This is a genomic window from Bradyrhizobium sp. SZCCHNR1002, from assembly GCF_032381435.1.
Classification (GTDB): domain Bacteria; phylum Pseudomonadota; class Alphaproteobacteria; order Rhizobiales; family Xanthobacteraceae; genus Bradyrhizobium; species Bradyrhizobium aeschynomenes.
On sequence record NZ_JAUHIS010000010.1, the window covers coordinates 114,734 to 172,404 of the forward strand.

Consider the following 57,671-nt stretch of genomic DNA (forward strand, 5'->3'; position numbering starts at 1 on the left):
GGCACGAAGGTTCCAGATTGTGGCGCCACTATCGCCGCTGCGACCCGGCGTATGCTTGAGCGAAATCAACCGCGAGGCACGTTGCCGCGGTGCCAGTCGGAGGCATTGGCCTCAAGCGGTGTTGCCTGCGTCGACCGTCAGCACGGTACCCGTGACGTTGCGGCCACCCTCGCCCATCAGGTACTCGACCATTGCGGCGACGTCGTCAGTCTCCGGCAGCCGCCGCAGCGCACTGCGACCGGCGATGCGCCGCTGCTGCTCCGCGTCCATGCTCTGGGTCAATTCGGTAGCGATGAAGCCCGGTGCGATCGCATTCACGGTGATGCCGACCTTGCCGACCTCCCGTGCCAGCGAGCGCGTGAAGCCGTTGGCGGCTGCCTTGGTCGCACCATACACCGAAAGGCCATTATAGCCGGTGCTGGCGATGATCGAGGAGATGTTGACGATGCGTCCCTCGCCCGCCGCCATCATGTGCCTTACGACATATTTGGTGAGGATCATCGGCGCCAGCACGTTGAGCCGCACCAGGCCCTCGATCTCCGAATTGTGCATGGTCGCAAGCAGACCCTCGGTGCCAATGCCGGCATTGTTGACGAGACCATAGAGCGGACCGAACTCGTCGCGCACCGACTTCACGAAAGCGGGGATCGCGTCGACGGCGCTGAGGTCGCAGGCGCGGAAATGAATTCCGGCACTGCTGGCGCTGAACTCGGCGATGGCCGCGCGCAGATCTTCGCTCTCGCGGCGGGCCACCGCGACGACGTCGAAGCCAGCGCCCGCGAGCCGGCGCGCGATGGCGAGCCCGATGCCGCGGCTGCCGCCGGTGACCAGGACATTACGCATCGCTGCGCGCCAGCTTGCCGGCCGGGGTGACGTCGAGCGCCGGGACGAAGCGGATCATCGCCGGCACCTTGTGAGCCGCGAGACGTGCACGGCAATCGGCGAGGATCTCCTTGGTCACTGCATCCGCGCGTGAAGGATCAGCATCCGCCGTCAGCACGACCTCGGCAACGACGATGCCGCCGGTAATCGGGCTGCGCCGCGACTTGGCGCGCGACATCCGCACGTCGGGATGGGCATTGATCACGGCTTCGATCTCCTCGGGGTGAACCTTGAGGCCACCGACATTGATGATGCCGTTGCGCCGGCCGACGAAGTAGTAGCGCTCGCCGCGCAGCTCGACCATGTCACCGGTGTCGACATAGCCATCGCCATCGGTGAGCGCAGCCGCCGCGCGTCCGACATAGGCATGCGCGGCGCGCCTGGAGCGAATGCGTAGCGAACCGTCCACCACCTTCATGTCGACGGCACCGCGGCCTTCGCCGAGCAGCGGCGCGGGAAACCCTTCCAGCCCGTCATTGACGGCGAAGCCGACGCCGGCTTCGGTCGAAGCATAGGCGTGGCCGATCGAGGCCCGCGGAAACGCCTGCTTCAAGCCATCCAGCACCGCCTGATCCGCGATCTCGCCGGAAAGCCGCACGTAGCGCGGTGCGAACTGTTCGGCCGATCCGCTCATCAGCAGCTTGCGCCAATGTGACGGTGTTCCCGAGATGTGCGTGACGCCGCATTTGTTGAGGCGCGCAACATGATCGGCCAGCGCCTCGCCCGGGTCGGACAGCACCATCGAGCCGCCGCCGACGATCGCGCGCAGAAAGATCTGCAGCCCGCCGTAGCGGCGGATGTCGTAGAAGGTCGCCCACACCGGCAAAGCGTCGCCCGGGACCGGTCGATCGCCGATGATGGCGCCGCACAGGCCTTCCAGCGTATGGCCGACGATCTTCGGCACCCCCGACGTGCCCGAGGTCAGCATCAGCCATTCGGTGGCACGCGTGGTCTGCGCCATCCGGGCCGAGAGCGCGGGCAGCCCAACCGGAACGCTGAGGTTCACCGCGCACTCGGAGAAGCGCTCCGGCTCGTCCGTGACGATGGCATCGATCTCCGCGTCGGCGATGATGCTGGCGAGATGCTCGGTTTTCAGGTCCGGCGGGCACAGCAGCATGCGCCGGGCAACGCCGTCGATCTCGATCAGCGCCAGGCCGGCCAGGAGCTGGCCGGAGGTCGCGAGCAGCACCGAGCGTCCGTCGAGCTCGCCGGCGCGTCCGCCGAGGCAGCTGCCCGTCGTCAGTTGCGCGAGCGTCACGGCGTGACGCGGATCGGAAATCGTCCGCTCCGTCAGCGCAGTCCCGAGATGATCGCGCAGCGCGAAGATCTCACGCGGGGACATTCTCATAGGCCCTGATGAAGTCGCCGATCGTGTTGGGGAACGTCACGTCCTCGGACAGGGTGAACGGATCGACGCCGAGATCATCCTCGAGGCGGGCGACCAGAATGGCGAACGCAAGCGAATCGAAGCCGGTCTCGTGCAGCGTCAGCTCATCCGTCAGTTGCGGCAGCTTGACCTTCTGCTCGTCCGCAATCTGCTTGATCGCCGCAATGATCCTCAACCGTACCGACATGGGCCAATCCACTTGCTGTTCAAAACGATGCAGCCAACGATAGGGGGCGATGGTGAAGGAACCCGGTGTTTACCCGGATGTTTCGAGAGCGTTGGTAAATGCGCTTCATCGCCTATGATTAAAATTCTCTACAAGCGGACCTCGCCCGCCACGATGCGCGCATAGCCTTCGCGGTCGAGCACGCGATAGGCGCCGGTCACCGCCTCTCTCAGATAGATGGGGTCGGAGACCAGCGCCGGATCGAATCCGTCGCCCATGAGTTCCTGCTTTTTTTGCTTGAAGGTCTCAGTCGACTGCAGCGACGGCGTGATGCGCAGCGCCACCGGCTGCGCATAGGCCGGGAGCCGCCGGGCAAGCGCTGCTGATAGCGCATCGACGTCGAAGTCGTCATTGACGACGAGTGCAGCCATGCCGGCACGTCCGTCGGCATTGGGCACGACGACGCCATATGTCGACGCCTCCATGACACCCGGACATTGCAGGATCGCGTCGTTCACCTCGCTGGTCGCGACGTTCTCGCCCTTCCAGCGAAACGTGTCGCCGACGCGGTCGACGAAATAGAAGAAGCCCTGGTCGTCCTGGCGCATCAGGTCGCCGGTACGAAACCAGGCATCGCCCCTGACGAAGACATCGCGCAGGATCTTCTTCTCCGTCTCGGCCCCGTCCGTGTAGCCTTCGAAGCGACCGCCGCCTTCGTCGGCCTTGCCGATGCGGCCCACCGCCTCGCCGGTCTCGCCGCGCGCGCATGGCAGGCACAACCCGTCGGGCCCGCGCAGCGGCGCGCGCTGATCCGCATCGAGCTGGATGATCGCAGCCGGAAACCGATGCGCGAGCAGCGACGGCACCCGGCCGATTGAACCCACCCGGCCCTCGACATTGTAGAGCGAGAAATTGCCTTCGGTCGCCGCGTAGAATTCGAGCACCTGCGGGATCGCGAAGCGCGCCTGGAATGGCTCCCAGATGTCGCCGCGCAGGCCGTTGCCGCAGGCGAGCCGCAGCCGATGCATGCGATCGAGCTCCGAGGGTGGCGCCGCCAGCAGATAGCGGCAGAGCTCGCCGATATATTGGACAAGCGTGCAATCGTGACGAACGATGTCGCGCCAGAAGTTCCGCGCCGAGAATTTCTCCGCCAGCACCGCCGTGCCGCCGGCGCGCAGCATGCTGCAGGGCGCGACGATGCCGCCAACGGAATGATAGACCGGCAGGCAATCGTAGAGCCGGTCATCGGGACCGGCACTGGTCAGGCCGGCAAACCAGCCACCCCAATTCAGGACGCGGCGATGGCTGATGCTGGCGGCCTTGGGCAGGCCGGTCGTGCCGGAGGTGTAGATCAGCAACGCGCGGTCGTTGATGGTGACGGCGGGACGTTCGGCCGCTGCGAGCGCCCGCGTGTCCATGGCCGCGACCGTCGCCTCGAGATCGCCGCCATGCATCCAGACGCGGGGCGCGCTCGCGATCAGCGGCGCCGCGCCGGCGTAGGCTTCGGCGAACTCTCGGGACAGGATGACATGGGCTGGCTTGGCGACGCCGATGCCATGCGCCAGCGACGGTCCGACCAGATTGGTGTTGATGAGCGCGACCACGCCGCCGACGCGGCTGATTCCGAGCCAGGCCGCCAGATAGTCCGGCTGGCTCGGCATGATCAGGGCAACCGTGTCGCCTGGACCGACGCCGACGGTCAGCGCCCAGCGGGCATATTGGTTCACGCGGGCGGACAGGGCGGCATAGCTGAGCGTGCCGCGATCCGAGATCAGCGCCGGCCGCGCGGGCTGCTTCGCGGTCCAGTCGTCGATGATGTCGGCAAACAGCCGTTGAGGCTCGGCCTCGATGCGCGAGGTCAGCTCGATCGCCTTGAGCCAGATCTTCGCCGCCGACGGCTTCGGGCCGGGCATGATGGGGTCCGCAGATCGCTCCGCGCGCTCGGATGTCATGGCTGCCACCGCTTCGAGTTCGGCGTCCTTATAGGCGGCCGCGCCTGACCGGCCGTTAACCGGCACGGTTAACCTGCTGAAAGTCGATCGTGGTTGATGCGAATGCAGTCCTTTACGAAGTTCTTGCAAATACCGGATAGGTTGCATCTCCCAGCACATGCCAACGCGAAGGCCGGCATGCCCAAGGACACGACGATCACACGACGTGCGCTGCTGCAATGCGCCGCCTGGAGCGGCGCTGCCGCGGCCCTCCATCCGGCCGCGGCGGCGGCGGGAGGGGACGCGCCGTATCCATCCCGGCCCGTCACCTGGGTCATTCCATTCGCCCCGGGCGGCGCCACCGGCCGCCTGTCGGTGCTGATCTGCGACCGGTTGACCCGCCGGCTCGGCCAGGCCTTCGTGCTCGATCACCGGCCGGGTGCGGGCGGCAACGTCGCCACCAAGAGCGTCGCGAGCGCCGCTCCCGACGGCTACACGATCCTGGCGACATCGACCGCCAACGTCATCAACGCCTCGCGCGAGTCCATGCCCGATCCCGACAGCTCCGGCGAACTCGTACCGGTGGCGGGCATCGCGCGGCTGCCGTTGCTGCTCCTGGTCAACAAGGAGCTGCCGGTGAAGACGCTGGCCGAGTTCCTCGCTTATGCCAGGGCGAACCCCGGCAAGCTCAGCGTCGGCTCCGCCGGTCCCGGCACCGTCCAGCTGCTGTCGGCCGAGCTGTTCCGGACGCTCGGCGGGATCAGCTGGTCCGTGGTCCAGTATCGCGGCTCGGGCCCGGCGCTGATCGACCTCGCCTCCGGCCACATCCATGCGATGTTCGACAACACCGCGTCCGCCGTCGACCTGCTGCGCAGCGGCAAGGTCAGGGCGCTGGCGGTGTCGACGCGCGAGCGCGCCGCAGCTTTCCCCGATATCCCGCCGGTCGCCGACGTGCTGCCGGCGTTCGAGACCTCCGGCTTCTATGGCGTCGCCGCACCGCGCGGCACCCCGAAGCCGATCGTCGAGCTGCTCAACCGCGAGATCAACGCGGCGCTGCTGGATCCCGAGATCAGCAGGCAGTTCGCCGAGGTCGGTGCCACGCCGATCCCCGGCGACACCGGCATCTACGCCGCGACCTACCGCGCCGAGATCATGCACTGGCGCAAGCTGGTCCCACAGACGAGCGCGAAGAACTGATCTCCGCGCCCGCATCCGGCGCCTCAGGCCCCCGCCACGCCCTGCAGCACCAGCCGGTTGAGCCGCGCGGCGAACGCCGCCGGGTCCTCCGGCAATTCGCCGTCGAGGATCTGCGCCTGCTCGAGCAGCAGGAACGACAGATCGTCGACCTTGGCCTTGTCGGCCGCCGCCTTGGCGACCGCCACGACCAGCGGATGGCGCAGGTTGATCTCGAGGATCGGCTTGGTCCGGGCGCCGCGCGCCTGCTGCGACAGGATCCGCTCCAGCTCGCGATCGGGCCCATGGCTGCCGGCGACGAGGCAGGAGGCGCTGGTGGTCAGCCGGGTCGAGACCTTCACGTCGGTGACGTGATCGCCGAGGCTCGCCTTGATCAGCGCGATGGTGTTGGCCTCGTCGGCCGCCGGCTTCGCTTCGTCCTCGGCCTCCGTCTCGGTCACCGGGATCGGGTCGAAATTGATGTCGCCCTGGCTGAGCGATTTCAGCGGCTTGCCGTCGAACTCCAGCCGCGCCGAGGTCCAGAACGCATCGACCGGATCGGTCAGCAGCAGCACCTCGACGCCGCGCGCCTTGGCGGCCTCGAGCCGCGGATTGGACTTCAGCCGCTCGATGCTGTCGCCGACCAGGAAGTAGATCTCGGTCTGGTTCTCCTTGAGCCCCTCGACATACTGCTTCAGCGAGCGCCGCTCGCCGGAGGTCGTCGTGAAGCGCGCCAGCGCCAGCAGCTTGTCGCGGCGCTCGAAGTCCTCGTAGAGGCCTTCCTTGATGACGGCGCCGAACGAGTCCCAGATCTTGTCGAAATTCTCGGCGTCCTTCTCGGCAAGCTGCTCCAGCTCGCTGATCACGCGCGTCGTCACGGCTTTGCGGATCTGCGCCAGCTGCGGATTGTTCTGCAGCATCTCACGCGACAGATTGAGCGGCAGGTCCTCGCTGTCGATCACGCCCCGGATGAAGCGCAGATACGCCGGCATCAAATCGGCATCGTCGGTGATGAACACGCGGCGGACATAGAGCTTGACCTTGCCCTTGCGCGCCGGCTCGAACAGATCGAACGGCTTGGTCGAGGGCGCGAACAGCAGCACGGCGTAGGAATAGCGGCCTTCCGCGCGGTAGTGCAGCGTCATCGCCGGCTCGTCGAAGGCGTTGGCGATCGACTTGTAGGCCTTGGCGTAGTCCTCCGCCGACAGCTCCGATTTGGAGCGCTGCCACAGCGCGCTCGCCGAATTGATCTGGCGCGGCTCGCCTTCCGGCTGGACCAGCATGATCGGGAACTGGATGTTGTCGGAATAGGCGGTGACGATGCGCTCGATCTCGTAGGTTTCGAGATATTTCTTGGCGTCGTCCTTGAGGTGCAGCACGATCTCGGTGCCGCGCGTCACCCGGCTGGCATCCTCCTCCGAGCTCGGCGCGACCTCGAAGCCGGCGCCGCCCGACGAGGTCCAGGTCCAGACCTCGCTGCCGCCGGCGCGGCGGCTGATCACGGTGATGCGGTCGGCGACCATGAAGGCGGAATAGAAGCCGACGCCGAACTGGCCGATCAGGCCGGTGCCGTCCTTGGCCTCGGCGAGCTTCTGCACGAACGCCTTGGTCCCGGAGCGGGCGATCGTGCCGAGATGGTCGATCAGCTCCTGACGGTCCATGCCGATGCCGCTGTCGGCGATCGTCAGCGTGTTCGCAGTCTTGTCCGGAATGATGCGAATCTGCGGCGGCTCGCCGTCGCCGATCAGCTCCGGCTTGGCGATGGCCTCGTAACGCAGCTTGTCACACGCGTCTGAGGCATTCGAAATCAATTCGCGCAAAAAGATGTCGGTCTCGGAGTAGACCGAGTGCACCATCAGATGCAGGAGCTCGGAGACTTCGGCCTGGAAGGAATGGCTAACGGTCGCGGTGTCGGTCATCGTCGTGCGTTGGCCCATGCTGGCAATGAAGGGGAGACCGTCGATATAGCGCGGCGACGGCGTCGATCAAGCCTTCGATCGTCCCCTGCCAACGCTCGTGCCGTCCGTATTGGCCGAGCTGTCACCTCGGCCTCCGCTGTCATCGCCCGCGAAGGCGGGCGATCCAGTACGCCGCGGCAGGCGGAATTGAACCGAGAGGCCGCGGCGTACTGGATGCCCGCCTTCGCGGGCATGACGGTTGTGGTTGGAGAGCCGGTGTGCCTCTTCCCAACCCCAGCTGCTACGAAGCGGCGGGACATCATGCCGGCCGCTCCGTCGCGTTCAGGAGCTTGTCGATGACCGCGTTGAGGGTGGCGACCTCGTCCCTGGTCAGGACGTCGAGCAGATCGGTCTCGCGGGCCAGCGCATAGGGCACGATCCTGCGATACAGTGCCCGCCCCGCCGGCGTCAGCGTCACGATCCGCTCGCGTCCGTCCGCGGGGTCGCGGCTGCGGCTGACGATGCCGCGGGCCTCCAAGCTCTGCATGGCGCGGCTGACATTCATCTTGTCGAGCGTCGTCAGCCGGCCGATCTGCTTGGTCGGCAGCCGCGGCTGCTCGCCGAGCGCCGCCAGGATCCGCCATTCCTGCCGGGACAACGCGAAGCGGTCGGCATAGACCTCCGCCACCGCCAGCGACACCTGCTCGGCGAGCCGCGCCAGCCGGTAGGGGAAATAGCGCTGCAGCCTGAGCTCGCGCTCAGCCCCCTCACCGCCTCTCTGATCCCGGGTCTCGTCGGCCGCCTTCGTCATCGCATCCCCTGTCCTCGTCCGTTCGCCTCTCGCCACCTCAATCCGATCCCGCTCGGGTTGATCTGGATCAAAGTCGCCCAATCGTATCATCCGTTACTATCTTGCCAACAACGATCATGGGAGGACCATCATGCAGATCGAGAAGATCCATCACGTCGCCTATCGCTGCGTCGACGCCAAGGCCACGGTCGACTTCTACAAGAAGGTCCTCGACATGGACCTGCTCGGCGCGATTGCCGAGGACAAGGTGCCTTCGACCAAGGCGCCGGACCCGTACATGCACATCTTCCTCGATGCCGGGAACGGCAACATTCTTGCCTTCTTCGAGCTGCCGAACTCGCCGCCGATGGGCCGCGATCCGAACACCCCGGAATGGACCCAGCACATCGCCTTCCAGGTCAAGGACATGGAGGAGCTGGAAGAGGCCAAGGCGCGCGCGGAGGCCGCCGGGCTCGACGTCGTCGGGATCACCGACCACACCATCTTCAAGTCGATCTATTTCCATGATCCGAGCGGCCACCGCCTGGAGATCGCGACCTGGACCGCCACCCCCGAGCAGATCGCCCGGATGAAGTCGGTCGCCCACGCCATGGTCGACGAATGGGCCACGACCAAGAAGCCGCCGCGCCACACCGCCTGGATGCATGAGAAGGAGTTTGCCGGCGTCGACTGAGCGATTGCGCGTCCCGACAGTCCCGACCGCAACGCGCCAAGCGAGGCAGCCATGAGCAACTATGTCTATCCGCGATTTCCCTATGCCTGCTCGGCGGAGCAGCGCGGCGGCGAGACCCGCCGTCACCCGGTCGTCGTGATCGGCGCCGGACCGATCGGCCTCACCGCGGCGCTCGATCTTGCCGCCCGCGGCCAGCCGGTGGTCGTGCTCGACGACAACGACACCGTCAGCATCGGCTCCCGCGCGGTGTGCTACGCCAAGCGGCCGCTGGAGATCTGGGACCGGCTTGGCTGCGCCGCGCCGATGATCGACAAGGGCGTCAGCTGGAACATCGGCAAGGTGTTCTTCCGCGACCAGCTGTCCTATCAGTTCGACCTCTTGCCCGAGCCGGACCATCGCTGGCCGGCGATGATCAACCTGCAGCAATATCATCTCGAAGAGATCCTGGTCGACGCCTGCAGCAGGAGCCCGCTGGTCGACCTGCGCTGGAAGCACCGCCTCGTCAGCCTCAAGCAGACCGACGACCACGCGCAGCTCGCGGTGGAGACGCCGGACGGCATCTTCACCATGGAGGCGCAATGGGTGATCGCCTGCGACGGCGCCAATTCCGACACCCGCCGCATGGTCGGCGCCGAATTCAAGGGCCAGTTCTTCCAGGACCGCTTCCTGATCGCCGACGTCAGGATGACGGCGGACTTCCCGACCGAGCGCTGGTTCTGGTTCGACCCGCCGTTCCATCCTGGACAGTCGGTGCTGCTGCATCGCCAGTCGGACAACATCTGGCGCATCGACTTCCAGCTCGGCTGGGACGCCAATCCCGACGAGGAGAAGAAGCCCGAACGTGTGATCCCGCGCATCCGGGCGATGCTCGGCGAGAGCGCCGATTTCGAGCTCGAATGGGTGTCGATCTATCAGTTCGCCTGTCGTCGCATCGATCAATTCCGCCATGGGCGCGTGCTGTTCGCCGGCGACGCGGCACATCAGGTGTCGCCGTTCGGCGCCCGCGGCGCCAACACCGGCGTGCAGGACATCGACAATCTCGCCTGGAAACTTTCGCTCGTGCTGCGTGGCGAGGCCCCCGAGAGCCTGATCGACAGCTATCACGAGGAGCGGGCGTTCGCAGCCGACGACAACATCCTGAACTCGACGCGTGCTACCGACTTCATCACGCCGAAGACGCAAGTCAGCCGGCACTTCCGCGATGCCGTGCTGGACCTCGCGCAGCACCACAGCTTCGCGCGTCCGCTGGTCAACAGCGGGCGGCTGTCGACGCCGACGCCCTATGTCGCGTCGTCGCTGAACACGCCCGATGGCGCGCCTGACAGCGGCGCCATGACTCCTGGCACCAATGCGGCCGACGCGCCCGTGACCATGGCGGGGCAGCCCGGCTGGCTGCTGAATGGCCTCGGCGGCGGCTTCACGGTTCTCACCTTCGACGACGCCGTTACGGCCAAGGAGCTCAACGTCGACGGCATCGCGGCGCGCGTGCTCGTCGTCGGACGCGATATCGCCGACGCCAAGGGTCTGCTCGCGGAGCGCTACGGCGCCGCTGACGGCACGACCTATGTATTCCGACCCGATCAATACGTCACCGCCCGCTTCCCGCAGTTCGACGAGGCCAAGATCGCCGCCGCGGTCCGGCTCGCCTGCGGCAAGACCGGCACGGTGCAGCAGGAGCTTGCCGCATGAGTCTGACCCTGACGCCGAACATCAGCGATCCCGATGGTTTCTATGCCGAGCTGATCGGCAGCCAGCGCGAGCTGAGCGAGGACGACGCCCTGCGCATGAATGCGAGACTCGTGCTGCTGCTCGCCAACCACATCGGCGACCGCACGGTCCTGACCGAGGCCATCCGGCTGGCGCGCGCGCCGGGTGGCTGACGTTGCGACATGAGCGCTGTTGCAACAAACGATCCGCCAACCAGGTAATCCGTCATGCCCGGGCTTGTCCCGGGCATCCACGTCGTTCCCAGGATGCCGGCCGACGTGGATGGCCGGGACGAGCCCGGCCATGACGATGTGGAGATAGGCCGGCCCGAAGTTACGATCGTCGAATGCGATCCGAGTGAGAGGATGCGAATCTCTCCGTTGATAATTCCCGTGCGGCTGCCCCTCGCCCCGACCCTCCCCCCGTGAAGAACGGGGAAAGGCGGCGCAGCGAAGACCGGCGCGGATTTGACATGAATCAATGACCACAGCCCTGCCACCGACGAATCTAAAAAGATGCGCCTGGCGCGACAGATTGCAGACTCGTTGCACATGCAACAAATGACATCTGAAGCCGGTCGGTTTCATTGTGACAACATCATCATGTCACGTCACCTTCACTGACGCTCTCTACGTCTCCACCTCGTTCCACAAACGAACGGGGATTCGCATGTCGCGCTACTACAAGACCCTGCAGACGCAGCGCTTCGACGACTATCGCTACTATCATCAGAGCCGGATCAATCAGACGCTGCACCTGATCAGCGCCGTGATCTTCCTCGTCTGCTACGCGCTGTTGTTCAAGGACCCGGCCATGGCGGGCCTGGTCGGCTGGCTGGCGATGCTGACGCGGCAGACCGGGCACTTCTTCTTCGAGCCGAACGGCTATGATCACGTCAATGACGTGACCAACGACTACAAGGAAGCGGTCAAGGTCGGTTACAATCAGACCCGCAAGATCGTGCTGCTCACGGTGTGGGGGCTGGTGCCGGTCGCGCTGTTCGTTTTCCCGACCATGTTCGGGCTGTTCGACGCGCCGGCGAGCCGGATGGAGTTCGTCCGTCACGTCGGCGTGCTCTGGCTCGCGGTCGGCATCGGCGGCGGTCTCTTCCGCGTCGTCCAGCTGTTTGCGACGCAGGATGCCGCGACCGGCCTGATCTGGGCGTTCAAGGTGCTCACCGACCCGCTGCACAACATCGCGCTGTACTGGAAATCTCCGCTGGCGCTGCTGCGCGGCGAGCTGATCGACCCGACCATCAAAGACGCCGCGCATTGGGGCGCCGCCGCCGACGATGACGACGCCGAGGAGGCCGCGCATCTCACCTGATGCGCCTCCCGCGCTGCCACCGCCCGCCAGGCGGGCGGTGGAACCAAACGTCACCTTCCACATCATGGAACGACTTCTCTGCTGCGCCGTTGCGGCCTCGGTGCTGGTGGCCTTCAGGAGCTTTCCATGTGTGACTACAGCCTCCATACTGTTGCTTCCCGTGATGCCAAGATCGACGACGTGCTGGTCTCCTGTCGCTTTCCCAGCACGGAGACCCGTGGCTTCTGTACCAAGGACGATGCGTTGACGGCCGTGTGCCTGCGGCCGGGCACCGAGCTCGCCTTCGAAGGCGACGTGCGCATCAAGGGCTTCTTCTTCCGCCGCAAGGTCGGCGCCCATCTCGCCCGCTTCCGCCAGGTCGACACCAACAAGCCGACCGAGCACCACGACGCGCTGGAATTCTCCAACGGCCGCATCGTCAAGGTCACCGACCTCGCGACCGGCCAGCGCGCCCGCGTGCTGCAGATGCCGGCCGATCCGGCGACCAAGCGCACCGCGACGCCGGTCACGATCGAGCTGCGCGCGACCCAGCTGTAGAGTCTTCGACCAGGATGGCGGCGGCGCCGCATCGGCGCTGCCGTCGCTCATCATCGCGTGATGATGGTACACGTCCCCGCTCTTTCCGCGTCGCTGAGCGACGTCGTGATGACGATGCGATCGGCATGCGCGCTCGCGATCCCGCGGCACGACGTGCCCGGGGTGTTGCGGCCGTCAGCCCTCGGAAAACGAGAGGGCGCGGGGAAGGCCGGGTGCTGACCACGGCCCATGGCCCGCCTGCAACAAGGAAAGCAGGCGGCAGTCACCACAGGTCGGGCCACCAGGCGGCCTCCCCCGCGCAATGGTGTTACGGTGTCCTTCGTGCTCTCCCTGGGGATCGGCTTTCTTGCCCCCATCGCCCGCGCGAGCCGTCTCAGCATCGCAGCGCGCTTGACCTCAGCGTCGAGAGGTCAGGACCACACGACTTCGCCGTCCGCGTCGACGAGCGCTCGTCTGGCGCCGCCGTCACGTCCATCGCAGCCCACCTCCACGTTCGTGACGACGCGTACGTCCCTCTGCTCGAGGCGGGATGGGTGGAGGAAAGCATTATTTCTGTAAAAGAGCAAGATGTTTATTTTTTCCAGAATATCGACGGGGCGATGGCCATTGCTCCACCACGGATGATGCCCGATAAAACGCTCAGTCAAAACGGCTGTCGCCTCCGCACCGGGCTCAATACAGTGCTCTCGCCCCTTGTGGGAGAGGGCAGCGCCGGCCGATCCTCAAGCGCGGTTGGGTGAGGGGTTCCTCTCCGCGAGCGACGCGCGTGGATGGAGACCCCTCACCCAACCGCGCCCGTTGCGCTGTCCTACATGCCCTCTCCCACAAGGGGCGAGGGCGCAGTCACGAGCCCCCCCCCCCCGCTGTGGCATCAGAACTACTCAACAGATATCTGCCCGGCCCGCCTCAATCCGGCAAGTTCGTAAACTTCGGCCGCCACACGCCCAATATGACGTTCACCGTGGCCACGCCGAGCATGACCCAGATGGCGCCCTGCTCGGTGCCGAAATCGGGCGCGAGCGTCGCCGGATCGATCTGGCCGGCGACGGCGCGGGCGGCCTCCTCGGCCGCTTCCTGCATCGGCCCCTGGACGGCGGCGAAGCCCCATTCGAACACGAGGATGCCGGAGGCGAGCTTGGCGAGCGCCCAGCCGGCTGAGTGCAGCGCGCGGTTGATGGCGATGGCGAGCAGGCCTGCGATCAAGGTCAGACCCAGCGAGGGAAAGAACACGTAGCGCACGATGGCGCCCATGGCCGCCCGCATCTCGGCGTAGTGCGACAGCGACACCGAGGGCTGCGGAATGAGGCCGAGCAGCACGACCAGACAGGCCATCGCGCCCATCATGCCGATCGCGCCCATCGTGTGCAGGAACTTCATCAACCGTCGCATGGCATTCCCCCTGCGTCGCGAAGATAGAGCTTGGGACAGGCCTCCGGCATGCCGCCGGTCCGATCCGTGACCCGCCGCGGCGCAACCGCACGCGCAGCCCACATCGTACTATACGATCAATCCGGCGCCGCGGTTCAGCCGATCTGACGGTCTACCAGTGCCGCGTGCCCGGCGCGCCCTTGAATGGACCAACCACACCGGAGGTGATCCAGCCGCCATAGAAATCGCCTTCTTGTGCTGCAACGCGCTCGGCGCCGACGAAGCAATCGTCCACCCGCGAGGCATAGAAGGCAAGGTGTGAAGCGATCGGCGCGAAGGCCGGCGTCGGCTGCTCGTAGCTCCAGGCCGCCTGCTCGGAGACGCGGCCGTCGACCTCCAGCGTCCAATAGCCGGCGACGCCCTTGAACTCGCAGAACGACCGGCCCGGCGCAGGACGCAGCCACTGCATCGCAATATCCGGCCTCGGGATGTAGTAGACCGGCGGGTGGCTGGTCTCGAGCACCCGGTAGCCGTCATGGCTGTCGGCAATGGTGACGCCGGCAAAGACGACGCGGAGCCGCGTCGCGCAGCGCTCCAGCCGTGGCGGCCACGGATAGTCCCATACCGATTCCTGTCCCGGCCCTGGCGCGATGCGCTGCATGTGATCTCTCCTGCGCGACGGCTCGGCCGCCGTCATCGAGATAACGAGCGGCTCATCGATGGGGATCAGTCAGGAGCAGAATCCAGCTCAGGCGATCGCGGCGAGATATCGCGCAACGGAACGGTCGAACGCCGCCTTCGCATCAGCAGCGATGTTCTTCTGCCACCACGCGCCGTAGATGCGGTCGAACGCGAGCGGCGCCACGGCACCGGCGATGCGGCGCACCGCGGCGGCGCCCAGCGGGATGTAGTTCGGATAGGAATACATGAAGCTGACGTGGCGGCGGTCCATCGCGACCATGGCGATGTCACCCGTCAACAGCGCCCCCCTGCCCTCGGCGCCCTTGCGCCAATGCAGGATGGTGGCGCCGGCGAAGTGTCCGCCGGTCCGCAGCAGCACGATGTCGTCGGAGATGGCGAGGTGATCGCCGGTCCACGGCACGATGCCGGGATGCGGCCGGGTGACGAAGGCGGCGTCGTCGCCATGCAGATAGACCGGCGCGTTGCCGAACGCCGCGCTCCAATCGACGACTGCGCCATAATAGTGCGGATGCGACACTGCAATCGCCTTCAATCCGCCGAGCGAGCGGACGTGGGCGATCGCCGCCTCCGTCGCCAAGGGGATGCAGTCCCACATCACGCAGCCGTCCGGCTCGGGAATGAGCAGCGCGCGCTGGCCGATCGCAAAGCCCGGCTCCAAGGCAAGACCCGTCAGGCCGTCATCCTGGCGCCAGACCACCCGATGCCGCGCGGCAAGCTCGTCGCGGCTGAGGAAGCTCTGGCCGCTCCAGTTCACATATTGCCGCTCGTCCTCGCAGACGACGCAGCGGCCAGGGGGCGCCGGCGTGTCGGGGAACTGCGCGCCGCATTGAAGGCAGGTCCAGAGGGGCATGGATCACCATTCGTCGGAAGTCGTGAATGATGAGGTTAGCATGCCGCCCATCCCGCGACAGCGTCGCGCGCGGCTTCGTGATTGCCTAGTGTGGCGCGACAGACCGACAGGAGCTCTCGACATGCCGATCGCCTTGCGCCGCGCCTTCGTCCACCGCCTGCCGATGCGCAGCCCCGATGACGTCGGCGCGCTGGCGACGGCGATCGCCCAAGGCACGATCGACCCGGCCGGCATCGTCGCCATTCTCGGCAAGACCGAGGGCAATGGCTGCGTCAATGATTTCACCCGCGCCTTTGCCGTGCGCTCGCTCGAGACGCTGCTCGGCAGGCATCTCGCACCCGACGCCGTCCGGCAGATCGCCATGGTGATGTCGGGCGGCACCGAGGGCGCGCTGTCGCCGCACATGATCGTGTTCGAGGCGCGCGAGGCAGACAATGACACGCCGCACGCTGATGCGAAGTCGCTGGCGCTGGGACGGGCGCGGACGCCGGAGCTCGCGAGCGAGCATCTCGGCCGGATGCTGCAGGTCGAGCAGGTCGCCGCCGGCGTGCGGGCGGCGATGGCCGATGCCGGCATCGCCGATCCTGCCGACGTCCATTACGTCCAGGTGAAGTGCCCGCTGCTGACGATGGAGCGGATCGAGGCGGCCGAGGCGCGCGGACAGCGCACCGCGGTACGCGATACGCTGAAGTCGATGGGATTTTCCCGCGGCGCCTCGGCGCTCGGCGTTGCCGTGGCGCTCGGCGAGCTGGCGCCGTCCGAGCTGTCCGACCAGATGATCTGCGCGGACTACGCGCGCTACAGCGAGCGCGCGGCCACGTCCGGCGGCGTCGAGCTGCTCGATCACGAGATCATGGTGGCCGGCATGTCCGCAGACTGGACCGGCCCGCTGGCCATCGACCACGCCGTGATGGCCGATGGCATCGACATCGAGCCGGCGCGGGCCGCCTTGGCCCGGCTCGGCCTGAACGTGGCCGGCCAGGTCCCCGCGGCCGAGCGCGGCCGCATCGCCGCGGTGCTGGCCAAGGCGGAAGCGGCGCAAAGCGGCAGGGTGCGCGGACATCGGCACACGATGCTCGACGACAGCGACGTCTCCTCGACGCGGCATGCGCGGGCGTTTGTCGGCGGCGCGCTGGCCGGGCTGTTCGGCTTCACCGACCTGTTCGTCTCCGGCGGTGCCGAGCACCAGGGCCCGGACGGCGGCGGCCCGATCGCGATCATCACCCGGCGCGACTGAGACAACGAACGGACGGTCGCGGAGGACGCGGCGCGGCCACCGATGGGGCGCGACAAGAGGTGCCATACAACCTCTTGATGTCACCTTCACATCACATGCGACTGATTATCACATGCATTAGGTACGATCTTCCCAGTCAGGCCACGGGTGGAACCAGCTTTGGTCCCATTTCGGCGACTTGTTGAGAGCCGTTCGCAATTGGAACGGGCCAGTTGTCGAACCAAAGAACCAAAGTTCAGTTCTTGCGTAGCCAATGGGGTGGTCGAATATGGGACAAGCCGTCTTTCCAGCAAGCTTGCGCGCGGGGGGCGCGCATCGCGGGGATCCGTCCTCCAACATGGCGGGGAAGGACATCACCGGGATGAAGGTGTCGGCAGTGGCCGGCCTGATCGCGGTGGCGTCGTTCTCCAGCGCGGAGGCGCAGCAGGCGCCGCTGCCATCGGTGAACGTCGATGCCCCGGCGGCACGGGCCAAGCCGGCGGCGTCGCGGCCGACGGCCGACCAGGTTCGCGCCCGCAGCGCGATGCGCCGCGCCGCCCGCCAGCCGCAGCAGCCGGCGGCGCCGACCGGGCCGCAGACCCCGCCGGACGCCAATCCTTACGCGGACGCAGCCGCGCCCTATAAGGTCGACCGCGTCGCCTCAGGCAAGTTCACCGAGAAGCTGGTCAACACGCCGAAGACCATCACCGTGATGAGCAAGGAGGTGATGGAGGACAAGCACATCACCACCCTGAAGGAGGTCGGGCGCTCGACCGCAGGCGTGACGCTCGGCTCCGGCGAGGGCGGCAACGCCTTCGGCGACCGCTTCTTCATCCGCGGCTTCGACGCGCGCAACGACATCTTCATCGACGGCATCCGCGATCCCGCCGTCTCGGTGCGCGAGAACTTCTTCACCGAGCAGGTCGAGATCCTGCGCGGCCCCGCCTCGGCCTATGCCGGACGCGGCACCGCCGGCGGCGCCATCAACATCATCACCAAACAGGCCGGCGACCGCAATTTCTACAACGCGGAGTCGACCCTTGGCACCGACCAGACCAAGCGCGTCACGCTCGACGTCAACCAGACGATCTCGCCGACCTTCTCGGTGCGCACCGGCGGCCTGTTCCAGGACGCCAATGTCGCCGGCCGCGACCACGTCACCGACGATCGCTGGGGCGGCTTCATCTCGACGAAGTGGACGCCGAGCGATTCGCTGAAGGTCACGACCAACTACGTCCACACCGACCTCTCCGGCTATCCGGATTTCGGCGTGCCGTTCTACAAGCAGGGCAACATCCCGGCGACCTCGGCCGGCATCCCGCGCAACAACTGGTACGGCTTCCTCAACCGCGACTTCCAGGCGGCGCGGCAGGATTTCGGCACGCTGGCGGCGGAGCTCAAGCTCAGCGACAGCGTGACCTTCACCAGCAAGCTGCGCGGCGAGCATTCCGAGCTGAACTACATCGGCACCCTGCCCAATGCGAGCGTGGCGGGAACCGCGAACGCCGACCCGACCAAATGGTTCTTCAACGCCAGCGCGCAGAGCCGCTATCAGACCGTCGACAATTGGGCCAACCAGAACGACCTCACGCTCAAATACGACACCGGCGCGATCAAGCACACGACGGTGATGGGCACGGAGTTCTCCAAGGAGAACATCTCGATCGACCGCTATGCGGGCCTGGCCTCGGAGGCGTTCGGCTCGCAGGGCACCACCGGCGGCGGGCTGACGAACCAGAACATGTTCAGCCCGGGCTATACCAACCTGCCGTTCACGACGGTGCCATATCTGACCGGCAACCCGACGCGCTACGACGTCGACAGCAAGAGCGCCTATGTCATCGACACCGCGAACTGGCGCGACACCATCATCTTCACCGGCGGCCTGCGCTATGACGGCTACGCGATGCGCTCGTCGAACAACACGGCGTCGGCGACGGTGGATTCCGACCTGATCAACTACAATCTCGGCCTGGTCTACAAGCCGCTGCCGATCGGCAGCCTGTACGCCGCCTATGCGACCTCGGCCAACCCGTTCGGCTCGGAGCTCGACGGCACCGCGACGGACTACGGCGGCATTCCGCCGAACAGCACCATCATCCTCGGGCCGGAGCGCAACAAGGGCGCCGAGATCGGCACCAAATGGGAGCTGTTCGACCGCCATCTGCTGGTGACCGGCGCGCTGTTCCAGACCGTCAAGGAGAACGCCCGCGAGACCGTCAACGGCCTGCTGACCTCCGGCGCCGCCTACCGCATCCAGGGCATCGACATCGAGGCCGAGGGCAAGATCACCGATCGCTGGAGCATCTTCGGCGGCCTCGTGCTGATGCAGTCGAAGGTCACCCAGAGCGGCGTCGCCGCCAACGCCGGCCTGCAACTCGCCAACATCGCGCACCAGTCGCTGAGCGTGCTGTCGAAATACAAGCTCGACAATGGCTGGGAGATCGGCGGCCAGGCGGTGTACCGCTCGAAGGTGTTCGGCGGCACGTTTGCGGCCAACACAGGCAACGAGCTGCCGAGCTACTGGCGCTTCGACGCCTTCATCGAGAAGCAGATCGACAAGAACTGGAGCATGAAGGTCTACGCCCAGAACCTCACCAACCAGCTCTATTACGACACCTTCTATCGCAGCAACGTGCCCTTCACCCAGGTCGCTCCGGGACGGGCATTCTACCTGATCACGACGGCGAAGTTCTAATCCGGTCCCATCAAGATCGGACGACAATGTCGCCGGGCTCCCGCCGCAATCTCCCCTTGCGGCGGGAGCGAAGCCGAGACAATGACCGCAGCCTGAGACATTCCGACGCGGTGTTTGCGCCCCCGAGGGAGGTAATCAGATCCAGCGTGACATGACCGAAGATTGAAGCTGCCCAGGCGCCTGCAACCGCAGGGTTTCGAGTGTTGCTGCATGGCGACATCTTGCGATCAATTGTCATTGTCAGACACAGATTGAAACTTTTCGCATTCCGGCCACGAGCGGAACCAGCTTTGGACCGCTTTCCCCCTCTTCTTGACTTGCATTCGCAACAGGCGCGCGCCGGTTGCGTGCGTTCAAACGAACCCAAGTCAAGTTTTGCGTAACGAATGGGGTGGTCGAGTATGGGTAAGGCAATCTTTCCAAGGAGCTTGCGTGGGGCAAGCGGGCAGGAATGGGAGTCATCTCCCGAGATTTCAGGTGTGAAGGTCTCGGCGGTCGCCAGCCTGATTGCGGTCGCATCCTTCTCCAGTGCCGAAGCCCAGCAGGCGCCGCTGCCTTCCGTCAACGTCGAAGCCCCGGTGGCCCGCCCGAAGCCGGCCGCCTCGCGCCCGACCGCCGACCAGATCCGCGCCCGCGACGCCATGCGCCGTGCCGCCCGCCAGCAACAGCAGCAGCAGGCCGCCGCGCCCAAGAGCAACCTGCCGCCCGACCGCAACCCCTATTCCAGCGCCGTCTCGGACTACAAGGGCGAGCGGCTGCAGGCGTCGGGCAAGTTCCCGGAGAAGCTGCTCAACACGCCGAAGACCGTGACGGTCCTCAGCAAGGAGATCCTGGCGGACAAGAACTCCACCAGCCTCAAATCGGCCGTGCTCTCCACCGCCGGCGTGACGCTCGGCACCGGTGAAGGCGGCAACGCCTTCGGTGACCGCTTCTTCATCCGCGGCTTCGACGCCCGCAACGACGTCTTCATCGACGGCGTGCGTGACGCCGGCGTCTCGGTGCGCGAGAACTTCTTCACCGAGCAGGTCGAGATCCTGCGCGGGCCGAACTCCTCCTTCGCCGGCCGCGGCACCACAGGCGGCGCGATCAACATCGTGACCAAGCAGGCCACGACCGAAAACAGCTTCTACAACATGGACACCACGCTCGGCACCGACCGCACCAAGCGCGTGGTGATCGACGTCAACCAGAAGGTCACGCCGACCTTCGCCGCGCGCGTCGGCGGCCTGTTCCAGGATGCCGGCGTCGCCGGACGCGACTACGTCACCGACAACCGCAATGGCGGCTTCATCGCCACCAAGTGGACGCCGCTGGACACCGTGACCCTGGCGGCCAACTACATCCACAACGAGGTGACCGGCCGTCCGGACTTCGGCGTGCCGTACTACCGGCCGAGCACGCTCACGGCCGGCGCGCCGTTCCCCGAGGTCGGCGCACCGCGCAACAACTGGTACGGCTTCGTCAACCGCGACTTCTCGCGCGTCGGACAGGACATCGGCTCGTTCAATGCCGAGGTGAAGGTCACGCCGGACCTGACGATCTCGGACAAGGTCCGGGTGTCGCGCTCGACGTTGAATTACATCGGCACGTTGCCGGAAGGCCCGACCATCACCAACCCGCTGTCGAACTCGACCATCCGGGCCAATCCCCAGAGCCGCTTCCAGCAGACCGACGTGCTCGCCAACCAGCTCGAGGCGACCTACAAGTTCGACACCGGCGCCTTCAGGCACACCTTGCTCGCCGGATTCGAGGTCTCGCAGGAAAAGGCCCGCATCAACAGCTACACCGGCCTGACCTCCGAGCAGCAGGGCCTGCCGTTCGCAGGCAGCGGTTCGCTGTCGGGCGTGAGCATCTTCAACCCGCAGTTCACCAACCTGCCGTTCGGCATTCCCTCGCTCGGCCGGTTCCCGACCAACGTGAAGATCGACTCGGCGAGCGTCTACGCGCTCGACAGCGTCAACTATCGCGACCTCGTCATCCTCAATGGCGGCGTCCGCTACGACAAGTACGACGTCCGCGTCGACGGCTTCGGCACGGTCAACGGCGTCGCCAATACGCCGGGCTCGACGGCGGCCTCGAGCGGCATGCCGAACTTCAATGTCGGCCTCACGCTGAAGCCGGTGCCCTATGCCAGCTTCTATGCCGCCTACGCCACCTCGTCGAACCCGGTCGGCGCCGAGTTCGACGGCCTCAGCCCGCAATATGGCGGACTGTCGGCGGTCACCAATGGCGGCGCGAACCAGATCTTCGGACCGGAGAAGAACACCTCGATCGAGATCGGCACCAAATGGGAGCTGCTCGACAACCGCCTGCTGGTCACGGCGGCGCTGTTCCAGACCGAGAAGGAGAATGCCCGCGAGTCGCGGAACATCACCAGCGCGGCTCAGGCCACGGCGGACTGCCCGTATCCGGCAGGCACCATCGGCTCGGTGCCCTGTCTCTCGGCCGGTGCCGCCTACCGTATCCGCGGCATCGACCTGCAGGCGGGCGGCAAGCTGACCGACAAATGGAGCATCTTCGGCGGCGTCGTGCTGATGCAGTCGGAGGTGACCAAGTCGAACATTCCGCCGGCCAACACGGCGCTGTTCACCAGCAATGTCGGCCTCCAACTCGCCAACACCGCGCACCAGTCGTTCAGCCTGCTCACCAAGTACCAGCTCAACGACACCTGGGAGATCGGCGGGCAAGCCGTCTACCGCTCGAAGATCTTCGGCGGTACCTGGCTCGCGGCGAACCAGGGCACGGAGTTGCCGAGCTACTGGCGCTTCGATGCGTTTGCTGAAGCCAAGATCGACAAGAACTGGACGGCGAAGGTGTTTGTTGCCAACATCTTCGACAAGCTCTACTACGACGCTCTCTACCAGAGTGCCACGCCGTTCGTGCTCGTCGGTCCGGGAAGAAGCGCATCGATCGTCCTGTCGGGACGGTTCTGATCGCCTGACGATCCAAGCCGGGGGCACACATCAAGTGATGAGTTCATGCTGATCTGTGTCCCCGGAATCTTGAGCAAGGACGATGTGACGGAATTCCGCCGCATCATGGACTCCAGCGACTGGGAGGACGGCCGCTCGACCGCCGGCGCCCAGTCGGCCATGGTCAAGCGCAATGAGCAGTTGCCGCCCGACAGCGAGGTGGCACGCAAGCTCGGCCACCGCATCATTTCGGCGATGACCGCCAATCCGCGCTTTCTCGCCGCCGCCATTCCGCAGCAGATCTTCCCGCCGCTGTTCAACCGCTACAGCGCAGAGTCGGGCCACCATTTCGGCATTCATGTCGACAACGCCGTGCGTGGCGACAAGCTCACCGGCCTGCGGATCCGTACCGACCTCTCGGTCACGCTGTTTCTCTCCGAGCCCGAGGATTACGATGGCGGCGAGCTCGTCATCGAGGACCTCTACGGTTCGCATGAGGTGAAGCTGCCGGCCGGCGACCTCGTGCTATATCCCGCCTCGAGCCTGCACATGGTCACGCCGGTGACGCGCGGCGTTCGCGTCGCCTCGTTCTTCTGGCTGCAGAGCATGATCCGCGATCCCCTGGCGCGCAGCATGATCTTCGATCTCGACACGACGATTCAGGGATTGTCGCAGCGGATGGGCCGTGACGATCCGGAGATGGTGCGGCTGACCGGCCTCTATCACAACCTGATCCGCTACTGGGCCGAGACCTGAAGCGTCGGCCGCGGCCGACAATTCGCGGCGTGCCCCCCGCAGCTTCCCGGCACCTGCGTTCCCGCGCGCTCCATCATCGAGCTATCGCGCTGGATCGCCGGCCGACGTCGGCCACCCGTGAGCCGGGTTTCACGAGATGCATCCCGGCTACTCGGCGATTTGCATCCATCGAACCTCGTCCGCACGACGTGCGCTTCGCGAACCTCTGCGAATGCAGGCGGAGACGATGATCCTGAAGGACGACCAACGTATCGCGCGCTGATTCGCATCTCATCGAATTTCAGCCGTGCTCGGGCGACATCCCTGCTCGAGACAACGCGTGATGCGACCTGCGCAAGGTCGAACCGGGTCACGCCGCGGCGGCGGCTAATTAGAATTGATGGAAGTCGGAACGGCGGCAATTGCATGACGGCTGGCCGCATCGGCGGCGCGCGGCGCGCAGCGCGTCGTTTCACCTCAGGACTTTCAGGCAGTTAGGACGTGAACGACGAATCCGACTGACCATGCGCAGCTCGCATGATTCGGTTTTACGTACGGCATCGCACTCATGAGCTTGATTGCCGACATTGATGTTCCCGGTTTGAGTCAACGCCTCGTCTCAAAACAGCCCGGTTACGACTAGAAATATTACAGGTAAGTTAACTACTAAGGGGTGTGCAGCAACATGTTCAGGATCGTTCTTCATGTAGGAGCGGTGATCGCAGCCGTTTCGGTCGGCGCCATGGCGCACGCCGAGCAGCCGGCCACCTCGCCGAGACCTGGCCAGGCTGCTACTGCGCCGCAGACCACGGCGACGACTCCCGCGAGCGCAGCCGCAACGAAGACCGCGCAGACTCCGACCGCAGCGACCACCACGCCGGCTCCAACGGCCGCGCCCGTCAATGCCGCCGCCGCGACGGCGGCACCGGCGGCCTCACAGCATGCGGCTCCAGCCCAGAGCGCGGCGCCGAAGCCGATGACCACCGGGCAGGCCGGGTCCGTGGCCCAGACCGCGGCCGCGCCGCAGACTGCGGCCGCTGCCCCCGCGGCCACGACGCCATCGCCAGCGGCCAATGCACCGGCCACGACAGGTGCGACGACGCAGCCTGCACCGGCAGCAGCTGCAACGACGCCACCGGCCGTGACCACGGGCCAGGCGCCGAGCACGGCCGCCAGCGAAACGCCAGCGTCGACCGCAACCGAAGCCGTCACTGATGCAGCCGCGGCCGACAAGGCGAAGGATCAGGCAGAGAAGCCGGCCCAGTCCGCTTCACCAGGCGGCGCGCAGGCGGCCTCTCACGTGCCGCACGATCTGTCGCCGTGGTCGATGTTCCTCGCGGCCGACATTCTGGTGAAGTCGGTGATGATCGGCCTCGCCCTCGCGTCACTTGCGACCTGGACCGTGCTGATCGCCAAGACCATCGAGTTCGGCATGCTGCGGCGGCGGCTGACCCGCGCACTGCGCAAGGTGGACGATGTGCGCTGGCTGTCGGAAGCCAAGCTGGCTCTCGGTTCGCGCCAGAGCGTGCTGACGACGCTGATCGATGCGGCCATGCACGAGATCCGGATGTCGTCCGAGCTGCCGCCGCATGGCGTCAACGAGCGCGCCGCGTCGAGCTTCGCCGAGATCGTGCGCGCCGAAGGCCGGCGTTGCCGCACCGGCATGGGCCTGCTCGCCACGATCGGCTCGATCTCGCCCTTCGTCGGCCTGTTCGGCACGGTCTGGGGCATCATGAACAGCTTCATCGGCATCTCGAAGTCGCAGACCACGAACCTCGCCGTCGTGGCGCCGGGCATCGCCGAGGCGCTGCTCGCCACCGCGATCGGCCTGGTCGCCGCGATTCCCGCCGTGATCATCTACAATCACTTCACCCGCGTGACCAAGGGATACATGGAGCTGGTGAACCGCTCCTCCGGCGCCACTGCCCGCATGCTGTCGCGCGATCTCGATCGCGGCCAGAGCCATCACACCCCGCACGGCCGCAGCTTCGAGCCGATCCACGTCCACTCAGCGCCTCCGATGGCGCTGGCAGCGGAGTAAGCCCATGGCCGTCTCCCTCTCGGAAGCCGATGGCGACGACGATCTCGGTGAGTCCAGCGACATCAACGTCACACCGTTCATCGATGTCATCCTGGTGCTGCTGATCATCTTCATGGTGGCGGCACCGCTCTCGACGGTCGACGTGCCGGTCGATCTTCCGACCTCGACCGCCTCGCCCCAGAAGAAGCCGGACAAGCCGATCTATGTCAGCATCAAGCCGGATCTCACGCTGTTCGTCGGCGAGGAGCAGGTGAAACGAGCGAACCTCGTCAGCACGCTCGAGCACATTCCCGAGGCCGCCAAGGACAAGTTCGTCTTCCTGCGTGCCGACCGGGGCGTGGCCTATGGCGAGCTGATGGACGTGATGGAGCTGCTGCGGACCGGCGGCTATCCGAAGATCAAGCTCGTCACGGTCGAAGGCGTCTCACAGGCGGCCACACAGGCTGCGCATTGAAACCAGTGAAACGACGGAAGTGAAGAATGGTCGAACACAAGTATCAAGGAGCGACCCGCCGCTTGTGGATCTCAGCCGCGATCGGGGCGGTGATGTTGCACGGTGGCGGAGCCGCGCTCGCAGTGGTTCATCTCAGCGGCAATGATGCCGAAGGCGGCCTCGGCGCCGCCGGCGCCGAGTTCGCGCTCGAGATGGCCTCGCCCCAGGTGGAGGACAACGATCTTCCTCCCGGCCCCGACAGCGATGCGGCAGAAGCGGCGCCCGAGCAGATGCAGCAGACCGCCGAGGTCCAGGAGGCCGACGCCGTCAAGGACAAGCCGACCGAGACCGAGGAGGAGGCCGATCGGGTCGTCACCATGAACGAGCCGAAGAAGCCCGAGAAGGAGGAGCAGCAGCAGGCGGCTCAGCAGGCAGAGGCCTCGGTCGCGTCCGCTGCGCAGCAGGAATCTGCGCGCAAGGCCCTGGACGAAGCCGCGCCGCCCGCCGAGACGGCCAAGGCGCCCAATGTCGGCCTCGGCAAGGACAAGCAGAGGCTGACCGACAATTGGGGCCGCAAGATCAGCGCCTATTTCGAGCTCCACAAGCGCTATCCGGATGGCAAGAAGCACAACGGCACGGTCAAGGTCGCCCTGGTGCTGAGCCGGGCCGGCAAGGTGATGTCGGCGTCCGTGATGCAGTCGTGCGGAGACCCGATGTTCGACGACGCGGCGCTGTCGATGATCCGTCGCTCCGACCCGGTGCCGGCGCCGCCCTCCGGCCTGACCGACGATCAGTTCAGCTTCAGCCTCGACGTGAACTTCAATCAAAAGAAGTAGTCGCGCGCGACCTAGCGCAATCTGCCGACTTGGCAGCGCTCGCGATCCCGCGGGCGCTGCCCTTTGCGTTGACCTGAGCTCGCGCCTCGATCGCGCGATGAACCGGCGCGAGAGATTCCTTGTCCTGTCAGGATGCGCGCGCAGCAATCGCTATCAAGATGCCGCGTTCACATGGACATTAAGAATTCACTGTCATCGTCGGATAGGCGGACGATGACAGTACGCCGTGACGTTTCGGTGCGCTATCTTCGGTCGCAGAGTACTGGGTGCGCCGCTTTCGCAACACGACAGGGTTGAAGACGCGAGAGCTCGGCCGCCCACCACGATTGACGGTTGGAATGAGACGCTGGTCTCAGTACTGCACCCGGGCGCCGACCTGAACGACGGTCGCCGACAGATCGTTTTCGCGGAAGTTGGACCGGGTCGCTTCATGCCGGACGCTGGCCCGGAGCTGCAGCAGCCGGGAGAACTTGTAGAGCATGCCGACCTCGACGAGATAGCGATTGTCGACCCGCGTCGTTCCCGTGAAGGCATCCTGGCCATAGCCTGCAAGGAAGGTACCGACGAGCCACGGCTCGAACTGGTGCTCGACACCGACAGTGACGTCACGCTTGAGCACGCCGGAGATGCCGGGCTCGGTGATCTCGACGACCTGTGACTTGGCGCCGAACTGGACTGCCGTCTCCTTGGCGAACTGCCAGGTGAGATTGGCATCGGCAATGAAGCCGTTGACCGGCTTCAGCATCGGATCCTGGTAGCGGCGGGTGAGATAGCCGACGGCGACGTCACCCGTCAGCTTGTCGGCGTAGTTGAAGGTCACGCCTGCCTCGACGGCCGTGCCGGTCGAGTCACGCCGGAAGCCTTCGGCATCGACGGCGATGTCGTGAACGCGGCGATCGACGGCGACGTCGACGAAAGGCCGGATCTCCGGCGTCAGGTTGTAGGTGATGCGGCTCTGAGAGCCGTATTGGACGAAGTTGCGGTCCGCGTTGCTGACGATCTGGCCGTCGATGAGCGGCGCATTCTGAAACGCCACGCGGTCGATGGCCGCCTTGGTCGAGACCTCGACCTCCTCGAACCGCTTGGTGACGCCGGCCGAGCCGCCGACGGTCGAGGCCAGCGGAATTCTGGCGAACCGGCCGGCGAAGCGCGGCGTGCCGGGATCGTCAGCATCGACGGCAACGTGGCCTTCGCCATTGAGCGCAAACGTATCGGTGATGTCGTAGCGCCCATTCACCTTGGCGTCGACGGTCGGCCTCGAGAGCTGCCGGAGCTTGGCATAGTCGATGTAGCCGACGCGCACATCGGCGTTGAGCAGATGCCGCTCGAACTGAGAGCGCACGAGGAGAACCGGCGCAACGCTGACGAACGCCGATCCCTTGCCTTGCGGCACACGTCCGGGATTGGTGTCGAAGCCTGAGGACATTTCGAACGCAGGCTTCAGGATGAAGTTTCCCACGGTAATGCCCTTGGGCTCGAAAGGGTCCTCCTCCATCATCGGCGGCGCCTGAGGCTGCGGCTCCTGCGGCTTCTGTCCCCGGTTGACCGGCGGCAGCCGCATCTTCGGCTTGTCGGCGAGAACGGGCGGAATCGGCTGCGCATCCTGCCGCGGAATCGGCGGCAGATTGCGCGGCAGCACGCCGCGGGTCGCAGGCGGCGGGCTGACGGCGAAGGCGAGCGCGTCGAGACAGCGATTAGGAACGTTCGTCGTCGACAACCGGCCGGGCGTGGACAGACAGCCACCGACGAGGAGACCGGCAGACGGCGCACCGAAGAAGCCGTTGCGGACAGGAGCCAGGCGTGGCGCGGGCTCGCGACGGGCAGCCTGGGGAAGCGCGCCGGCGCCAGGATCGATCGGCGATTTCGGCCGCGCCTGCGGACGCTCCTCCGGCTGCGTGGCCGCAGCCTTCGGCTCCGGCTCGCTGCCGCCGGGAGCGACGATCATTTGCGGAATGACCAGGGGACCATTGCCGTTCGCAGGCCTGGCGGGCTGCCGCTTGCGATTGGGCACCACGACGACGGGACCGCCGTCGAACGCTCCCGGATCCGCATAGGCCCTGGCCTGGGTGCCCTGAATTGCGGTCTGACCATAGCTGGGAGCAGCGTCGATCAGCAGCACGAGCAGCGCGGTGATCGCAACCGCGCCGTCCGGACGCGGCACGAGGCCGTTTCCGTGGCGGCGTCTGGGCTCGATCGTCTCTCGTGCTGCCCGTTCCAAAAAGGCAAGTCTCCCGTCAGGCTCTGTCCCCCGCGACGGATCACCACCGGCCAACGTCGAGAGGACCGCGGCCTGCACGCGCAAACCGCCTTCGGTTGAATTCCGCACGCCCGATGCGCACGCCGTCTGACGCCAGGCAACGCAGAACAAGCGCGCCGGAAGCTGTCGCGTCAGGGTCGGTCGAGACACGACGGGCATCCGGCGGCAGCTCGGCTATTCGACGACCAGGATGCCCTTGTTGCCCTGGTGGAAGTCGTCGAAGAATTCGTAGCGACCCGGCTTCTGCGCCTTGATCTTCACCACACCCTCCATGTTCGGCTTGATCACCGTTTCGAACTGCAGGGGCTCGCTCTCGAACTCGACCGGCGCGCCATCCAGGTTCTTGACCTTGAACACGATCGGCGTGTCGGCCGGCGCCTTCAGTTCGGCCGGTTGAAACTTGTTGTCCTTCACCGAGATCTCGATCGTGGTCTCGGCCGCACTGGCCGGGAGCGCGAACGCCATCATCGACAGCGCGACGGCTCCTGCAGCCTGTACATTCCCAAACAGCTTCATGATGTATGTCCTTGTCCCGAATTCACCCGCGCGCCGGATGCTTTCCCCACCCGTCGTTCTCGACGGGTCTCCGACACCTCGTAGAACGACTTTAAAGTTCCGAATGCGGCAATTTGCCGTGTCGAAATTTGGCAAACTCGCTGTGTGCGACAAAGCGCGCGTATTTGTTAGTCTCATCTCCACGATGCGTGGTGAAGAGATCGCGCGCCATCGCGCAGCACACGTTGCGACCATCGAAAAACACGGAAATGAGCGGAATTTTCCCAGCGAATCGGTGTCATCGCTGCGGACGGATGCGTTCGCGTTGCAGCTGTGCTGATATGAAACACGGCAACAGATCACGGCTTGCGTGCGTGACCTTGCGACAGCACCAACGAGACGCCGAACGCGGCGGGTTCGGGGCAACAACTTGACCACACACTTGATCACCCACGGCTGACGGCAGCAATCCACGCCGCGCATCTGTACTCGCGCGCGTTGCCGCGCTCAGCCCGGCGAGCGTCCGTACTCCGCACCGCTGATCGTTGCGGACGTGATGATCCCATCTTGGTGCGGAGGCCGATCGAAGCGGCTCGCGGCTCCACTCCCGCAACCATGAGCCCACACGAGCGATGCGCTCAGCCTTACCTGCCCACTCCGAGTCGCTTGTCGTGGATGCTCAAAGACCGCGGCATCCGCGCCGGACCGGCCGGCTTGGCTGCGGCGACCGGCGAGCTCGGACGCAGCGGCGGCAGATCCGGCACGACCGAGATGTTCTCGTCGCCGGCCGCCGGCTCGGGCTGGGACCTCGTTCTCGCACTGACGACTGCGCGCGCTGCGGCGGGTGCCGTGCGGACGATTCCAGGCACCCGCTTGCGCCCGGTCAGCATCGCGCGTGCCAGGTTCTCCCGCTGCAGCACGCTCATCCACAGCGTCCCAATCACGTGCACCGCGATCAGGGCGATGATGGCATTGGACGACAGCGCATGCGCCTGCTCGATCCATCCGACGCCGAAGAACCGCACCGAGACCTGCATGACGCCGCTGATCGTCGAGACGATCAGGAGAGCAAGCATCACGACGAGCATCGCAGCCCCTGCCGGATTCAACCCGAGATATCGTCCCGTCTCGCCGCGCAGCATGCCGAGGATGTATTGCGGCGCGGCCCGCAGCTTGAGACTGATCCGTGCGAACAGCGAGTGGCGGCTGCCGATCAGCCCCCAGATCAGCCTGAAAGCGAGCAGGCCGATGACGGCGTAGCCCGCCACCCGATGCAGCCGATCGAACGTGTTGGGCGTGACGCAGGCGACGAGCACGAAGCCGGCGAGGGCCCAGTGCCAGACGCGTAGCGGAAAGTCCCAGACGGCGACGGTGTCCGAACGTGGGAGCGCCGGCGTCTCGGACATGACGCTGCGGTGTGCCTGTCCTGCGTCACGCATGATCGTCAGATCACTTCGCGACCGTATGCTTCAGCGCGAGGTTCTCGGGGCTGTAGAACAGCTCGAACAGCTTGCCGCCCTTGACGCCGTAGACCTCGTAGCAGGTGCCCTCGATCTTGGTCTGGCGGACCTCGTAGCCGGCGGCCTTCGCCTTGGCCTCGGCTTCGGCCACCGTCTTCCACGACGCCTTGTCGAGCTTGGTGCAATCCTTGTAGCCGTCGGCGAGTGCAGCAGAGCCGGACGCGAGACCCGCCGCGAGTGCAACGACCATTATCTTGATGACCTTCATTATCTAAATCCTCCTCCAAGACTGCGCCACCGGGCGCCTCCAGCGCTCGATGCGCGCCCTACAAAGGGAGGGAGATTTCAACGAAACTTGGACGTCGTCGGCGGCCGCCGCCGGACCTCATTGCGCACGCGCGCCGCAACTCGTTCCGCATGCAGCCGCATTGTGGCTGGCGCGCGGACTTAGCTGCGTTCAAGTTGAGATCGAACGATGTCGGTGGATCGCGGATCTTTTCTGACGGTATAGAACGTGTGCGGCTCCCGGACATTGCAACTGATATTGATTCGCAAGCACCTATCAGCCCCGCGACGCCACGATCATGTTCCACTCACGCTGGAGGCGTCGCGGCCGGCGCGTTCGGAATCACACTCCTGCCCGATTGGGGCTGTGACGAGGATGAGGCGACAAAGGAGCGGCGAGCCGCAGGCTGCGACCTTAGGCCTCACAAAAAAATTTCGGCGCCGGTCGTCCATGGCGCATCGGATCGATGTTGACGACGCGATCGACGACGCTGACGGCCGGGCGCACGCGACCGCGCGCCGCCAGACGCACATTCGTGCGGACGGCGTCTCTCCCCCGAATGTCGCAGACGGCCTGATCTCGGCTGCAATCGATGCCGCTGAATGCCGCGGAATTGCTTCGACGCTATCGGCCGGCGCGCGCCGCTACAATGGTGCATGAGAATGAGAGACGCGCGACCGGCGCCCGCTTCGCCGCCTCACGGCGGCGCGCGGCACACACGATGAGCTCTGCGCGGAGAGCGCCGTCAGCGCGATCCGGAGAACACCCGGCTGATGAAGTCCGAGCTCTCCGGCGACTTCGTCATCTCCGGCGTCACCGCTGGCTGCAGCTGCAGCGGCTCGGGAGCTGCGGCCCGCTCCAGGATCCTGCGCCGCTCGTTGACGGGCCTGGTCGCGCGCGCCTGCTCTTCCGAGCCGTTCGGCTTGCCTACGGTGATCATGATCTTCTCGGAGACGACGGGAGGATCGAAATTCAGATGCTTGGTATCGCCCATCACCAGCTGCAGCGTATGCTTGCCCGGAGACAATTCGATCCGCGCCTCGGTCTCGCCGGCGGCGTAGTGAATGTGCTTCTTGTCGCGCGGAATCGTCTCGCCGGCCTGCATCGTCTCGTCGACGTCGACCAGAAGATGATGATGGCCGCTGCCGGCGAAATCATCGCCCGCATGGGTGACGCCCATGTTGCGCAACCCGAAGCGGACGACGAACGCTCCGCCGACGGTCTCGCCGTCCGCCGGCGAGATGAAGTAGACGCGGGCATCCTTCGGCGCCTTGGTGCCCTTGGCCGACAGCAGCGTCGGTGCAAGCGCGAGCGACACGATCAGGATGAGACGAGATCGTCGAGACATGGTCCGCAACATTCAGATCCCCTATGATGACGACGCGACGCGGAAGCCCAGAGTCGGATGCCTGATGCGGCCGTCATAGCGATCGCGGCTTCCTGCCCGCGCATCGGCCGGACCGTTCTTCCACGACCCGGAGCGGATCACGCGGGCGTAGCTGCCCTCCTCGAGCCAGGCCGATCCGTCGGAAGGGGCACCCTTGTAGTTCTTGTGCCAATTGTCGGCGACCCATTGGCCGACGCCGCCGCCCATGTCGAACAGGCCGAACGGATTGGCCGGCGCGCTGCCGATCTTCGGCGGCTGGTCCTGCTCCGCATCGCTGCTGCCGTTGCAGCCTCTGCAATTCGCCATGCCCGGACGCAGACGGTCGCCCCACCAATATCGGGTGCGCTGGCCGGCGCGCGCGGCATATTCCCATTCGGCTTCGGTCGGCAGGCGGAATGTCTTGCCCGTCGCCCTGGACAGCCAGGCGAGATAGGCCTGGGTGTCGTCATAGCTCACATTGGTGACCGGACGGTCGTCGGGCCCCGAGGCGATGTCGGGGCAGCTGGCCGCCGCCACGCAACTTTTCCACTCGCCGACCGTCACGGGATGCTTGCCGAGCGCAAACGGCCGGATGCTGACCTGATGCGAAGGCTGCTCGGAATCGTCGTCGCCGCCCATTGCGAAGCTGCCCCCGGCGACCGCGACCAGATCAGGCACGCGCAACTTCGGCTCGGGTTCGGCTGCCGCCGCAGCCGCGGTTTCGGCGGACGATGGCGGCGCACTCTCCGTGGCCGTGGCCTGACGCGGCAGGACGAAGGAGCTTGGCGGCGAGCGCATGCCGAGCTGAGCTTCCGAAGGCGCGGACGTCGTCTCCAGCAGAATGCGGCGCGGTGACTGCGGCGGTGCGGCGGAGAGCGCCTCGCGCTGCGGTCCGGAGGATCCGGTCATGGCCGGCGGCGAGTGGATCAGCTGCTTGATCTCGCGCAGCGGCAGCAGCACGCCGATGAGAAAGACGATTCCCAGGATCAGGACGCCGATGGTGGCGCGGAGCAGCCCCTTCCGAAGTCCCTCGGATCTGGCAAGCAGCGTGCGCAGCCACCCCTTCGGTTCGGTGTTCTCATGATCATCGTCGTGACGATCATCGTCCCACCTGTCCGAAAACACGGCCGCTGGCTCGGGCGCGCGCGGACGCGCCGGAGGCACGATCGAGTGCGGCTCATGCCCGGCCGCGGCATCCGCATCTCCCGTCTCCCAATCGGGCTCGAGCGACTGCTCGAGCGCGCCGCACATCATCAGCAGCAGCCCGCCTTCGCTCTTGCCCGTCCAGCGCTCCTGCACTTCGGGGCACTCGACCTGGTCCTCGACGCGGACGAAGCTCGGCGGACGCATCGGACTGAGCGAGACTTCCACCGTGCGTCCGCAGCGCCGGCAGGCGACCGCACGCGTCCCCTCGGGCACGGTATCCTCGGCGAGCCTGGGCGCCCGCAGCCATTGCAACGCTGAACCTTCGCTCATGCCGTCCTCGTCTGCTGACGCTGCCAAGCCCTCTGCCGACTACTGACCCCAGCTGGCGAAGGCGTCCTTGAAGACCCGGTCGCCCTCGGTGCCCTTCTCGATCGACAGCAGCGCCCGGTTGCCGCCCTCATAGACGATCGGGATGTCGAACCACTCCTTGCCCTTCAGCAGCATGAGGTTGCGCTTCGCATCCACGTCGTTGGCGGACAATGCGACCATGAAGTATTTCGGCGTCACCTTCGCGGTCTGGGTGACCAGCGCCGTGCCGCGCTCGGCCTCCTCGCCCTTCAGCCCGATGCCTCTCATGCTGGTCAGACCGGTCACGGCCTGATCGGCCCAATCGAATCTCAGCTCCATGACATGGCTCGCCGGCAGCTCCAGCTCGGCATTCCGCCGCAGCGAGACCGTGACCTTCGTACCGTTCTCGATATCGATCTCGCCCTTGATCGAAGGCGATGCATCGAGCCGCGGTCCCTTGCTCTGCTCGATCGACCAGATGACCTTACCGGCAAAGCGCTTGCCCTTCGGATCCTGCGGATCCTCATGGTAGAGATACGCCTTGGCCGGCGTGCTGACCGGCACGCTCATGCCGACCGTGGCATGCTCCTCGGCGGCAGCGGCGACCACCGGCTGGCCGTCCGGCATGATCCGCTCGGCGTTGACCTTGCGGGGGCCCTGCTCGTTCGGCAGAGCCGACGCCGCGGTCGCGCCGCTCAGCGAGACCTGAGCCCATTCGGAGGCGCGCTCCCAGGACACGGCCGCACCGACGATGGCGAGCAGTCCGGCCGCGGCAACGGCCATCACGCGACGGCTCGGCAGGCGCCGGCGCGGCAACGCACTGGCTTCTGCAGATTTGAAGGCCATCTCGACCAGTGACGGATGGATCTTGATCTCCTCCGCCACTACGGCCGGAGGCGCCGGCGGTGCAGCGACAACGGCCGGCTTGGCCGGCTCTGCGCTCGCGGGCGGCACCTCGATCACTGCTGCCACCACCTTCTGTTCGACATCACGTTGCGGCGTCTGCTCCGGTTTGTCGACGACCACCGTCGGCACTTCGACGACGGGGCTGACGCGGGGAACGGCCTGATCGAGAGTTGCGACAGCAGGCGGCAGCTCGGGCGGAACCGGCGGTGCAGGCGGAGCGACGGGTTCGGGAGCTGCCGTACGCGGCGGCCGCCGCCGCAGCACCCGGATCTCCGGCGAGGAGACCGGCGACGACTTGGTCGCGACGTTGATCGCGGACGCGGGCCCGGATGTCGGCGGAGCCGTGCGGGCGACCGATCGTTGCAGCGCCGGACGATCGCCTGCGGTGGCCGCGCTCATGGCGTCATCGGCCCCGGAGCGGCGAGCCATCGACAGATATTTGGCGACGGTGGCAATCTCCTCCTCCAGCGTATGCGTCGCGCTCAGCGGCCGCGGCGGCGCCTGCCGCTTCGGTACCGGAGCGGGCCCGCGAGCCGTCCGCGGCGGCTCGGGGGCCCGCGCTTCGACCGGCCTAGCTGTGTCCGGCCGCAGCGGAGCCGCGACCGTGGCCGCATCGACGGCGGCAGGACGCGCGCGGAGCTCGATGATGCGATCCGGGAACAGAATCTCGGCGAGGTCGCGCAGCGAGGCATCGGGCAACAGCAGCCGGCGCAGCGCGGAGGGAATGCCGCGCCGGGAGTTCGACCCGCGACCGATGAGACGATCGCTGCGGCCGGCTTCGGCCTGCACCGCGTCACGGCGTTCGTCGCTGACCAGAACCTTGCGGGCGCGCAGCATGGCCGTCAGCTCGCGCAGATCGGAGCGCGACGCATGGTCGACGACGAGCAGATCGAAGGTGCCGATCCGCGCCGGAAGCAGCTCGGCGACGCGCCACGCAGGCATCACATGGCAGGGAATCTCCTCGAGCCAGCCGTCCAGAGACTTGCGCGCAGCGAAGCGGAGGCGCCGCGCAGTCGGGCCGGAGCACGCCGAGGCCATCTTCTGCATCGTGTCCCTGAACCGCTTCAGCGACTGCCTGACCGCGCCGCTGGCGTTCTGCGCGATGCCGAGCGACATGCGGGCGCCGATCACCACTTCAAACAGGGCAAGTGAGCGCTTTTCCAGGCGCAGGCGCTGCGCGGCGAGATCGTGCAGCAGCTGCCGCTCCTCGGGACTTTCGATCCGCATCAGCACGGCCCAATTCCAGGCCGTCACCCATTCCGGGAGCTTTGCATCCTCGTCGGCATTTGCCGTCGGCACTGCCCGCAGCCGATCTGCCAGCTTCGGTGCGCCCGCGGCGGTCGCCAGGCGGCACGCCGTCCTGATCAGCTCGTAGTCCGCGCGCGCGGCGCGGATCTCGTCGATCGAAGCCAGAATGGCGGTCCAGCCGGCTTCGAGCTCACGAGCGTCCGCCTCGGCGTCGCCGACCCGCGAGAGCACATCCGCCTGCACGACGGCAGCGAGCCCGCCCGCGCCGGCAAACAACTCTCCGAGATGGGCAAGCTCGACGAGCGGCCCGGAGACCCGCTTCATGATGCTCCGAATCGCCGCGCCGAACGCGGTCGGCCGCTGCACGTCGGCCAGCATCGCATTGACCTCGCTGTCCTGCATCGACAGCCTGCGGCAGGCATCCATGACGTTGCGGACCGCGAGCGCCGCAGTCACGATCGCCGCCTCGATGCCCTTGACGATGCGCTCGATATCGTCGAACGCCCGCGCGGATTCGAGCTGGATCGCCGGCGCGTCGATCTTCGTCGCAATCGACGTCCATCGCGAGCGGAGCCCATGCAGCTCATGGCGCCACAGCAAGAAACGCCCGACATACTGCCAGTCGGCCAGCGTCGACGGGGCAACCCCGTCCAGCGTGATCGCATCGACCGCAGCCTTCAGACCGCGCCGCGACGGCGAGAACCGCGCGAACGGCTTGTCGCCGGCCGCGAGCCGCTCGACGACGCGGATCGCGTCGCGCCTCGTGAACGCCTCGACCGGCGCCTGCACCTGCCGCCTGGCAAATTCGGTGCTCCGCGACAGCTGGAAGGAAGCGTCCCGCGCCCAGCCCACGACCTTGTCGAGGCCGGCAGAACCGTCGGTTCTTGCGGTCCCGAGCGGCGACAGCCGTGCCAGCCAGGGTTCGTCCGCGATGGCGCGATGACCGGCCACCAGCGCGTCGAGGTCGGATGCGAGACGGTTGGTGGCATCGAGCCCGAAGGTCGCGATCGCGTCGAGCGCCAGATCCTCGTCGCGGCCGTCATCTGAAGCCGGGCCGGCCTGCTGTCGCAGCTCCTCATGCAGCCGCAGGATCGTTGCCGCATCCGGCAGCGCCGACGCCTCCGGCAAGTCGTCGTCGATGTGCTCGAGACGCTTTCCGAGCCGCAGCCGCGCCTCGCGCGCCTTGTCGACCGCCACGACCAGCGGGTCGGAGCCGGCGAGCAGCCGCTTCGGACGATCGGTGAACCAGCGATGCAGATTGTGCTCGCTGATCAGCCCCTCGAACAGCTCGAATGGCAGCTCGGGCAAGCCGCCGGCGAGCCGCAGATTGCGCCTGACGATGTCGGCGATCTCATCGTCGAGCGAGGCGATCTGCGTCCGCTTCGAAATGATGTCACGCTCCAGCCGGCCGATCTGACCGACGTGATCGCGCAGGTTGGTGGTGTCGACGATCGACTGCAGCCGGCCGGCCAACGCTTCGGCTTTTCTCAGCACATCCTTGTCGGAGCCGGTCGAGCTGACGGTCAGCTCGCGAATGCCGGACGGCAGGCGCTGGTGCAGCAGCGAGAGCGCCGTCTCGTCCCTCGACACGACGAGGACGCGCGCACCGAGCGCGAGATGGTGACACACCACGTTGACGACCGCCGCGATCCGATCCTCGCGTGCGCCCGACTGAACCACCACGCCGTCGAGCCGGGTGAGCTCGCGCACGACCTCGGCATCCTCCTCGGCAGCCGGCAACGGAAAGAACAGATCGCCGTGCTCGACCGGCGCGGGCTTCGGCGCAGGCGCAATGTCGATCGGCCCCCCGACGATGCCGGAGAGATGCCGGCGGGCGACGGCGTGCCCGCGTCCGTCGGGCTGCGTCAGCAGCGCGCTCACGGCAGTCGACAGACAGCACTCGCTTTGCGGCGCATGCTCGATGGCGGTCTTGAGGCATTCGATGTCGCGGAGCGCGAGGCTTTCCGGCCGCCGCCGCACCGAGATCACCCAGCGTCCGCTCGAGATCGCCGCTTCGGTGGCCTCCGCGCCTTCGGGAGTCCGCGACGGCCGATGGCCGAGGTGCACACCTGCGGCGTCCAGGATCTGGTCGAGGCTGATCGGCAGGAACGGCGACAGCTCGCCGCGCTCCTCCAGCGCATCGATCAGGCCGTCGGATTTGTCGCGCAAGGCAAGCGCGGCATTGGGAGCGACGGCGTCGAGGGCCTTGAGATTGACGGTTGCGCCGGCGAACCGCGGCCGCACCCTGACCTCGGGATCGGGACGTTCGATGATCTCGATCTCGACCGGGCGCCCGAGCAGCGGAGCCTCGAATTCGCGCCCGCCGTGCCGCCACGACGACAGCGCGATGCCCCACGTGATCTCCATGGCCCGATCGGCACCGGACCTTGCGGCCATGTCGCGCAGCCGCTGATGGATCGCCATGGTGCGACGCCGGCTGCGCTCGGTGTCGGCCCATGCGGTCCAGGCGCCGTTGACGTAGCGCTCGATCCGCTGGACGAGGTCCGGACGCAGCTCCAGGCGCAGCCGTCCGGTCCACGCACCGAGCGTGTTGGCTGGCGAGAAATCCTCGGGTCGCGCATGGCGCGCAAAGGTGAGGCGATTCTTCTCGATCTCGTCGACCGTGATCTGAATGCTCTCGCGCGGCGCTGGACGCCGGTCCGGATCGGACGACAGCTCGACCCAGGCGTCGAGATCGGCATCGACGGCTGGCGGCTCGGTCGCAGCAAGCGCCTCGACGGCGAGCCACACCGGACCGTCGACGTCGAACGTGTTCAGCACGACTCCCGGCAGTCCCAGCAGCTCCTCCTGGTCGAGCGCCAGGCCATGATCATCGGCGAACGGATGATCCGGCTGCCGGTCGGCAGCAGATCCGCTGGAGCGAATGATTTCGGTCAGGCTGCCGAGGACGTCCTGCAGCGGCTCGGTGGACGCTCCCGTGCCGAGCTCCTCGCCGGGCTGCGTCTCCCAGGCAACCGGCGGCGCCTCGCTCTCCGCTGCGGACGCCCCGAGAGCGCCGAGCAGCCTCATGCCATGATCGGATCCGATCGACGCGGTGCGGTCGAGCGCCTTCGCCTCATTCGGTCGTACGTGCACTGGATGGCTCATCGTGCAGATCCCCCTCTCAGCTGGGCCGCAACGCCGGCTCCGGCTCGGCGCGAGGCTGACCGACAAGGATGGCCCTGGCCGTGATCACGGCGCGCCGGGCGATCGGAGAGTGGGATCAGTCTGGACAAGCTTTCCTCGCTGCAACGTCGATGGAACACCCGACTCGTTGCGGAGGCGTATGGCGAAGGTAGGTCACATCAATGACCCGACAGGTAGATGAATGTGACGGTTCTCAGTCTCGTAGGGGAATCGGGAAAAAGTCCCGGATTAGTCGATGATCAAAAGCGCACGTAAGGGACGGCTAGTCCTCGGCTTTTCCTCGAGCCGCCGAGGCGGGGCACGCGCCCGGCGTCGCTCGCGCGCGAATACGGTAGAACATGTCTAAGAATACTTCTAACGCTCAAGAAGAAATATGCGGACGCCCGTTCGACACCCGATCTCCACGCCGCGGCAAGGCTCCGGCCCATGTCTTGCCCTGAACGTGCCGCGCATGCGGCCGGACTGCAAAGGATCGCCCCACCACGTCCTCGCCGCGCGGGCAGTACAGTCGGGCACGTTGCCCGCGGACGGCGCTGCTTGAAACACCTCAAAAGCTGAAGTAGCTGTTGTTGCAACGACAATAACGTCGTCCAGACGATCCCCGATCGATGGGCCGGCACGGCATGGTTTGGCATCCGATGAGAGCTGTCGCCGCATGCGGTGCGATCCTGTTCACGCTGATCAGTTGGGCCTGGAGCGTGCCGCTGTGGGCCGAAACCGCGGGCCGTGAGCCGGCCACCATCAAGCTTTCCGCAACGCAACAAAAACAGGTCGGACTGCAAACGGCTGTGCTCTCGGCGGAATCCCACCCCGAGCAGTTTCGCGCCTATGGCACGGTTCTGGACGTCGCCAGGCTGACCGAGCTCACCAACAGCTACGCCAACGCCCAGGCCCAGTTGCAGACGGCACAGGCCAAGCTGGACGTGGCAAAGCTGGCCTTCGAGCGTGCCCGCGATCTCGTGCAATCGGCGGCGATGCCGAAGAAGGATGCCGAAGCCGCCGAGGGCACGTTCCGCACCGAGCAGGCCGCGCTTGCCGCCGCCGACTCGCAGGTGAAGACGCTGATGGCGACCGCGCGGCAGGAATGGGGCGCGGTGATCGGGAAGGGGATCATCGAGCGCTCGCCGCAGGTCGTGCAGCTGATCGAACGCGAGCAACTGCTGGTGCAGGTCACGCTGCCGCCGGGTGTGACCTTGGGCGGCCCGCCGCGCGCAGCGCTCGCGCAGGCGCCGACCCGCACGGCCAACATCGATCTGCGCTATCTGTCGCCGGCCCCGCGCACCGACCCGCGCATCCAGGGCCTGAGCTACTACTTCGTCGCAGCCGGGGACAGCGGGCTGCTGCCGGGCATGAACACGACGGCATACGTCCCCTCAGGCAAGTCCTACGCCGGCGTGTTCGTCGAGGACACCGCGATCGTGCAGTGGCAGGGCCGCGCATGGGTCTATCTGCGCGCCGGCCCCGAGACCTTCAAGCGGCATCCGATCCGCACCGACCAGCCGGTCTCCGATGACGACTACGTCGTGCAGGACATTCCTCCGGGCTCCGAGATCGTGCTCCGCGGCGCACAGGTCTTGTTGTCCGAGGAAGCCAAGAGCGAGCTGCGCGGCGGCGGCGACGATGATTGACGGCGTTCGCTTGCCAGCGACCGGGCCGCAGGCCGCGCTGATCTCGTTCGCCATCCGCTTTCGCGGCATGATGCTGGCGCTTGCCTGCACCATCCTCGGCCATGGCGTCTTTGCGCTCGGCAGCGCCAAATATGCCGTCTTTCCGGAATTCGCGCCGCCGCAGGTGTCGATCCAGACCGAGGCGCCCGGCCTGAGTCCGGAACAGGTCGAGGTGCTGGTCACCCAGCCGATCGAAACCTCGATCAACGGTCTCGCCGGCGTCGAAAGCATGCGCTCATCGTCGATCCAGGGCCTGTCCGTCGTTTCCGTCATCTTCCAGCCGGGCACGGACGTCTACCGGGCGCGGCAGCTGGTGACAGAGCGGCTCGCCGTCATCAGCAGCGGATTGCCGCAGGGCGTGCGAGCCCCCGCGATGACCCCGCTGGTGCCCGCGGCAGGCACGGTGCTGGCGATCGGCCTCACCTCCGAGCAGCGCTCGCTGATGGATTTGCGCACCGTCGCCGACTGGACGGTGGCGAGGCGCCTGCTTGCCGTCACGGGCGTCGCGCAGGTGACGACCTACGGACGGGATATCCGGTCACTCCAGGTGCAGGTGCGCTCCGACGATCTGGTCCGCTTCGGCGTCGGCATGAACGACGTCGTGGCGGCGGCGCGCAAGGCGACAGGCGTCCGCGGCGCAGGCTTCGTCGATACCGCCAATCAGCGCGTGATCCTGCAGACGCAGGGGCAATCGCTCACGCCCGAGCAGTTGGCCCGCACCGTGCTGCTGCACCAGGGCGGCGCGAGCGTCGTGCTCGGGGACGTCGCCACGATCGTGAACGCACCCGAACCGCCGATCGGCGGCGCGCTGATCAACGGCCAGCCCGGCATCATGATGATGATCAGTCAGCAATACGGCGCCAACACGCGCAACGTCGCGGCGCGCGTCGAGGCCGCCCTGCAGGAGCTGCGGCCGGCGCTGGAGAGCGAGAAGATCAGGCTGCATGCCGACCTGTTCCGTCCCGCGACCTTCATCGACTCCGCGATCCAGAACGTGCTGTTGGCGCTCCTGGTCGGCGGCGCCCTCGTCATCGTCGTGCTGTTCCTGTTCCTCTACGACTGGCGAACCTCGGTGATCAGTTGCACGGCCATCCCGCTGTCGCTGTTCTCGGCCGTGCTGGCGCTGAACTGGATGGGGCAAAGCCTGGATACGATGACCCTCGGCGGCCTCGCGATCGCGATCGGCGAGGTGGTCGACGACGCCGTGATCGGCGTCGAGAATGTCGCGCGCCGACTACGCGAGAACGGGAGCCTGGCTGCCCCCCGCAACGAGGCGCGCGTCGTCTATGATGCCATGATGGAGGTGCGCAGCGCCGTCGCCTACGCGACCTTCGCGGTGCTGCTGGTGTTCGTGCCGATTCTCGCGCTGCCCGGAATCGCCGGCCGGCTGTTCGGTCCTCTCGGCACGGCCTACATCCTGGCGGTGCTGGCCTCGCTCGTGGTGGCGTTGACCGTCACGCCGGCGCTGTCGATGCTGCTGCTGACCGGCAGCAAGCGGCGCGGCGAGGCCGGCGAGCCGCCCCTGGTACGCTGGTCGCGCCGCCACTACGAGCGCCTGCTACGTCGGCTCAGCCGCTTTCCAAAGCTGGTCATAACGGTCGCCGTGCTCATCACAGCTGCAGGCGCCGGCCTGATGCCGTTCTTCGGCGGCACCTTCCTGCCGGACCTGCGGGAGGGGCACCTGATCCTTCATGTCTCGACGCTTCCCGGGACTTCGCTCAATGAATCGCTGCGCCTCGGCACGCTGATCGCAGACGCCTTGCGCGACGTACCCGAGGTGCGCAGCGTGGCCCAGCATGCCGGTCGCGCCGAGGCAGGCGTCGATACCGCGGGCACGCATTCCAGCGAGATCGAGGTCGATCTGAAGCCCGGCCTGTCCGGCAGCGAGCAGGAGCGCGCCGAGCAGCACATTCGCACAGCGCTCGCCAACTTTGCCGGCATCAATCTGTCGATCAAGACCTATCTGACGGAGCGCATCGAGGAGACGCTGTCCGGCTTCAACGCCGCCGTCGTCGTCAACGTGTTCGGTCCCGATCTCGATGATCTCGAGCGCGCGGCGAGCGACATCGCGCGCGAGCTTGGCGAGGTCTGGGGCGCGATCGACATCCAGCAGCAGTCGCCGCCGGGGATGCCCCAGGTCAACGTGACCCTGCGCCCGACCGACCTGCAGTCCTGGGGCCTCGATGCGGTGGAAGTGCTCGAACTGATCCGCACCGCCTATCAGGGTGACGTCGTGGGCCAGGCCTATGAGGGCAATGTCGTCTTCAACGTCATCGTCAAGCTCGATCCCGACGCCAGCGCCCGCCCGACCGAGATCGGCAACATGCCGATCCGGACGGCGAGCGGCGCCTACATCCTGCTGAAGCAGGTGGCCGACGTCTACGGCACGGCCGGGCGCTACGTCGTGCTTCACCGCAACGGGCAGCGCGTGCAGACGGTCACGGCCAACGTCGCCGGGCGCGATCTGGAGTCCTTCGTTGCCGCGGCCAAGAGAAAGATCGCCAAGGAGGTCAAGCTGCCGCCGGGCGCGCATGTCGAGTTCACCGGCGCGGCCGAAGCGCAGGCCAAGTCGCGGCGCGACCTCCTGGTGAATTCGCTGCTGGCGACGATCGGCATCGTGCTGCTGCTGTCCCTCGTCACCGGCCATTGGCGCAACCTGCTGCTGGTGCTGGTCAACCTGCCCTTCGCCTTCGTCGGCGGCATCATCGCCGTCGCATTGACCGGAAGCGTACTGTCCTTGGGATCGATGGTCGGCTTCGTCACGCTGTTCGGAATCGCGCTGCGCAACTCGATCCTGATGATCTCGCATTACGAGCATCTGGTCATCAAGGAAGGACGAAGCTGGGGGCTGGAGACGGCGATCGCCGGCGCCGCCGATCGCCTGGTGCCGATCCTGATGACCTCGCTGGTGACCGGCCTCGGCCTGCTGCCGCTCGCGCTCGGCGCCGGTGAGCCGGGCCGCGAGATCGAGGGCCCGATGGCCATCGTCATCCTCGGCGGATTGCTGACTTCGATGGCGCTGAACCTGCTGGTACTGCCGACGCTCGCGCTACGCTTCGGGCGGTTTGTCGCCGATGTGCCGTCGACGCGAGGCGCAGACGCCGCCTGATCGACGGCCGGCCTTCTCTGCTCAGCCGAGCGAGCGCAACCATGCCAGACGTGAGATCGCCTGCGCCGCCATGATCGGCTCCTCGGTTCTGCTCGGGGCGGCGTTCGTCGCGATCGGCTATCTCGTCAGCGCCGTCGTCCGCGACCGCGGCACGGCCGCCGGGCCGAGCATCGGGCTGCGGCTGATGCTCGTCCTGATCTACGACATGGCGCTGATCTGCCTTCTGGTGCTCGACCAAGGCCGCAACATCTCCGGCGGCGTGCTCGGCGCGCTGCTGCTGCTCACCCCCGCCGATGCTTACCGGCTGTTCAACCTCACGGGCTTCGCCAATGTCAGCCTGTTCTCCGGCATGGCCGGGCTCGCCGCGAGCAGCACGCTGTCGGTGCAGGCGCTGCTGACAGCGCTCGTGCCGTGGACGCTGGTCCCCCTCGCCGGCGCCACGCCGGCCTTGTCCTGGAGAGAGCTATGAATCGCCTCGTTCTTGCCTGCACGCTCGTCGCCGCGTTCGTCCTCACCAGCTGCAAAGAGAAGCAAGGCGCTGCCATGACGGCGCAGCCGAGCCCTACGGTCATCACCGACGCGCGTCCGATCGCGCGCTCGGCGCAATCCTCTCGTTCGAGTTCACAGGCCCGGGAGACGCAACCGGCGACACCGGCAATCGTCGAGGGCTACGGACCAAACCAGCCTCTGTCAAACCAGCGTCACGAAACCCGAACAGAAGGAGACGGTCCCCATCGGGCGTGGTCCTGGCACAACTCGGCACGACCGAGCGCTCGCCTCCGGACCTGCACAGCGAGCTGCGCCGAAGACCGATCCCCAGAACCGCAGGTAGCGAGCCTTGACTGACGTATGCCGAGCTGACCCGCGCAGGACTGAAATGATCGCGGACAAGCAGACTTCGCGGGCTTCTGACGCCGGCCCGAGCGTGGCGCGGCTGCGAGCCCTGACGCTGCTGATCGCCGCCTCGGGCTTCGCCGGACTGGGTTACGAGATCGTCTGGACGCGCCAGCTCGCGCTCGCGCTGGGCACGGAGATGATGGCCGTGCTCGGCGCCATCGCCGGTTTCTTCGCGGGCCTTGCGCTCGGAGCCTTTGTCCTCGACGGCCGAATCCGACGTGCCGCCCATCCGCACCGGATCTATGCCGTTCTCGAAACGGTCATCGGCCTTTGGGGCATCTGTGCAGTCTGGCTGCTGCCGGCGAGTGCGCGCACGCTGGCGTCGCTATTGGGCACGGCGCCGTCGCCCGTCCTGCTATGGAGTGCGAGCTTTCTGCTTCCGACGCTGGTGCTGCTGCCCGCAACCGTTGCGATGGGCGGAACGTTGACGGCCCTGGAGCGCATGATGTCGGCAGCGCATGGCCGTGGGCCGGTCAGTGCCGGCGTCTATGGCGCAAACACGGCCGGCGCCGTTGCCGGCACGCTACTGTCCACCTTCGTGCTGATCCCGTCATTTGGATTCTCGACGACGCTGCTCTGTCTGGCTGCGGTCAACGCGGCCTGTGCGCTGGCAGCGCTTCGCCTCGGCATCCCCGTGCAGATCGACGCCCGCCCGCGCGGCGACCGCCCGCGCGCCGCTGCCGATCTCCGCCTGACGGGGAGCTTGTTCGCCACCGGTCTTCTCGGCATCTCATTCGAAGTGCTGGTGGTGCGCCTGGCCGCGCAGATGATGCAGGACACCGTCTATAGTTTCGCCTGCCTGCTGGCGGCGTATCTGCTGGGAACTGCTGCGGGTGGACTCCTCTGGCAACGCGTCGGGCCTCGCATTGCGCTCGGCAGGGCGGGACTGGTCAGCAGCACGGCCTTGATCTGCCTGGTCACCGCGCTGGTGACGCCCTTCATTGGCGAGTTCGCGGATCGCGCGGCGAGTCTCGGCGTTGCCGGCGAGCTCGGCATGGCGCTGGCGCTCTTTCTGCTGCCGTCGATGGCGATGGGCGCCCTGCTCGGCCGGCTCATCCAGGACGTTCGCGACATCCATGGATCGGTCGGCTGGGCGATCGGCATCAACAGCCTCGGCGCGGCGATTGCGCCGCTGGTCGCGGCACAGCTGCTGATTCCAGCTCTCGGCAGCTGGAAGGCGCTCGTCCTCGTTGCGATGGGATACCTGGTGCTGTTGCGGCCGCATCGCGCCGTGCTGCGCTTCGCCGCGCTGCCAGCTCTGCTTGGCCTTGCACTGCTGTGGCATCCCGCTCCCCTGCTCGTCAAGGTCCCGCCAGGAGGCAAGCTTCTCGCCGTGCGCGAGGGGCCGATGGCCACCGCGAGCGTCGTCGACGACGTCTCGGGAGCGCGCTATCTCGAAGTCAACGGCCACTTCCGGATGGGCGGCACCAGCTCGGTGCGATCCGATTTCCGCCAGGCCATGCTGCCGCTGCTGCTGCATCCAGCGCCACGCAACGCTCTTTTTCTCGGTGTCGGCACCGGAGCAACCGTGCTGGGCGGCGCGCAGATGCCAGACCTCGACGTCCGTGCGGTCGAACTCTCCGCCGAGGTGGTCGCGTTGCTGCCGTGGTTCGATCACCCAGCGTCCAAGCAGGATAGACCGCCGATCGCCATCGCGGATGCACGACGCTTCATCGCGGCGGATGAGGAACGCTATGATGTCGTGGTGGCCGACCTGTTCCATCCCGCGCTGGACGGCAGCGGCGCGCTCTACACCGCTGAGCATTTCGCCGCCATCAGGCGGCGACTCGCAACCGAAGGCCTGTTCTGCCAATGGCTGCCGCTCTATCAGCTCGATGCGCCTTCGCTGCGGGCCATCATCCGAAGCTTCCTGACCGTGTTTCCCGACGGCTCGGCGTGGCTGAACCATTACAGCGTGCGCACGCCGATGCTGGCTCTGATCGGGTCACGCGCTCCGAGGCCGATGGATCCCGAGCTGCTCGCCGGACGATTCTCGGACGGGAAGCTTCGTCCGATCATTCAGTCGCTCGGCTTCGACCAGCCGATCGACCTTCTCGGCCAATATGTCGCCGGCCCAAAGTCGCTCACGAGCCTTGCCGGGCCGGGGCCGCGCAACACCGACGATTTTCCGTTCGTGACCTTCGACGCCCGGAGCAATGTCGAAGCTCTGTCTGCACCGCCGTGGCAGCTGCTGTCGACGGTCATTGGCGAGGCGAGAACCGATGCGGCCGAATTGCTGGATCCATCGCGCCGCCGCATCTGGGACGACCGACTCGAAGCCTATTGGCAGGCCCGCAACCGCTTCATCCAGGCCGGCGCGGCGCTGAACGGCGAACCGCGAGGGGGTGCGCTCATTGCAGCCGCCGCACCAGGCCTCCTCGCCGCGATCCGCTCCAGCGCCGAGTTCGAGCCGGCCTATGCGCCCCTGATGAGCATGGCGAGATCGCTGCTCGCGTCCGATCGACCGGCAGCGGAACGGCTGCTTCTGGCCATCGACGAGGCTGCTCCATCTCGGCACGACGCGCGCGAGCTGCTGTCGCGCGAGTTCGCCAGATGAGCCGGCTCAGGCCGAGAAGCTGACGCGGTAGCCCCAGCAATCCAGGTGATCAGGGATCGCGTTGAAGGCAATCGTGATCCGCTGGTCGCCCTGGTTGCGCGGCACTTCGTGGTAGAGATAGCTCGGAAACAGCACGAGGTCGCCCGGCTCTGCCTCGGGCAGCACGTATTTGCCGGCGTTGAACGGCCCGACCGCAGCGCTGCGGGTATGATGGCGAAATGAGAAATCACTGCCGCCGGGCGGCCGCACGAACACGGTGCGGCTGCCGGGATGCGACGGCGTCAGATAGAAGATGCCGGAGATGAAGCTGTTGGCGTGGGCATGCAGGGTCTGGTTGCCGCCGGTCTCCAGCATGTTCGTCCACATCTCCTTGACCGTCCAGCGCAGCTTCTCGCCGAACAGCAGCTCGCCGAAATCGATCAGCTTGGGCACGGCGAGCTCGGCGATGGTCTGAAACAGATTGTGGGCGCGGGGATCGGCGACCTCGGTGTGGAATAGTTGTCCGGACCTCAGATTGTTCTCGATCTTCGAATTGCGGATGGCTGCCACCGCCGCGTCCTTGAGCTCGGCGCTGAGCAGCCCGGGCGAACGCAACAGCGGTATCGGAAAAAGAGCTTCGATCTGGTCCATGTCTCAAGGCCTTGCACGCGCCGCAACGGGACCGACAATTTGCCGACTTGCATGACAGCCGGATGACGAAATTGGCAACGCCGCGCTTGTACCTTCAGCGCGCCGGCATTTCGTCGGCACGAAGAATGTTGAGCCGCTCGCCGGGTTTCAGGCTGTGGGGCCGGTCGCGCACCTCCAGCACGGCCCGCTCGGCCTTCTCGACGCAGTCATCGAACTCGCCATTGCCGGCCTCGACCAGCGCCTGCTGAATGTCACGCTCGGCGAAATAGCGCGACACGTCGTCGAGGGGCAAGGTGGCGGCCTGTGCGCGTGCCTCGGCAACAGCGGCGTCGCAGGTTTCCTGCGTCGGCTCCTCCTCGTGAGCTGACGCGACGGTGATCGTGAGAGCAAGGATGGCGAAAAACACGGCGAACAGACGAGACATCACGTGGACGACCCTCGGCGCGAGGCAGATCTCAAGGATAAAGCGCCGGCTCGCAAGCCGGCGCTCGGATTGAGCAGAATCGGGCGGTCGCTATCGCCCGCCGGATCGATGCCGACCAATCAGTCGCGGTTGAAAGCCCAGCGACCCCAGTGACCCCAATGGCCCCAATGATCCCAGTCGTGCCAGTGATGATGATCGTGCGCCAGCTTGCGTGCCAGATCCTTGTTCTTCTCGACCAGCAGCTGGGGCGCACCGTACGGACGGACGAAGATCGGGTTCGCGTAGAACCAGACGTTCGACCAGGCCTGCACGTCGTTGGTCACTTTCTTCACGCCGCCGACGGTGCCGAGATGCGACGGGCACGCCGCATCGGTGCAGCTGACGGTGGCATTGTTGGCGTCGAGCAGCGGATTGCCGGCGCTGTCGGACACGTTCGGCGTGGCCGGCGGGATGTTGGTGCCGCGAGCGCGGATGTAGAACGGAGTCTTGCCCGCGATGAAGGTGGTCCTGAAGCTGAGCCGGACCGAGCCATCGCGGAGCTTGCGGCTCTGCATCTTGGTCGCCTGGATCTGCTTTGCGATCTTGGCCGAGGGATTGTAGACGACGGCCGCACCGGCGACGCCGGAGGCGTTGGCCACCGCATAGCCCGTGGCGCCCGGCTCGATCGGGCCGGTGATGTCACCGGTGATCAGATCGACGTGGTCGAGCGAGGGCTTGTTCAGCGGCTGCTTGATGCCGACCGGCAGCAGCAGCGGGTTGTTGAAGCTGTACGGGCTGTTGTTGGAAGCCGGAACGGTCATCTCCATCTCGAGCGTGACCTTCTCGCCGGGGCGCACGACCAGCGTCTCGCCCATGGTTTTCCAGTCGTAGTCCCACTCACCCTTCGCACGAAACTCCATGTCGGAGCCGATGATGTCGGCATTGACCGAATAGGAGTTGCCGGAGCGCATGCCGTCGATGATGGACTGCTGGGAGAACCGCCGCTCGTTCGGCACGTAGAGCTTGGTGTACTCGCCGGGAATGAAGTCCGCGGTCGTGCCGGGATCGCGCGCGCCATAGACGCCGCGGCTGTGCCAGTCCGAGCTCTGGAACAGGAAGAAGTTGCGGCCTTCGCCGAGCAGACCGTCCCACAGCCCGCCAACCTTGGCGGTGTAGACGCCCTGCATGCCGTAGGTGCCGCCGCCGACCGCGCCCGAGCCATAGGATCCCGAGCCGCCGTTCACGCCGCCCTCGGCCATGTGACCCGGAGCTTCGATGCCGAACGCGACCGTCGGGCCGGCATTGTTGAAGTCACGGAAGTGCTCGATGTTGTAGCCGGCCGATCCGTTCGGGTTGAACGGTCCCTGCCGCTCGGTATGGGTCGGCACCGCGTAGGATTGCAACGGATGGTTCGCCTGCAGCCAGGCGATGCCGGCGACGGCCTTCTGGTGACCGGCCGTGCCGGAATTGTTGACGTTATCCTTGCCGGCCCAGACCGGATTGTTGCTGGCATCCACCGGGCCGATCGCATCGGTGTCGGCGCGGTCGAAGCGATATTCGAACTCGGCCATCTTGTCGGCATTGCCGTAGCCACGCGGGTTCTGGCCGGCGATCACGGCGACGTCGCCATGCTCGTGGCCGGGCAGGATCCACTCGAGGCCTTCGACCAGCACCTTGTTGTAGGTCGCGGTGCGATTGACGATGGTCGGATACTCGATTTCCTTGATCGACTGCCAGCGCCACATCTTGGCGCTGGTGCCGGTGCCGTTCGGCGTTCCCTTCAGGCTGGTGATGGTGATGCCGTCGATGGTCTTGCCGAGCGTCTGGCTCCAATAGGTCGTCGTGTTATCGCCGGGGATATTGGCGCTCGCATCGCTGAAGCGGCAATCGCGATTGCCCGAACCGCCGTGGTTGCCGAGCGTGAACCAGTCGAGGTCGAAATTGGTACCGCCAGCGGCTGCGGTGCCCTTGCCGACCGAGCGGTCGATCGCATAGCCGGCTGCGACCGAACCGTCGGTGCAGGTGTTGTGGTTGTGCATGTCGCCGGCGACATAAGGATTGTTCTTGCTTGTTTCCCCCCAACGCTCGCCCGCGTCGGCGTTCTGCGACAGCGCCAACGACACCGAGGCCGCTGTCAGCAGGATTTTCTTGGCAGATGGAACCATTTCGTCGCCCCTGAAGTATTCGATCGAGTTCTAAACGGTGATGACAACGCGACTGATGCGCCGCTGTCCTTCGCGCGGCGACCAAATCAAAACTCGGAGACAGTTTGTTGAAGGATTTATTTCTTGCCCCGCGTCGTCCACGAACGTCGGGCCGCAGCAGTTACGAAATTTTTGTGACATCGACGTTTGCCCGGTGACAACGGCAAGCATGCCGTTGCATATACGCGCCGCGCAGCAAGCGCGGTGCACGTTGTAAAGAACTAATGTCAGCCCCTGCCATGTCGAATGCGGCGCAGACCTTCGAGAGCGCCTCTGCACGCTCCAATCAGCAAGATGGTAACGGCTCCTCCGCAGCGCGATCATCTTCCGTGACGGCGTTGCGCGGGCTGCTGAGAGAACCGCTCCTGCACTTTCTCGTTCTCGGCGGACTGATCTTCGCGGCCGACGCCATCATCCATCCGCCGACGAAGGACGAGAAGGTCGTCACCGTGACCAAGGCGCTGCGCCAGTCCTTCATTGACACGTTCGACGAGGACAAACAGCGCACCCCGAACGAGGCCGAGCTGCAGAAGATGGTCGACGCCTGGGTCGCAAGCGAAATCCTCTACCGCGAGGGCAAGACGCTCGGCGTCGACCGCGGCGACGAAATGATCCGCGACCGTGTCGCGTTCAAGCTGCAATATCTGATCTTCGATCAGGTGCGCGTGCCGCAGCCGAGCGATGAGCAGTTGCGCGCCTGGTTCGCCGACAATCACGCGCGGTTCGACGAGCCCGAGCGTGTCAGCTTCTTCATGACGCCCCCCAGCGACGAAGCGACGGCGCGGAGCTTTCTGAACGACATTCGCGAGCAGCGCGAATCGGAGGATCTGCGGGACCAGACGCGCGCGATTCTCGACCGGCCCGTGCCGAGCCTTGCCGCCGGCTTCGGCAACGGTTTCAGCGACGGCCTGCTCAAGGCGCCCCTCCAGGAATGGACCCTGCTGCAGTCGAAGGACGGTTGGCACGTGGTTCGCCTCGACGCCCGGACGCCGGGCGCGCCGGCGAAACTCGAGGACATCCGCGCCGAGGCGGCCAAGATCTGGCACACTGAAGAAACCCGCAAGCGGGCCTGGGAGGCCGTGAGCCGGCTCAAGGCCAACTACACCATCAGGTACGAGCCGTGACCGGCGTGCGCGCCCTGATCGCGATCGTGCTCGCGCTCGCCGCGCTGCTGTCTGGGCGGCCGGTGGCCGCGCATCAGGCGACGATCGCCGTGCTCGAGTTTCGCGAGATGCGGCCCGGCGCGTATATCGGACGCTGGACGACGCTGCCGAAGGATGGCGTCAACCGCATCGATCTGAAGATGCCGCCGCATTGCTTCCTGCGCCTGCCGGAGCTCAATTGCGGCGACAAGGGGCTCGTCGGACAGATGACGATCGCCAATCTCGGCGAGGACATGTCGGCTGCCATCATCCGGGTGACCCCGCTCGCTGGAGAGACGCGCAGCTATACGATCTCGGCGTCCAGCCCGGTCGTGAGCGTGCTCGGCACGGATGCGCCGACGCTCGACACTTGGCTCGAGCTCGCCAAGACATACGTCAATCTCGGCATCGACCACATCCTGCTCGGCGCCGACCATCTGCTGTTCGTGCTTGGACTGATCTGGATCGTCCAGGGCGGCTGGCGCCTGCTCAAGACGATCACGGCGTTCACGATCGGCCACAGCGCCTCGCTGGCCGCAACGGCGTTCGGATGGATCGGCGTCGCCGAAGCGCCACTCAACGCCTGCATCGCGCTCAGCATCGTGTTCGTCGGCGTCGAGATCATCAAGCAGCAGCGCGGCGAGACCGGGTTGACCGCCCGCTATCCGTGGGCCGTCGCCTTCAGCTTCGGTCTGGTGCACGGCATCGGCTTCGCCAGTGCGCTCGCAGGCCTCGGCCTGGAGCGGCGCATCCTGCCGGCGGCACTGCTGTTCTTCAACGTCGGCGTCGAGATCGGACAGATCCTGTTCGTGCTGCTGGTGCTGGCGCTGATCTGGGCGCATCGCCGCCTCGGCGCGGCGCTGCCGCGCTGGGGCGCCGAGTGGCCCGCCTATGCAATCGGCTCGGTATCGATGTTCTGGTTCCTGGGCCGCCTGGCACGGGTTCTGGCGGCCGCATGATGACGACTGGGACGAACATGACCGCGCGTAAACTCCTTCACGCCGCGCTGGGTGCGGCATTGCTCTCGCTGCTGACCACGAATCCGGGCTTTGCCCATGAGCAGACGGGCGTCGGCGGCGGACTCGCCAGCGGGCTGCTGCACCCCTTGACCGGGCTGGATCATCTGGTCGCGATGGTTGCGGTCGGCATCTGGGGCGCGCAGCTCGGCGGCGCGGCGATCTGGATCCTGCCGATCGTCTTCCCGCTGGTGATGGCGTTCGGTGCCGTCCTGGGAATCCTCAAGGTCGGATTGCCTGTCCCGGAGCTCATCATCGCGTTGTCGGCACTGGTCCTCGGACTTGCGGTCGCGCTGCGCGTCCGCGTCCGGTTCGGGATTGCGGCGATCATCGTCGCGATCTTCGCGATCTTTCATGGCCACGCGCATGGCGTCGAGCTCCCGACGGCGGCAAATCCGCTGGCCTATGGCTGCGGCTTCGTGGTCGCCACCGGGCTCCTTCACGCCTGCGGCATCACGATCGGCGCGCTGGCGCGCTGGCCCGGCGGCGAACGCATCATCCAGGGCGTCGGGGCAGCCATCGCCGCGCTCGGCGGCTACTTCCTGGTGGCAAACCTTGGAGTCGCGGCATGAGCAGGTTGCGCCGGACTGCGCTGCTCGCAGCGGTGCTGCTGGCTCAGGCGCAGATCGCCGACGCCCACATCGCCTCGGCGCGGCTCGGCGACTTCTACGCCGGCGCCCTGCATCCGTTGCTCACCATGCAGGACGTCGTGGTCTGGATTGCGCTCGGCTTGCTGGCGGGCTCGCTCGGCGCGGCGGGCGGACGATGGCTGGTCGTGGTGTTTCCGCTCGGCCTGTGTGCGGGACTGGCATTCGCCGTCGGATCGGGTGTCGCCCCGGCGTCTCCGCTCGTCGACGCCGTGACGATTCTGGTTCTCGGATTGCTGCTGGCGACGGCGTTGCGCATACCCGTGACGCTGCTGAGCGCGATCGCATTCCTGCTCGGCGTGATACGCGGCGCCGCAAATGCCGGCGAACTCGGGCCGCAGAGCGATCGTCTGCTTTATGCGGCCGGTCTTGCCGCCGCAGGCTACGTCACCATCACCCTCGTGATGGCGCTGGCGCTTACCTTCAGGCGTCCCGAGACCGAGCCGGTGTCGAGCTGGCGCGGGATCGCCGTGCGAGCCGTCGGTGGCTGGGTCGCCGCGATCGGCCTGATGATGGCAGGACTATCGCTCGCATCCTGAGCCGGCCTATGCTCCGGCGATCCGACACCGCGAATTCCGGGGCTGCGTGACCGACGTCATCAACATTGTTACGATCGTTGTGCTGCTCGTGACCTGCGCCGGCCTGATCTGGACGGATCTGCGCAGCGGCCTGCTGCCGGACGGAATGAATGCGCTGGTGGCCATAAGCGGCTTCGCAAGACTGGCGGCGATCACCGATCTGTCCGAAGCGATGTCGACGTCGATCGCGGCTGTCGCTGTCGGCGTGGCACTTCTGCTGCTGCGCCGCATCTATGCGATGGCCCGTGGCCGTCAGGGACTGGGCCTCGGCGACGTCAAGTTTCTCATGGCAGCAACGTTCTGGGCTGGCTTGCCGGGTCTGCCGATCTTGCTGCTCGTCGCCACCATGGCCGCACTCGCTGCGGTTCTCGCTCTCGCCATCATGGGACGACGTCCGACGGGTCAAACGGCGCTGCCGTTCGGCCCGTTCCTCGTCCTTGGCCTGCTTGCCGTGCTCGCCTTGGAGGCCACCGGCAGCGAATTGGCTGCGGCCTTCTGACTGCCGCGAGCCGGTCATCTCACCGCGCGCGGCGCGCCATCCGCTCGCGTCCACTGGGCGGCGGGGTCATCGGTGCCGCCTGCAGGTCGCCATTGGCGGTCGTTCCGAGCTGCGGCATCTGCAAGGTCACAGTCTCCGCCGCCTTCTGCAGCAACGCCTCGCGCGGCCACAGCGACTGCAGCACCCACCCCTCATGCCCGGCGCCGACGCGCAAGCGGAGCGGGGCCTGCGACGACGCGTCGACGAAGATACCGAAGCTCTCCTCGTCGCCGATCACCGTGCCCACGAGCTGGAGGTTCGGTCGTTCGGGCTCTTGCGGCGGCGGCGGAGGTGGCGGCGCCCGCATCACTATCACGGGCGCAGCGACCGGAGGCGGCCGCCGCGACGCCGAGAAGATCGGACGGTCGCGCGTGGCCGAGAGAGCGCTGATCGGAACATCCCACAGCGGATTGGCACTCTGGCCCGCAACGACCTGTGCGCCGGGAGCGACAGACGCGGCCGGCGGCGGGGAGCCGGGTGCGGCCTGCACGACCGCCGCAGGCTCAAGACCATCCGCCGTCTCGGCCAGGGCTTGGCCGAGCGAGGCAGCAATCATGCCAATGGCGGCAATGGTGACGAGACCCGAGCCGACGAACGATCGCATCACATGCTTCCTTGCCATTGGCCCGACACGGTGACCAGCACCGTCAGCCGCCCCGCGCCGCCCGCGGCAGCTGCCAGCGGTTGCTGCACGTGCAGTTGATCGACGAAGAGAAACGGCAATCCGGCTTCGAGGTCGTACAGCAGCTCCTGCAGCGCCGGTTGCTCGAGCTCGCAACTGGCGACGACGCTGATCAGGTTGGCGTTGCCGCGTGGCTGGGGCAGTTCGACCTGAGTCGAGAGCACGCTGCCACCGGCTTTGCTGATCGCTTCCGTCAGACGCTGCACCAGCGCCGCTCCTGCGATGGTGACCGTTCGCCCTTCGACGAACACCGATCCGCCCAGAGTCGTCGCGCTGCCTGCGGCCGAGTTGCCGCCGGGCCGTTTTCGTCCCGAAAACTGCGCCAGCTGCGCATGGGTGTCGTTGAGTTGGCCGCGCTTGGCGATGAGATCGACGACGCCAGCGGCGCCGAGCCAGAGCAGCGCGATGATGGTCACGCCGTAGAGAATCGCAGACGCGGCCGGCGAGCTCGCGAAGATCCGGCGCAGCGATGTCGACCAGTTCATGCCCGGTCTCCAAAATAGGCGTTGATGCGCGCCTCGATATGGAAGCGCTCTCCCGCTTCGCCGGCGGTCCGCGTCGTCGGCGCGTAGAAGGTGGCGCGGCTGAACTGCGGCGACTGCTCGATCAGCCGGATCAGCGCCGGCGCGTCCTTCGTCAAGCCGGAGATCTGCAGCCGATCGTTCTCAATATGCATCTCGACGACATACGTCTCGTCGGGGAGAATCTTCGACAGCGTATCGAGCACGATCACGCTCGCGGGGGTGGTTTGCTTACGTTTGGCGAGCAGCCCGTCGGCCGCGATGGCTCCCATCGCGGGCCGCAGGGCAGCGCGCAGCCGCGTGACCTGCGCCTGCGTGTCCTCGAGCTCGCCATCCAGATATCCGCCGACCAATGTCGTCGAGACCAACAGCACCGCGGTTGTCGCTGCGACCGACAGCCAGCCGAGCTTGAGCACGCGCCCGAGATCACGGCCGCCGGCGAGCGACGAGCGAAGCGAGGTCTTGAATATCTGGATGGGGAGGCCGTCGGCCGAGCCGACATCGGCCGTGACGACGAGTTTGGCGGCGCCGACATGATCGGCGAAGGCGAGCAACGGCTGGACCAGAGCGCGCGGCGTCGCCGCGAGCGTCAGCGCGATCCGGTCATTGGCCGCGCGTGGGACGCTATAGCCATAGAGGACCTGATCGAGATTCCACGGCGTCAATCTGCCGATCTGCGTCCGGATCATGCCCTCCAGGAACGGTTCGGCCTGCTTGGGAAAATCGAGCGGGCGGACCAGAACGTTCTCGGCGGCCAGATGAATCTCCACCGTGGCGCCACGCAGCGTCCGCAGCCAGTCGGGCGAAAGCGCAAGGTGCGCTGCCTCGTCCGAAAGCCTCACCTTCGCTTGTGCCAGCATCGGTTTCGCCTGCGACGCAGCCGCTACCGTCAAGACGACATGATCGGGCTGGTCATGCCGGATCAGAACCCGTGGACGCCTGAGCTGCCGGTCGGCCACCGCTTCGACCGCGGTCGCGACGCCTGCCGTCCACATCGTCAGTCCGCGCTCGATCGTTTCGGTGAGCTTCATGGCATCCTCCGCGCCTGAAGCGCCCCTCTCGGTTGCGGTCCTTCATCCTGCCGCGCCAGCAGCCGATATGGCTCCTCGCCTTCGCCGGGAACGATCACCGCCGTCGCAGCGTGACGAAGCCCGCCTGCCGGACCGACGACGACGCGCAGCCGGTAAGCCTTGCTCTTGCCCTTGGCTGCATCCTTCGCAGCTGGCCCCAACGTCCTGGCAAGCGTATCGGCATCCTGTGACAGCGACGCGCGCGCGTTGAGGAAATCCTTCAGGATCAGTGGCGTCATTCCCGGCAGCGCAGCAACGACCTCCGGTGCAGCGATCGTCGGATCGATGCCGGGAGAGCCGTTGAAGATGGTCACCAACGGAAGGACCCGATCGACGAGCGATGCGGGAATGCCGAGGACGAGCGCCAGCTCGCCGACATGCGCGAACGGCGCCAGGCGCGGCACCCGCTTGAGGCCGGCCGCGGCATAGCGCGCTTCCTCCGCCTGCGCCTTCGCGGCATCGGACGGCTTGGAGCGCCAGGCAACCACCCGCTCGGCATGATCCTTGGCAGGATCGCGCTCGGCGCCCAGCGTGACGAAGAGATTTTCGAGCATGTCCTTCGAGGCGGTGTTGAGATCGATACGCGCGGCTTCGTTGACGAACGAGACCGCGATCTCGTTTCCTGCAAGCGCCAGACGGAAGCCGCCCTGCCGCGGTCGCTCCTCTTCCTTGGACAGAAGCAGGCGGTAGGCCGACAATTCGATCGCCGCCGAGACCAGCGCATCGGCCTCGATCGCTTCGTCCTCGAGCCGCAGCAATCGCGCCGAGCTGCCCAGTTGCTGTGAGACGACCACGACGAGGGCCGCCAGCGCCGCAAGCATCCACAGCGCCGCAATCAGGATGAAGCCATCCTGATCGCGGCACCTTTCGGCAGAACCTCTGGTGAAGCAGCGAACCGGCATCAGTCGATCGGCTCGCTCTTGTTCGACTGAGGCGGCTCGCCCGCGGCCGGCGGCCGGCTCGCGGTGCTGCCCGCTCCCGAATCCGCGACGCCGCCGCCCGGCGTGTCGACCTGGATACGGACCGCGCTGACGAGAACCGCAGCACCGCCGCGGTTGTCGTCGTAGAC

At 66.5% G+C, this 57,671-nt stretch carries 46 protein-coding genes and 1 pseudogene (1 of these 47 cut by a window edge); 23 read left to right on the forward strand and 24 right to left on the reverse strand.

What is annotated here, in order from left to right; all coding sequences use genetic code 11:
- Window positions 1-111: 111 nt before the first annotated feature.
- From QX108_RS32080 to QX108_RS32095, 4 genes are all read right to left on the reverse strand, one after another.
- Window positions 112-843: an SDR family NAD(P)-dependent oxidoreductase gene (locus tag QX108_RS32080; RefSeq protein ID WP_172113178.1), complete on the reverse strand. Its 732-nt coding sequence runs from the start codon at window positions 841-843 to the stop codon at window positions 112-114.
- Window positions 836-2,224, reverse strand: coding sequence for a fatty acid--CoA ligase family protein (locus QX108_RS32085; RefSeq protein WP_315784286.1), 1,389 nt, complete (start codon window positions 2,222-2,224; stop codon window positions 836-838). Before QX108_RS32085 ends, QX108_RS32080 begins: the two co-directional genes overlap by 8 nt.
- Complete coding sequence (locus tag QX108_RS32090; RefSeq protein ID WP_172132190.1) at window positions 2,211-2,456, reverse strand: acyl carrier protein; 246 nt, start codon at window positions 2,454-2,456, stop codon at window positions 2,211-2,213. Before QX108_RS32090 ends, QX108_RS32085 begins: the two co-directional genes overlap by 14 nt.
- Window positions 2,457-2,584: 128 nt before the next feature.
- On the reverse strand, window positions 2,585-4,387 hold the full coding sequence (locus QX108_RS32095) for a long-chain-acyl-CoA synthetase (RefSeq protein ID WP_315721926.1): 1,803 nt from the start codon (window positions 4,385-4,387) through the stop codon (window positions 2,585-2,587).
- Window positions 4,388-4,564: 177 nt separating this feature from the next.
- Between QX108_RS32095 and QX108_RS32100 the strand changes: the two genes are divergently transcribed.
- Window positions 4,565-5,563: a tripartite tricarboxylate transporter substrate binding protein gene (locus QX108_RS32100; protein ID WP_315784283.1), complete on the forward strand. Its 999-nt coding sequence runs from the start codon at window positions 4,565-4,567 to the stop codon at window positions 5,561-5,563.
- Window positions 5,564-5,586: 23 nt separating this feature from the next.
- Here the strand turns inward: QX108_RS32100 and htpG are convergent, their stop codons facing one another.
- Together htpG and QX108_RS32110 are read right to left on the reverse strand one after the other, a co-directional pair.
- Window positions 5,587-7,458: a molecular chaperone HtpG gene (htpG, locus tag QX108_RS32105; protein WP_315721928.1), complete on the reverse strand. Its 1,872-nt coding sequence runs from the start codon at window positions 7,456-7,458 to the stop codon at window positions 5,587-5,589.
- Between the two features lie 298 nt (window positions 7,459-7,756).
- A complete protein-coding gene (locus QX108_RS32110) occupies window positions 7,757-8,248 on the reverse strand; it encodes a MarR family transcriptional regulator (RefSeq protein WP_315784281.1) in 492 nt (163 codons plus the stop codon).
- A gap of 130 nt (window positions 8,249-8,378) precedes the next feature.
- Here QX108_RS32110 and QX108_RS32115 point away from each other — a divergent pair, with 130 nt between their 5' ends.
- The 5 genes from QX108_RS32115 (at window position 8,379) to QX108_RS32135 (ending at window position 12,491) form a co-directional block, all read left to right on the forward strand.
- Complete coding sequence (locus QX108_RS32115; protein ID WP_315784279.1) at window positions 8,379-8,921, forward strand: VOC family protein; 543 nt, start codon at window positions 8,379-8,381, stop codon at window positions 8,919-8,921.
- A 51-nt stretch (window positions 8,922-8,972) separates the two neighbouring features.
- On the forward strand, window positions 8,973-10,610 hold the full coding sequence (locus QX108_RS32120; RefSeq protein ID WP_315784277.1) for an FAD-dependent oxidoreductase: 1,638 nt from the start codon (window positions 8,973-8,975) through the stop codon (window positions 10,608-10,610).
- Window positions 10,607-10,801 (forward strand): DUF2783 domain-containing protein, encoded by a 195-nt coding sequence (locus QX108_RS32125; RefSeq protein ID WP_315784275.1) that lies wholly within the window; start codon window positions 10,607-10,609, stop codon window positions 10,799-10,801. The genes QX108_RS32120 and QX108_RS32125 overlap by 4 nt, the downstream gene beginning before the upstream one ends.
- Window positions 10,802-11,297: 496 nt before the next feature.
- Window positions 11,298-11,954: an Mpo1-like protein gene (locus QX108_RS32130; RefSeq protein WP_315784273.1), complete on the forward strand. Its 657-nt coding sequence runs from the start codon at window positions 11,298-11,300 to the stop codon at window positions 11,952-11,954.
- Window positions 11,955-12,080: 126 nt separating this feature from the next.
- Window positions 12,081-12,491 carry a hypothetical protein gene (locus QX108_RS32135; protein ID WP_315721934.1) on the forward strand — a complete coding sequence of 137 codons (411 nt, stop codon included), beginning with the start codon at window positions 12,081-12,083 and terminating at the stop codon, window positions 12,489-12,491.
- A gap of 906 nt (window positions 12,492-13,397) precedes the next feature.
- Here the strand turns inward: QX108_RS32135 and QX108_RS32140 are convergent.
- From QX108_RS32140 to QX108_RS32150, 3 genes are all read right to left on the reverse strand, one after another.
- A complete protein-coding gene (locus QX108_RS32140) occupies window positions 13,398-13,880 on the reverse strand; it encodes a hypothetical protein (protein ID WP_315784270.1) in 483 nt (160 codons plus the stop codon).
- A 151-nt stretch (window positions 13,881-14,031) separates the two neighbouring features.
- The gene (locus tag QX108_RS32145) at window positions 14,032-14,520 is read right to left on the reverse strand and encodes a DUF427 domain-containing protein (RefSeq protein ID WP_315784269.1); all 489 of its coding nucleotides are present in this window, start codon (window positions 14,518-14,520) and stop codon (window positions 14,032-14,034) included.
- Between the two features lie 87 nt (window positions 14,521-14,607).
- Window positions 14,608-15,411: an MBL fold metallo-hydrolase gene (locus tag QX108_RS32150; protein ID WP_315784266.1), complete on the reverse strand. Its 804-nt coding sequence runs from the start codon at window positions 15,409-15,411 to the stop codon at window positions 14,608-14,610.
- A gap of 121 nt (window positions 15,412-15,532) precedes the next feature.
- Between QX108_RS32150 and QX108_RS32155 the strand changes: the two genes are divergently transcribed.
- The 7 genes from QX108_RS32155 to QX108_RS32185 all read left to right on the forward strand — a co-directional run bounded on the left by QX108_RS32155 (window position 15,533) and on the right by QX108_RS32185 (window position 26,282).
- The gene (locus QX108_RS32155; protein WP_315784264.1) at window positions 15,533-16,648 is read left to right on the forward strand and encodes a ring-opening amidohydrolase; all 1,116 of its coding nucleotides are present in this window, start codon (window positions 15,533-15,535) and stop codon (window positions 16,646-16,648) included.
- A 268-nt stretch (window positions 16,649-16,916) separates the two neighbouring features.
- Window positions 16,917-19,325: a TonB-dependent siderophore receptor gene (locus QX108_RS32160; RefSeq protein WP_315784262.1), complete on the forward strand. Its 2,409-nt coding sequence runs from the start codon at window positions 16,917-16,919 to the stop codon at window positions 19,323-19,325.
- Between the two features lie 401 nt (window positions 19,326-19,726).
- Window positions 19,727-22,258, forward strand: coding sequence for a TonB-dependent receptor (locus QX108_RS32165; RefSeq protein ID WP_315721940.1), 2,532 nt, complete (start codon window positions 19,727-19,729; stop codon window positions 22,256-22,258).
- 45 nt (window positions 22,259-22,303) lie between these two features.
- Window positions 22,304-22,993 (forward strand): Fe2+-dependent dioxygenase, encoded by a 690-nt coding sequence (locus QX108_RS32170; RefSeq protein ID WP_315784260.1) that lies wholly within the window; start codon window positions 22,304-22,306, stop codon window positions 22,991-22,993.
- 694 nt (window positions 22,994-23,687) lie between these two features.
- Window positions 23,688-25,013 carry a tonB-system energizer ExbB gene (exbB, locus tag QX108_RS32175; RefSeq protein ID WP_409998576.1) on the forward strand — a complete coding sequence of 442 codons (1,326 nt, stop codon included), beginning with the start codon at window positions 23,688-23,690 and terminating at the stop codon, window positions 25,011-25,013.
- A 4-nt stretch (window positions 25,014-25,017) separates the two neighbouring features.
- On the forward strand, window positions 25,018-25,467 hold the full coding sequence (gene exbD / locus QX108_RS32180) for a TonB system transport protein ExbD (RefSeq protein WP_315784258.1): 450 nt from the start codon (window positions 25,018-25,020) through the stop codon (window positions 25,465-25,467).
- A 26-nt stretch (window positions 25,468-25,493) separates the two neighbouring features.
- On the forward strand, window positions 25,494-26,282 hold the full coding sequence (locus tag QX108_RS32185; protein WP_315721941.1) for a TonB family protein: 789 nt from the start codon (window positions 25,494-25,496) through the stop codon (window positions 26,280-26,282).
- Window positions 26,283-26,634: 352 nt separating this feature from the next.
- Here QX108_RS32185 and QX108_RS32190 read toward each other — a convergent pair whose 3' ends face one another.
- The 4 genes from QX108_RS32190 to QX108_RS32205 all read right to left on the reverse strand — a co-directional run bounded on the left by QX108_RS32190 (window position 26,635) and on the right by QX108_RS32205 (window position 30,762).
- Window positions 26,635-28,443, reverse strand: coding sequence for an outer membrane beta-barrel protein (locus tag QX108_RS32190; RefSeq protein ID WP_315721942.1), 1,809 nt, complete (start codon window positions 28,441-28,443; stop codon window positions 26,635-26,637).
- Between the two features lie 270 nt (window positions 28,444-28,713).
- Window positions 28,714-29,055: a cupredoxin domain-containing protein gene (locus QX108_RS32195; protein WP_315721943.1), complete on the reverse strand. Its 342-nt coding sequence runs from the start codon at window positions 29,053-29,055 to the stop codon at window positions 28,714-28,716.
- A gap of 623 nt (window positions 29,056-29,678) precedes the next feature.
- Window positions 29,679-30,473, reverse strand: a complete 795-nt coding sequence (locus QX108_RS32200) for a cytochrome b/b6 domain-containing protein (RefSeq protein WP_315784255.1) — start codon at window positions 30,471-30,473, stop codon at window positions 29,679-29,681.
- A 10-nt stretch (window positions 30,474-30,483) separates the two neighbouring features.
- Window positions 30,484-30,762: a PepSY domain-containing protein gene (locus tag QX108_RS32205; protein ID WP_172113154.1), complete on the reverse strand. Its 279-nt coding sequence runs from the start codon at window positions 30,760-30,762 to the stop codon at window positions 30,484-30,486.
- A gap of 468 nt (window positions 30,763-31,230) precedes the next feature.
- On the opposite strand from QX108_RS32205, the gene QX108_RS32210 reads away from it, so the two are divergent.
- Entirely contained in the window at window positions 31,231-31,440 is a 210-nt protein-coding gene (locus QX108_RS32210; protein WP_315784253.1) for a hypothetical protein, read from the forward strand.
- 85 nt (window positions 31,441-31,525) lie between these two features.
- Here the strand turns inward: QX108_RS32210 and QX108_RS32215 are convergent, their stop codons facing one another.
- Genes QX108_RS32215 through QX108_RS32225 form a run of 3 tightly spaced genes read right to left on the reverse strand, consistent with a single transcriptional unit; the run spans window position 31,526 to window position 38,902 of the window.
- Window positions 31,526-32,140, reverse strand: a complete 615-nt coding sequence (locus QX108_RS32215; protein ID WP_315721946.1) for a DUF4399 domain-containing protein — start codon at window positions 32,138-32,140, stop codon at window positions 31,526-31,528.
- A gap of 9 nt (window positions 32,141-32,149) precedes the next feature.
- The gene (locus QX108_RS32220) at window positions 32,150-33,622 is read right to left on the reverse strand and encodes a formylglycine-generating enzyme family protein (protein WP_315784251.1); all 1,473 of its coding nucleotides are present in this window, start codon (window positions 33,620-33,622) and stop codon (window positions 32,150-32,152) included.
- A gap of 39 nt (window positions 33,623-33,661) precedes the next feature.
- Window positions 33,662-38,902: an AAA family ATPase gene (locus QX108_RS32225; protein WP_315784250.1), complete on the reverse strand. Its 5,241-nt coding sequence runs from the start codon at window positions 38,900-38,902 to the stop codon at window positions 33,662-33,664.
- A 662-nt stretch (window positions 38,903-39,564) separates the two neighbouring features.
- Here QX108_RS32225 and QX108_RS32230 point away from each other — a divergent pair.
- From QX108_RS32230 to QX108_RS32245, 4 genes and pseudogenes are all read left to right on the forward strand, one after another.
- Window positions 39,565-40,569 (forward strand): efflux RND transporter periplasmic adaptor subunit, encoded by a 1,005-nt coding sequence (locus QX108_RS32230; RefSeq protein ID WP_315784248.1) that lies wholly within the window; start codon window positions 39,565-39,567, stop codon window positions 40,567-40,569.
- On the forward strand, window positions 40,562-43,717 hold the full coding sequence (locus tag QX108_RS32235; protein ID WP_315784245.1) for an efflux RND transporter permease subunit: 3,156 nt from the start codon (window positions 40,562-40,564) through the stop codon (window positions 43,715-43,717). Before QX108_RS32230 ends, QX108_RS32235 begins: the two co-directional genes overlap by 8 nt.
- Window positions 43,718-43,775: 58 nt before the next feature.
- Window positions 43,776-44,186 (forward strand): annotated as a pseudogene (locus QX108_RS32240) (ABC transporter permease subunit); the annotation flags it as partial.
- A 408-nt stretch (window positions 44,187-44,594) separates the two neighbouring features.
- The gene (locus QX108_RS32245; protein WP_315784242.1) at window positions 44,595-47,171 is read left to right on the forward strand and encodes a spermidine synthase; all 2,577 of its coding nucleotides are present in this window, start codon (window positions 44,595-44,597) and stop codon (window positions 47,169-47,171) included.
- 6 nt (window positions 47,172-47,177) lie between these two features.
- Here the strand turns inward: QX108_RS32245 and QX108_RS32250 are convergent, their stop codons facing one another.
- The 3 genes from QX108_RS32250 to QX108_RS32260 form a co-directional block, all read right to left on the reverse strand.
- A complete protein-coding gene (locus QX108_RS32250; RefSeq protein WP_315784239.1) occupies window positions 47,178-47,801 on the reverse strand; it encodes a 2OG-Fe(II) oxygenase family protein in 624 nt (207 codons plus the stop codon).
- A gap of 94 nt (window positions 47,802-47,895) precedes the next feature.
- On the reverse strand, window positions 47,896-48,225 hold the full coding sequence (locus QX108_RS32255) for a hypothetical protein (protein WP_315726409.1): 330 nt from the start codon (window positions 48,223-48,225) through the stop codon (window positions 47,896-47,898).
- Window positions 48,226-48,344: 119 nt separating this feature from the next.
- Window positions 48,345-50,369 carry a hypothetical protein gene (locus tag QX108_RS32260; RefSeq protein WP_315784237.1) on the reverse strand — a complete coding sequence of 675 codons (2,025 nt, stop codon included), beginning with the start codon at window positions 50,367-50,369 and terminating at the stop codon, window positions 48,345-48,347.
- A 278-nt stretch (window positions 50,370-50,647) separates the two neighbouring features.
- Between QX108_RS32260 and QX108_RS32265 the strand changes: the two genes are divergently transcribed.
- Genes QX108_RS32265 through QX108_RS32285 form a run of 5 tightly spaced genes read left to right on the forward strand, consistent with a single transcriptional unit; the run spans window position 50,648 to window position 54,290 of the window.
- Window positions 50,648-51,532, forward strand: coding sequence for a peptidylprolyl isomerase (locus QX108_RS32265; protein ID WP_315784582.1), 885 nt, complete (start codon window positions 50,648-50,650; stop codon window positions 51,530-51,532).
- Window positions 51,529-52,509 (forward strand): HupE/UreJ family protein, encoded by a 981-nt coding sequence (locus QX108_RS32270; RefSeq protein ID WP_315784235.1) that lies wholly within the window; start codon window positions 51,529-51,531, stop codon window positions 52,507-52,509. The genes QX108_RS32265 and QX108_RS32270 overlap by 4 nt, the downstream gene beginning before the upstream one ends.
- Before the next feature lie 17 nt (window positions 52,510-52,526).
- Window positions 52,527-53,138, forward strand: a complete 612-nt coding sequence (locus tag QX108_RS32275) for a HupE/UreJ family protein (protein WP_315784233.1) — start codon at window positions 52,527-52,529, stop codon at window positions 53,136-53,138.
- Entirely contained in the window at window positions 53,135-53,752 is a 618-nt protein-coding gene (locus QX108_RS32280; RefSeq protein ID WP_315784230.1) for a HupE/UreJ family protein, read from the forward strand. The genes QX108_RS32275 and QX108_RS32280 overlap by 4 nt, the downstream gene beginning before the upstream one ends.
- A gap of 46 nt (window positions 53,753-53,798) precedes the next feature.
- Window positions 53,799-54,290 (forward strand): prepilin peptidase, encoded by a 492-nt coding sequence (locus QX108_RS32285; RefSeq protein WP_315784227.1) that lies wholly within the window; start codon window positions 53,799-53,801, stop codon window positions 54,288-54,290.
- 19 nt (window positions 54,291-54,309) lie between these two features.
- Here the strand turns inward: QX108_RS32285 and QX108_RS32290 are convergent, their stop codons facing one another.
- The 5 genes in view from QX108_RS32290 to QX108_RS32310 are tightly spaced (each overlapping or abutting the next) and all read right to left on the reverse strand, a layout consistent with a single transcriptional unit that may run on beyond the window.
- Complete coding sequence (locus tag QX108_RS32290) at window positions 54,310-54,933, reverse strand: hypothetical protein (protein WP_315784224.1); 624 nt, start codon at window positions 54,931-54,933, stop codon at window positions 54,310-54,312.
- Window positions 54,933-55,496: a type II secretion system protein GspM gene (gene gspM, locus QX108_RS32295; protein ID WP_315784221.1), complete on the reverse strand. Its 564-nt coding sequence runs from the start codon at window positions 55,494-55,496 to the stop codon at window positions 54,933-54,935. Before gspM ends, QX108_RS32290 begins: the two co-directional genes overlap by 1 nt.
- A complete protein-coding gene (locus QX108_RS32300; protein ID WP_315784219.1) occupies window positions 55,493-56,563 on the reverse strand; it encodes a PilN domain-containing protein in 1,071 nt (356 codons plus the stop codon). The genes gspM and QX108_RS32300 overlap by 4 nt, the downstream gene beginning before the upstream one ends.
- The gene (locus QX108_RS32305; RefSeq protein WP_315784217.1) at window positions 56,560-57,504 is read right to left on the reverse strand and encodes a type II secretion system protein GspK; all 945 of its coding nucleotides are present in this window, start codon (window positions 57,502-57,504) and stop codon (window positions 56,560-56,562) included. The genes QX108_RS32300 and QX108_RS32305 overlap by 4 nt, the downstream gene beginning before the upstream one ends.
- Window positions 57,504-57,671, reverse strand: partial view of a type II secretion system protein gene (locus QX108_RS32310; RefSeq protein ID WP_315721964.1) — the 3' portion only. 555 nt of this gene lie beyond the right edge of the window; 168 of the gene's 723 nt are visible here — the last part of the coding sequence; its start codon lies off the right edge, out of view; the stop codon is at window positions 57,504-57,506. The genes QX108_RS32305 and QX108_RS32310 overlap by 1 nt, the downstream gene beginning before the upstream one ends.

What these genes read in the sequence shown, in the direction of transcription:
- QX108_RS32210 (WP_315784253.1), top strand. Translation starts at nt 31,231, where the DNA reads ATGGCGCATCGGATCGATGTTGACGACGCGATCGACGACGCTGACGGC.
- QX108_RS32205 (WP_172113154.1), bottom strand. Translation starts at nt 30,762, where the DNA reads ATGAAGGTCATCAAGATAATGGTCGTTGCACTCGCGGCGGGTCTCGCG.
- QX108_RS32195 (WP_315721943.1), bottom strand. Translation starts at nt 29,055, where the DNA reads ATGAAGCTGTTTGGGAATGTACAGGCTGCAGGAGCCGTCGCGCTGTCG.
- QX108_RS32080 (WP_172113178.1), bottom strand. Translation starts at nt 843, where the DNA reads ATGCGTAATGTCCTGGTCACCGGCGGCAGCCGCGGCATCGGGCTCGCC.
- QX108_RS32125 (WP_315784275.1), top strand. Translation starts at nt 10,607, where the DNA reads ATGAGTCTGACCCTGACGCCGAACATCAGCGATCCCGATGGTTTCTAT.
- QX108_RS32085 (WP_315784286.1), bottom strand. Translation starts at nt 2,224, where the DNA reads ATGTCCCCGCGTGAGATCTTCGCGCTGCGCGATCATCTCGGGACTGCG.
- QX108_RS32215 (WP_315721946.1), bottom strand. Translation starts at nt 32,140, where the DNA reads ATGTTGCGGACCATGTCTCGACGATCTCGTCTCATCCTGATCGTGTCG.
- QX108_RS32095 (WP_315721926.1), bottom strand. Translation starts at nt 4,387, where the DNA reads ATGACATCCGAGCGCGCGGAGCGATCTGCGGACCCCATCATGCCCGGC.
- QX108_RS32110 (WP_315784281.1), bottom strand. Translation starts at nt 8,248, where the DNA reads ATGACGAAGGCGGCCGACGAGACCCGGGATCAGAGAGGCGGTGAGGGG.
- QX108_RS32290 (WP_315784224.1), bottom strand. Translation starts at nt 54,933, where the DNA reads ATGCGATCGTTCGTCGGCTCGGGTCTCGTCACCATTGCCGCCATTGGC.
- QX108_RS32150 (WP_315784266.1), bottom strand. Translation starts at nt 15,411, where the DNA reads ATGCCCCTCTGGACCTGCCTTCAATGCGGCGCGCAGTTCCCCGACACG.
- QX108_RS32300 (WP_315784219.1), bottom strand. Translation starts at nt 56,563, where the DNA reads ATGAAGCTCACCGAAACGATCGAGCGCGGACTGACGATGTGGACGGCA.
- QX108_RS32160 (WP_315784262.1), top strand. Translation starts at nt 16,917, where the DNA reads ATGGGACAAGCCGTCTTTCCAGCAAGCTTGCGCGCGGGGGGCGCGCAT.
- QX108_RS32165 (WP_315721940.1), top strand. Translation starts at nt 19,727, where the DNA reads ATGGGTAAGGCAATCTTTCCAAGGAGCTTGCGTGGGGCAAGCGGGCAG.
- exbD (WP_315784258.1), top strand. Translation starts at nt 25,018, where the DNA reads ATGGCCGTCTCCCTCTCGGAAGCCGATGGCGACGACGATCTCGGTGAG.
- QX108_RS32305 (WP_315784217.1), bottom strand. Translation starts at nt 57,504, where the DNA reads ATGCCGGTTCGCTGCTTCACCAGAGGTTCTGCCGAAAGGTGCCGCGAT.
- QX108_RS32130 (WP_315784273.1), top strand. Translation starts at nt 11,298, where the DNA reads ATGTCGCGCTACTACAAGACCCTGCAGACGCAGCGCTTCGACGACTAT.
- QX108_RS32245 (WP_315784242.1), top strand. Translation starts at nt 44,595, where the DNA reads ATGATCGCGGACAAGCAGACTTCGCGGGCTTCTGACGCCGGCCCGAGC.
- QX108_RS32265 (WP_315784582.1), top strand. Translation starts at nt 50,648, where the DNA reads ATGTCGAATGCGGCGCAGACCTTCGAGAGCGCCTCTGCACGCTCCAAT.
- QX108_RS32275 (WP_315784233.1), top strand. Translation starts at nt 52,527, where the DNA reads ATGACCGCGCGTAAACTCCTTCACGCCGCGCTGGGTGCGGCATTGCTC.
- QX108_RS32250 (WP_315784239.1), bottom strand. Translation starts at nt 47,801, where the DNA reads ATGGACCAGATCGAAGCTCTTTTTCCGATACCGCTGTTGCGTTCGCCC.
- QX108_RS32135 (WP_315721934.1), top strand. Translation starts at nt 12,081, where the DNA reads ATGTGTGACTACAGCCTCCATACTGTTGCTTCCCGTGATGCCAAGATC.
- QX108_RS32090 (WP_172132190.1), bottom strand. Translation starts at nt 2,456, where the DNA reads ATGTCGGTACGGTTGAGGATCATTGCGGCGATCAAGCAGATTGCGGAC.
- QX108_RS32260 (WP_315784237.1), bottom strand. Translation starts at nt 50,369, where the DNA reads ATGGTTCCATCTGCCAAGAAAATCCTGCTGACAGCGGCCTCGGTGTCG.
- QX108_RS32140 (WP_315784270.1), bottom strand. Translation starts at nt 13,880, where the DNA reads ATGCGACGGTTGATGAAGTTCCTGCACACGATGGGCGCGATCGGCATG.
- QX108_RS32200 (WP_315784255.1), bottom strand. Translation starts at nt 30,473, where the DNA reads ATGCGTGACGCAGGACAGGCACACCGCAGCGTCATGTCCGAGACGCCG.
- QX108_RS32155 (WP_315784264.1), top strand. Translation starts at nt 15,533, where the DNA reads ATGCCGATCGCCTTGCGCCGCGCCTTCGTCCACCGCCTGCCGATGCGC.
- QX108_RS32100 (WP_315784283.1), top strand. Translation starts at nt 4,565, where the DNA reads ATGCCCAAGGACACGACGATCACACGACGTGCGCTGCTGCAATGCGCC.
- QX108_RS32230 (WP_315784248.1), top strand. Translation starts at nt 39,565, where the DNA reads ATGGTTTGGCATCCGATGAGAGCTGTCGCCGCATGCGGTGCGATCCTG.
- gspM (WP_315784221.1), bottom strand. Translation starts at nt 55,496, where the DNA reads ATGAACTGGTCGACATCGCTGCGCCGGATCTTCGCGAGCTCGCCGGCC.
- QX108_RS32115 (WP_315784279.1), top strand. Translation starts at nt 8,379, where the DNA reads ATGCAGATCGAGAAGATCCATCACGTCGCCTATCGCTGCGTCGACGCC.
- QX108_RS32235 (WP_315784245.1), top strand. Translation starts at nt 40,562, where the DNA reads ATGATTGACGGCGTTCGCTTGCCAGCGACCGGGCCGCAGGCCGCGCTG.
- QX108_RS32145 (WP_315784269.1), bottom strand. Translation starts at nt 14,520, where the DNA reads ATGCAGCGCATCGCGCCAGGGCCGGGACAGGAATCGGTATGGGACTAT.
- QX108_RS32220 (WP_315784251.1), bottom strand. Translation starts at nt 33,622, where the DNA reads ATGAGCGAAGGTTCAGCGTTGCAATGGCTGCGGGCGCCCAGGCTCGCC.
- QX108_RS32170 (WP_315784260.1), top strand. Translation starts at nt 22,304, where the DNA reads ATGCTGATCTGTGTCCCCGGAATCTTGAGCAAGGACGATGTGACGGAA.
- QX108_RS32225 (WP_315784250.1), bottom strand. Translation starts at nt 38,902, where the DNA reads ATGAGCCATCCAGTGCACGTACGACCGAATGAGGCGAAGGCGCTCGAC.
- QX108_RS32185 (WP_315721941.1), top strand. Translation starts at nt 25,494, where the DNA reads ATGGTCGAACACAAGTATCAAGGAGCGACCCGCCGCTTGTGGATCTCA.
- QX108_RS32280 (WP_315784230.1), top strand. Translation starts at nt 53,135, where the DNA reads ATGAGCAGGTTGCGCCGGACTGCGCTGCTCGCAGCGGTGCTGCTGGCT.
- htpG (WP_315721928.1), bottom strand. Translation starts at nt 7,458, where the DNA reads ATGACCGACACCGCGACCGTTAGCCATTCCTTCCAGGCCGAAGTCTCC.
- QX108_RS32120 (WP_315784277.1), top strand. Translation starts at nt 8,973, where the DNA reads ATGAGCAACTATGTCTATCCGCGATTTCCCTATGCCTGCTCGGCGGAG.
- QX108_RS32255 (WP_315726409.1), bottom strand. Translation starts at nt 48,225, where the DNA reads ATGTCTCGTCTGTTCGCCGTGTTTTTCGCCATCCTTGCTCTCACGATC.